At 65.7% G+C, this 56901-nt stretch carries 50 protein-coding genes (1 of these 50 running past the window's edge); 25 read left to right on the top strand and 25 right to left on the bottom strand.

Annotated features, from left to right (window positions below):
* Positions 1 to 318: 318 nt before the first annotated feature.
* From IQ16_RS21095 to IQ16_RS21120, 6 genes are all read left to right on the top strand, one after another.
* Complete coding sequence (locus IQ16_RS21095) at positions 319 to 1848, top strand: efflux transporter outer membrane subunit (protein WP_018642633.1); 1530 nt, start codon at positions 319 to 321, stop codon at positions 1846 to 1848.
* Entirely contained in the window at positions 1845 to 3080 is a 1236-nt protein-coding gene (locus tag IQ16_RS21100; RefSeq protein ID WP_018642632.1) for an efflux RND transporter periplasmic adaptor subunit, read from the top strand. Before IQ16_RS21095 ends, IQ16_RS21100 begins: the two co-directional genes overlap by 4 nt.
* Before the next feature lies 1 nt (position 3081).
* On the top strand, positions 3082 to 5034 hold the full coding sequence (locus IQ16_RS21105) for a MacB family efflux pump subunit (RefSeq protein WP_018642631.1): 1953 nt from the start codon (positions 3082 to 3084) through the stop codon (positions 5032 to 5034).
* Positions 5035 to 5124: 90 nt separating this feature from the next.
* Positions 5125 to 5838, top strand: coding sequence for a response regulator (locus IQ16_RS21110; protein ID WP_018642630.1), 714 nt, complete (start codon positions 5125 to 5127; stop codon positions 5836 to 5838).
* Positions 5835 to 7163, top strand: coding sequence for an ATP-binding protein (locus IQ16_RS21115; protein ID WP_018642629.1), 1329 nt, complete (start codon positions 5835 to 5837; stop codon positions 7161 to 7163). The genes IQ16_RS21110 and IQ16_RS21115 overlap by 4 nt, the downstream gene beginning before the upstream one ends.
* Positions 7164 to 7225: 62 nt before the next feature.
* Positions 7226 to 8365, top strand: coding sequence for an MFS transporter (locus IQ16_RS21120; RefSeq protein ID WP_026311936.1), 1140 nt, complete (start codon positions 7226 to 7228; stop codon positions 8363 to 8365).
* Between the two features lie 6 nt (positions 8366 to 8371).
* Here IQ16_RS21120 and IQ16_RS21125 read toward each other — a convergent pair whose 3' ends face one another.
* On the bottom strand, positions 8372 to 9361 hold the full coding sequence (locus tag IQ16_RS21125; RefSeq protein WP_026311935.1) for a Bug family tripartite tricarboxylate transporter substrate binding protein: 990 nt from the start codon (positions 9359 to 9361) through the stop codon (positions 8372 to 8374).
* A 296-nt stretch (positions 9362 to 9657) separates the two neighbouring features.
* Here IQ16_RS21125 and IQ16_RS21130 point away from each other — a divergent pair, with 296 nt between their 5' ends.
* Positions 9658 to 12495 (top strand): ATP-binding protein, encoded by a 2838-nt coding sequence (locus IQ16_RS21130; protein WP_026311934.1) that lies wholly within the window; start codon positions 9658 to 9660, stop codon positions 12493 to 12495.
* Between the two features lie 138 nt (positions 12496 to 12633).
* On the opposite strand, the gene msrA is transcribed toward IQ16_RS21130, so the two are convergent.
* From msrA to IQ16_RS21150, 4 genes are all read right to left on the bottom strand, one after another.
* The gene (msrA, locus tag IQ16_RS21135) at positions 12634 to 13149 is read right to left on the bottom strand and encodes a peptide-methionine (S)-S-oxide reductase MsrA (protein ID WP_018642626.1); all 516 of its coding nucleotides are present in this window, start codon (positions 13147 to 13149) and stop codon (positions 12634 to 12636) included.
* A 122-nt stretch (positions 13150 to 13271) separates the two neighbouring features.
* Complete coding sequence (locus tag IQ16_RS21140) at positions 13272 to 13694, bottom strand: OsmC family protein (protein ID WP_018642625.1); 423 nt, start codon at positions 13692 to 13694, stop codon at positions 13272 to 13274.
* Positions 13695 to 13823: 129 nt separating this feature from the next.
* Positions 13824 to 14513 carry a VOC family protein gene (locus tag IQ16_RS21145; protein ID WP_018642624.1) on the bottom strand — a complete coding sequence of 230 codons (690 nt, stop codon included), beginning with the start codon at positions 14511 to 14513 and terminating at the stop codon, positions 13824 to 13826.
* Positions 14514 to 14547: 34 nt separating this feature from the next.
* A complete protein-coding gene (locus tag IQ16_RS21150; RefSeq protein ID WP_018642623.1) occupies positions 14548 to 15213 on the bottom strand; it encodes a sensor histidine kinase in 666 nt (221 codons plus the stop codon).
* Positions 15214 to 15545: 332 nt separating this feature from the next.
* On the opposite strand from IQ16_RS21150, the gene IQ16_RS21155 reads away from it, so the two are divergent.
* The 4 genes from IQ16_RS21155 to IQ16_RS21170 all read left to right on the top strand — a co-directional run bounded on the left by IQ16_RS21155 (position 15546) and on the right by IQ16_RS21170 (position 21431).
* Positions 15546 to 18386, top strand: coding sequence for an ATP-binding protein (locus IQ16_RS21155; RefSeq protein ID WP_018642622.1), 2841 nt, complete (start codon positions 15546 to 15548; stop codon positions 18384 to 18386).
* A gap of 118 nt (positions 18387 to 18504) precedes the next feature.
* Positions 18505 to 19212, top strand: coding sequence for a hypothetical protein (locus IQ16_RS21160; protein ID WP_018642621.1), 708 nt, complete (start codon positions 18505 to 18507; stop codon positions 19210 to 19212).
* The gene (locus tag IQ16_RS21165) at positions 19196 to 20140 is read left to right on the top strand and encodes an alpha/beta fold hydrolase (protein ID WP_018642620.1); all 945 of its coding nucleotides are present in this window, start codon (positions 19196 to 19198) and stop codon (positions 20138 to 20140) included. The genes IQ16_RS21160 and IQ16_RS21165 overlap by 17 nt, the downstream gene beginning before the upstream one ends.
* A 304-nt stretch (positions 20141 to 20444) precedes the next feature.
* The gene (locus IQ16_RS21170; protein WP_018642619.1) at positions 20445 to 21431 is read left to right on the top strand and encodes a helix-turn-helix domain-containing protein; all 987 of its coding nucleotides are present in this window, start codon (positions 20445 to 20447) and stop codon (positions 21429 to 21431) included.
* 135 nt (positions 21432 to 21566) lie between these two features.
* Here the strand turns inward: IQ16_RS21170 and IQ16_RS21175 are convergent, their stop codons facing one another.
* Both IQ16_RS21175 and IQ16_RS21180 read right to left on the bottom strand, forming a co-directional pair.
* A complete protein-coding gene (locus tag IQ16_RS21175) occupies positions 21567 to 22067 on the bottom strand; it encodes a Dps family protein (RefSeq protein ID WP_018642618.1) in 501 nt (166 codons plus the stop codon).
* 299 nt (positions 22068 to 22366) lie between these two features.
* Positions 22367 to 24688: a molybdopterin guanine dinucleotide-containing S/N-oxide reductase gene (locus tag IQ16_RS21180; protein ID WP_026311933.1), complete on the bottom strand. Its 2322-nt coding sequence runs from the start codon at positions 24686 to 24688 to the stop codon at positions 22367 to 22369.
* 332 nt (positions 24689 to 25020) lie between these two features.
* On the opposite strand from IQ16_RS21180, the gene IQ16_RS21185 reads away from it, so the two are divergent.
* Positions 25021 to 25371: a RidA family protein gene (locus IQ16_RS21185; RefSeq protein WP_018642616.1), complete on the top strand. Its 351-nt coding sequence runs from the start codon at positions 25021 to 25023 to the stop codon at positions 25369 to 25371.
* 16 nt (positions 25372 to 25387) lie between these two features.
* Here IQ16_RS21185 and IQ16_RS21190 read toward each other — a convergent pair whose 3' ends face one another.
* The 12 genes from IQ16_RS21190 to IQ16_RS21245 all read right to left on the bottom strand — a co-directional run bounded on the left by IQ16_RS21190 (position 25388) and on the right by IQ16_RS21245 (position 38649).
* Entirely contained in the window at positions 25388 to 26584 is a 1197-nt protein-coding gene (locus tag IQ16_RS21190; protein ID WP_018642615.1) for a CaiB/BaiF CoA transferase family protein, read from the bottom strand.
* A 36-nt stretch (positions 26585 to 26620) separates the two neighbouring features.
* Positions 26621 to 27775, bottom strand: coding sequence for an acyl-CoA dehydrogenase family protein (locus IQ16_RS21195; RefSeq protein ID WP_018642614.1), 1155 nt, complete (start codon positions 27773 to 27775; stop codon positions 26621 to 26623).
* A gap of 22 nt (positions 27776 to 27797) precedes the next feature.
* On the bottom strand, positions 27798 to 29297 hold the full coding sequence (locus IQ16_RS21200; RefSeq protein WP_018642613.1) for a tripartite tricarboxylate transporter permease: 1500 nt from the start codon (positions 29295 to 29297) through the stop codon (positions 27798 to 27800).
* Positions 29298 to 29309: 12 nt separating this feature from the next.
* Positions 29310 to 29777 (bottom strand): tripartite tricarboxylate transporter TctB family protein, encoded by a 468-nt coding sequence (locus IQ16_RS21205; protein ID WP_080648042.1) that lies wholly within the window; start codon positions 29775 to 29777, stop codon positions 29310 to 29312.
* The gene (locus tag IQ16_RS21210) at positions 29774 to 30565 is read right to left on the bottom strand and encodes a carboxymuconolactone decarboxylase family protein (protein WP_018642611.1); all 792 of its coding nucleotides are present in this window, start codon (positions 30563 to 30565) and stop codon (positions 29774 to 29776) included. Before IQ16_RS21210 ends, IQ16_RS21205 begins: the two co-directional genes overlap by 4 nt.
* A 13-nt stretch (positions 30566 to 30578) precedes the next feature.
* Positions 30579 to 31352 (bottom strand): SDR family NAD(P)-dependent oxidoreductase, encoded by a 774-nt coding sequence (locus tag IQ16_RS21215; RefSeq protein ID WP_018642610.1) that lies wholly within the window; start codon positions 31350 to 31352, stop codon positions 30579 to 30581.
* 11 nt (positions 31353 to 31363) lie between these two features.
* Positions 31364 to 32392, bottom strand: a complete 1029-nt coding sequence (locus IQ16_RS21220; RefSeq protein ID WP_018642609.1) for an acyl-CoA dehydrogenase family protein — start codon at positions 32390 to 32392, stop codon at positions 31364 to 31366.
* A gap of 36 nt (positions 32393 to 32428) precedes the next feature.
* Positions 32429 to 33202: an SDR family NAD(P)-dependent oxidoreductase gene (locus tag IQ16_RS21225; protein WP_018642608.1), complete on the bottom strand. Its 774-nt coding sequence runs from the start codon at positions 33200 to 33202 to the stop codon at positions 32429 to 32431.
* A complete protein-coding gene (locus IQ16_RS21230) occupies positions 33199 to 34410 on the bottom strand; it encodes an acyl-CoA dehydrogenase (protein ID WP_018642607.1) in 1212 nt (403 codons plus the stop codon). The genes IQ16_RS21225 and IQ16_RS21230 overlap by 4 nt, the downstream gene beginning before the upstream one ends.
* Before the next feature lie 45 nt (positions 34411 to 34455).
* Positions 34456 to 35685 (bottom strand): ABC transporter substrate-binding protein, encoded by a 1230-nt coding sequence (locus tag IQ16_RS21235; RefSeq protein ID WP_026311931.1) that lies wholly within the window; start codon positions 35683 to 35685, stop codon positions 34456 to 34458.
* A 62-nt stretch (positions 35686 to 35747) separates the two neighbouring features.
* Complete coding sequence (locus IQ16_RS21240; protein ID WP_020607849.1) at positions 35748 to 37877, bottom strand: acetate--CoA ligase family protein; 2130 nt, start codon at positions 37875 to 37877, stop codon at positions 35748 to 35750.
* Between the two features lies 1 nt (position 37878).
* Positions 37879 to 38649: an enoyl-CoA hydratase/isomerase family protein gene (locus IQ16_RS21245; protein ID WP_018642604.1), complete on the bottom strand. Its 771-nt coding sequence runs from the start codon at positions 38647 to 38649 to the stop codon at positions 37879 to 37881.
* 190 nt (positions 38650 to 38839) lie between these two features.
* On the opposite strand from IQ16_RS21245, the gene IQ16_RS21250 reads away from it, so the two are divergent.
* Positions 38840 to 39817 carry a tripartite tricarboxylate transporter substrate binding protein gene (locus IQ16_RS21250; protein WP_018642603.1) on the top strand — a complete coding sequence of 326 codons (978 nt, stop codon included), beginning with the start codon at positions 38840 to 38842 and terminating at the stop codon, positions 39815 to 39817.
* 19 nt (positions 39818 to 39836) lie between these two features.
* Here IQ16_RS21250 and IQ16_RS21255 read toward each other — a convergent pair whose 3' ends face one another.
* On the bottom strand, positions 39837 to 40511 hold the full coding sequence (locus IQ16_RS21255; protein WP_026311929.1) for a TetR/AcrR family transcriptional regulator: 675 nt from the start codon (positions 40509 to 40511) through the stop codon (positions 39837 to 39839).
* 99 nt (positions 40512 to 40610) lie between these two features.
* Between IQ16_RS21255 and IQ16_RS21260 the strand changes: the two genes are divergently transcribed.
* Positions 40611 to 41495, top strand: a complete 885-nt coding sequence (locus IQ16_RS21260) for an SMP-30/gluconolactonase/LRE family protein (protein WP_018642601.1) — start codon at positions 40611 to 40613, stop codon at positions 41493 to 41495.
* Between the two features lie 12 nt (positions 41496 to 41507).
* On the opposite strand, the gene IQ16_RS21265 is transcribed toward IQ16_RS21260, so the two are convergent.
* Positions 41508 to 42425, bottom strand: a complete 918-nt coding sequence (locus IQ16_RS21265) for a LysR family transcriptional regulator (RefSeq protein WP_026311928.1) — start codon at positions 42423 to 42425, stop codon at positions 41508 to 41510.
* Between the two features lie 121 nt (positions 42426 to 42546).
* Between IQ16_RS21265 and IQ16_RS21270 the strand changes: the two genes are divergently transcribed.
* The 3 genes from IQ16_RS21270 (at position 42547) to IQ16_RS21280 (ending at position 44647) form a co-directional block, all read left to right on the top strand.
* Positions 42547 to 43629, top strand: a complete 1083-nt coding sequence (locus IQ16_RS21270; protein ID WP_018642599.1) for an LLM class flavin-dependent oxidoreductase — start codon at positions 42547 to 42549, stop codon at positions 43627 to 43629.
* A 56-nt stretch (positions 43630 to 43685) separates the two neighbouring features.
* Positions 43686 to 44180: a flavin reductase family protein gene (locus IQ16_RS21275; RefSeq protein WP_018642598.1), complete on the top strand. Its 495-nt coding sequence runs from the start codon at positions 43686 to 43688 to the stop codon at positions 44178 to 44180.
* 167 nt (positions 44181 to 44347) lie between these two features.
* Positions 44348 to 44647, top strand: coding sequence for a hypothetical protein (locus IQ16_RS21280; RefSeq protein ID WP_018642597.1), 300 nt, complete (start codon positions 44348 to 44350; stop codon positions 44645 to 44647).
* Positions 44648 to 44664: 17 nt separating this feature from the next.
* Here IQ16_RS21280 and IQ16_RS21285 read toward each other — a convergent pair whose 3' ends face one another.
* The gene (locus IQ16_RS21285; protein WP_018642596.1) at positions 44665 to 46146 is read right to left on the bottom strand and encodes an aldehyde dehydrogenase family protein; all 1482 of its coding nucleotides are present in this window, start codon (positions 46144 to 46146) and stop codon (positions 44665 to 44667) included.
* Positions 46147 to 46319: 173 nt separating this feature from the next.
* The gene (locus IQ16_RS21290; protein WP_145831728.1) at positions 46320 to 46820 is read right to left on the bottom strand and encodes an Lrp/AsnC family transcriptional regulator; all 501 of its coding nucleotides are present in this window, start codon (positions 46818 to 46820) and stop codon (positions 46320 to 46322) included.
* 125 nt (positions 46821 to 46945) lie between these two features.
* Here IQ16_RS21290 and IQ16_RS21295 point away from each other — a divergent pair, with 125 nt between their 5' ends.
* The 5 genes from IQ16_RS21295 to lpdA are packed head-to-tail and all read left to right on the top strand — an operon-like array spanning position 46946 to position 52209.
* Positions 46946 to 47266, top strand: a complete 321-nt coding sequence (locus tag IQ16_RS21295; RefSeq protein ID WP_018642594.1) for a hypothetical protein — start codon at positions 46946 to 46948, stop codon at positions 47264 to 47266.
* On the top strand, positions 47263 to 48495 hold the full coding sequence (locus IQ16_RS21300; RefSeq protein ID WP_018642593.1) for a 3-methyl-2-oxobutanoate dehydrogenase (2-methylpropanoyl-transferring) subunit alpha: 1233 nt from the start codon (positions 47263 to 47265) through the stop codon (positions 48493 to 48495). Before IQ16_RS21295 ends, IQ16_RS21300 begins: the two co-directional genes overlap by 4 nt.
* A 3-nt stretch (positions 48496 to 48498) precedes the next feature.
* Positions 48499 to 49515 (top strand): alpha-ketoacid dehydrogenase subunit beta, encoded by a 1017-nt coding sequence (locus IQ16_RS21305; RefSeq protein WP_018642592.1) that lies wholly within the window; start codon positions 48499 to 48501, stop codon positions 49513 to 49515.
* Positions 49515 to 50798, top strand: coding sequence for a dihydrolipoamide acetyltransferase family protein (locus IQ16_RS21310; RefSeq protein WP_018642591.1), 1284 nt, complete (start codon positions 49515 to 49517; stop codon positions 50796 to 50798). The genes IQ16_RS21305 and IQ16_RS21310 overlap by 1 nt, the downstream gene beginning before the upstream one ends.
* 13 nt (positions 50799 to 50811) lie before the next feature.
* Positions 50812 to 52209: a dihydrolipoyl dehydrogenase gene (lpdA, locus tag IQ16_RS21315; RefSeq protein ID WP_018642590.1), complete on the top strand. Its 1398-nt coding sequence runs from the start codon at positions 50812 to 50814 to the stop codon at positions 52207 to 52209.
* Positions 52210 to 52245: 36 nt separating this feature from the next.
* On the opposite strand, the gene IQ16_RS21320 is transcribed toward lpdA, so the two are convergent.
* Positions 52246 to 53022, bottom strand: a complete 777-nt coding sequence (locus tag IQ16_RS21320) for a LamB/YcsF family protein (protein ID WP_018642589.1) — start codon at positions 53020 to 53022, stop codon at positions 52246 to 52248.
* Between the two features lie 139 nt (positions 53023 to 53161).
* Between IQ16_RS21320 and pxpB the strand changes: the two genes are divergently transcribed.
* Both pxpB and IQ16_RS21330 read left to right on the top strand, forming a co-directional pair.
* Positions 53162 to 53917, top strand: a complete 756-nt coding sequence (pxpB, locus tag IQ16_RS21325; protein ID WP_018642588.1) for a 5-oxoprolinase subunit PxpB — start codon at positions 53162 to 53164, stop codon at positions 53915 to 53917.
* Positions 53918 to 53925: 8 nt separating this feature from the next.
* Positions 53926 to 54951, top strand: a complete 1026-nt coding sequence (locus IQ16_RS21330) for a 5-oxoprolinase subunit C family protein (RefSeq protein WP_018642587.1) — start codon at positions 53926 to 53928, stop codon at positions 54949 to 54951.
* 23 nt (positions 54952 to 54974) lie between these two features.
* Here the strand turns inward: IQ16_RS21330 and IQ16_RS21335 are convergent, their stop codons facing one another.
* Entirely contained in the window at positions 54975 to 56051 is a 1077-nt protein-coding gene (locus IQ16_RS21335; protein ID WP_018642586.1) for a flavodoxin family protein, read from the bottom strand.
* A gap of 145 nt (positions 56052 to 56196) precedes the next feature.
* Between IQ16_RS21335 and IQ16_RS21340 the strand changes: the two genes are divergently transcribed.
* Positions 56197 to 56901: the 5' portion of a DUF72 domain-containing protein gene (locus tag IQ16_RS21340; RefSeq protein ID WP_026311926.1), read on the top strand. It continues 18 nt past the right edge of the window; only the first 705 of its 723 coding nucleotides appear in the window; it begins with the start codon at positions 56197 to 56199; its stop codon lies off the right edge, out of view.

Consider the following 56901-nt stretch of genomic DNA (forward strand, 5'->3'; position numbering starts at 1 on the left):
CAAGGATGAGCCGGGATGGGCGACACATACGACAAATCCGAATTTCGGTAAAGCGGAATCTTTTCGCCGGCAGCCCTTGACTCGGCTGCGAAACAGGGCCCGATGTTCTGCCTGAGAACTGCCCCGCGGCGCCGAGATGCCGCGCAACATCTGTTTACATTCAGCAACATTCGGGCTGCCGAAAGGCCACGATCCCTAGGCTAGTGGTTCCCGCCTCGTCCTGCCTCTCCGAGGGCCGTGAGCGCTCTCCTCCTTCCCGGGCGAGGCCAATGAATCTCAGCCGATTTGATGCCGTCATACTCGTCCGTCGCAGTCCCCGTGCTTTCCGCAAAGGAGAACCGTCATCCGACGCCCCGCCTGCTGCGCGAAGCCCTCTCCCGTGCCGGATCGGCATGCCTCGCGCTGATACTGAGCGGCTCATTGGCAGGCTGTGCGGTCGGGCCGGACTATGCTGGCCCGCCCAGGCTCGACCTGCCGTCGCACTGGAGCACCAACACCGCTTCGCGGCGCGGCGCAGGCACGCTCGATCGCTGGTGGCTACGCCTGCGCGATCCCTTGCTCAACCGCCTGATCGAACAGGCCGTGGAGGCCAACCCCGATGTCGCCAAGGCAAAAGCGGTGGTGCGCGAGGCGCGGGCAACGGTGCAGCAGACCAGCGCCGGCCTGTTTCCGTCGGTCAGCGGCTCGGCCTCGGTGACCGACAACAAGACCAGCTCGGGCTCCGCATCAGCCGTCGTCGACAGCGCGCCCTACACGCTGCACCAGGCGAGCTTCGATTCGAGCTGGGAGCTTGACCTGTTCGGCGGTACGCAGCGGAGCATCGAGGCGGCGGTGCGCGGGGCGCAATCGGCCGAGGAGGATCTGCGCGACAGCCTCGTCACGCTGATCGGCGACGTCGCCGCCTATTACGTCGAGGCACGCGGCTATCAGGCCCGGATCGCGCTGGCGCAGCGCACCGCGGTCTCGCAGCGCGACACCGAAAAGCTCACCCGCAGCAAATACGAGGCCGGCAGCGGCAACGCCGTCGATCTCGCCAAGGCCACTGCACAGGCCGCGAGCACCGAGGCCAACGTTCCGACCTATCAGGCCGCGCTCGCCGCCGACATCCACCGGCTCGGCATCCTGCTCGGGCGGCCGCCGGATGCCGTCGCTTCGCTGATGGCGCGGCCGACACCCGTGCCGGCACCGCGCATGCCGCTGCCGACTGGCCTGCCCGCCGATCGCCTGATGAGCCGTCCCGACGTCGCCGGCGCCGAACGCAAGCTGGCGCAGGCGACTGCCAAGATCGGCGCGGCCGAAGCCGATCGCTATCCGGCGGTGTCCTTGACCGGCTCGGTCGGCACCTCTGCACTGCGCGCCGGCGATCTCGCCAAATATTCCAGCGTGAGCTGGTCGGTCGGTCCTTCCGTCACCGTGCCGGTGTTCGATGCGGGCAAGCGTCTGGCCACGGTCAAGATCGCGGAAGCGCAACGCGACCAGGCGTTCGCGACGTTCCATTCGACCCTGCTCACCGCGCTCGAAGATGTCGAGAACGCGCTGGTGTCGCTGTCACAGGAGCGCGTGCGCGCGACCAAGCTGACCGAAGCGGCGAAGAACTACCGCGAGGCCGCAAAGCTGTCGCGATCGCTGTTCGAGACCGGCAGCGCCAGCTTCATCGACGTGCTCGACGCCGAACGCTCGCTCTATTCGGCCGAGGATTCGCTGATCCAGAGCAAGGTGTCGGCGGCCAAGGATTACATTTCGCTGGCAAAGGCGCTCGGCGGCGGCTGGGCCGATCCGGTGGACGTGTCGACGCCTGTTATCGTCGATACCAATACGGGACCTCACGTCCGGGAGGCGCAGAAGTGACTGGGATCATCACCGTCAAGCGCGTGAAGATCACGGCCGCGGTGTTTGCCGTGGTCGCGACCGGCATGGTGCTGGCGACGCGTTCGCCGGGGACGTCGAGCAAGGCGCAATCCTACATCACCGCGCCGGTCGCGGTCAGCGATCTCCGCGAGGAGGTGCTCGCCAGCGGCACGCTGAAGCCGGCGCGGCTGACCGCCGTCGGCGCGCAGGTGTCCGGCCGGATCACCGCGCTCAACGTGCGCGTCGGCGACACGGTCAAGGCCGGCGACGTCATCGCCCAGATCGACCCCGTCACCAAGCAGAACGATCTGCGCAACTCGGAAGCGTCGCTGAAGAATTATCGCGCGCAGAAGGCCGAAAAGGAGGCCGCGCTGGTGCTGGCCGACGCCAACCTTGCGCGCCAGCAGGCGACGCTTGCGCAGCGCGCGACCTCGCGCAGCGATTTCGACAGCGCGGAAGCGACCGTGCGCCAGACCCACGCCCAGATCGCAGCGCTGGAAGCGCTGATCGTCGGCGCCGAGGCCAGCGTCGAGACGGCGCGGGTGAACCTCGACTACACCCGCATCACCGCGCCGATCGACGGCACGGTGCTCGCGACCGTCGTGCAGGAGGGACAGACGGTCAACGCGGTGCAGTCCGCGCCGACCATCGTCGTGCTCGGCCAGCTCGAGACCATGACCGTGCGGGCGGAGATCTCCGAGGCCGACATCGTCAAGGTCCGATCGGGACAATCGCTCTACTTCACCATCCTCGGCGACCAGGATCACCGTTACGAGGCGCGGCTGGAGCAGATCGAGCCGGCGCCGGAGTCGATCAAGAACGACGCCAGCTTCTCCTCGACCTCAACGACGACGAGCTCAAGCTCGAGCTCGTCGAGCTCGACCAGCACGGCGATCTACTACATCGGCGTCTTCAACGTCCCGAACAAGGATTATGCGCTCCGAACCTACATGACCGCGGAGGTGCACATCATCACCGGCGAGGCCAAGCGGGTGAAAACGATCCCTGCGCTCGCCGTGATGCGCAAGTCCGATGGACGCAGCACGGTGCGCACCCTCAGCACGTCGGGCGACGTCAGCGAGCGCGAGGTCAAGACCGGCCTCAACGATCGCACCACCGTCGAGATCAAATCCGGCTTAGAGGCGGGCGAGCGGGTCGTGACCGGCGAGGCCAGCGAGCAGACCGCATCGCGCGGCATGCCGGGCGGACCTCCCGGCGGGGGAGGTCCCTGACATGACCGATCCGATCATCGACCTCCAGGACATCCGCCGCGAGTTCGCAGCCGGCGACACCATTGTGATGGCGCTCGATGACCTCTCACTGAGCATCCAGCCCGGCGAGATGGTCGCGATCATCGGTCAGTCCGGATCAGGCAAATCGACGCTGCTCAACATCCTCGGCTGTCTCGATCGTCCGACGTCGGGCGCCTATCGCGTCGCCGGCAAGAACGTTGCCGAGTTGGATGCAGACGAGCTGGCCGCGCTACGACGCGAGCATTTCGGCTTCATCTTCCAGCGCTACAATCTGCTCGGCGATCTCACCGCTGCCGCGAACGTCGAAATCCCCGCCGTCTATGCCGGCCTCAATGCGCGTGAGCGCCGGACGCGCGCGAGCGCGCTGCTCGAGCGGCTCGGCGTCGGCACGAGAGGCGGCCACCGCCCGAACCAGCTCTCCGGCGGCCAGCAGCAGCGTATCTCGATCGCGCGGGCGCTGATCAACGGCGCCGAGGTGATCCTCGCGGACGAGCCAACCGGTGCGCTCGACCGGCGCAGCGGCGAGGAGGTGCTGAAGATCCTCAAAGAGCTGCATCGCGAGGGACGGACGATCATCATCGTCACCCACGATGCCGATGTCGCTGCCCGGGCCGAGCGCATCATCGAGTTGCGGGACGGCAGGATCGTTTCCGATCGCCGCATGGAGAGCGCGGGCGCGTCGGAGCCGGTCGCCCGCACAGCATCGAACGGCGGCGTCGGCTGGACCGGCGCGTTGGGACGGCTGCGCGAGGCCTCACGCATGGCGCTGGTGGCGATGGCCGCGCACCGGCTGCGCGCGTTCCTGACCATGCTCGGCATCATCATCGGCATCGCCGCGGTATCGTCGGTGGTCGCGCTCGGCAACGCCTCGCAGCGCAAGGTGCTGTCGGACATTTCGAGCCTCGGCACCAACACGATCGAGGTGTTTCCGGGCAAGGACTTTGGCGATGCGCGCGCCGGCAAGATCAAGACGCTGGTGCTGGACGATGCCCGTGCGCTCGACCGGCAGGGCTTCATCGCCGGCGTCACGCCGACGGTCTCGACCAGCACCACGGTGCGCTATCGCGGCAACGAATCCAATGTGCTCGTCAACGGCGTCGGCGAGAGCTATTTCCTGGTCAAGGGCGCCAAGCTGGCGAAAGGCCGCCTGTTCGACGCAGACGCCGTCCGCAACATCGAGCGACAGGCGGTCATCGACGACAACACCAGAAAAACCTTCTTTGCCGATGACCAGACTTCCGGCATCGGCCGCGTGATCTGGCTCGGCAAGGTGCCGTGCCGCATCGTCGGCGTGATCGCGCAGCAGCAGGGCGGGTTCGGCTCGAATCAGAATTTGGCGGTGTACCTGCCCTACACCACCGTGCAGGCGCAGTTCACCGGCGGCCGCGCGCTGCGCAGCATCCTCTTGCGGATCAGCGACGAGGTCTCGACCAATCTGGCGCAGGACGCGGTGACCACGCTCTTGACGCAGCGGCACAACACCAGGGACTTCGTCATCCTCAACACCGACGACATCCGCCGCACCATCACCAGCACGACGCAGACGCTGGCCTTCCTGGTGGCGGCGATCGCGGTGATCTCGCTGGTCGTCGGCGGCATCGGCGTCATGAACATCATGCTGGTGTCCGTCTCCGAGCGGATCAGCGAGATCGGCGTGCGCATGGCGGTCGGGGCGAGGCGCAGCGATATCCTCCAGCAATTCCTGGTGGAGGCGACCCTGATCTCCTCGATCGGCGGCATCGCCGGCATCCTCATTGCGGTCCTGCTCGGCGTCGCCATCAACGTGGCGGTGCCCGGCTTCGAGGTCAGCTATTCCGCATTCTCGATCGGCGCGGCATTCCTGACCTCGACCGGGATCGGCATCGCCTTCGGCTTCTTCCCCGCCCGCCGCGCCGCCTTCCTCGACCCCGTGGTGGCGCTGAGCCGTGACTGACCGTAGGATTGCACCATGACCGTAGTTCTTCGGACGAGACAATCGTCCGCAAATCGACCAACGATCGGCGCCCCCGATGCGATCTCAACCATGACCAACGGCACGCCCAACATCCTGATCGTCGAGGACGACCAGCCGACCCGCGATCTCATCTCGCGTTATCTGCGCGAGCATTCGTTCGCGGTCAGCGCCGTCACCAACGGCAGGGAGATGGACCGCCACCTCTCGCAGAACCGCGCCGACCTGATCGTGCTCGACCTGATGCTGCCGGGCGAGGACGGCCTCAGCCTCTGCCGCCGGCTGCGGATGGAAACGACGACGCCGATCATCATCCTCACCGCGAAGGGCGAGGACCTCGACCGCATCCTCGGCCTCGAAATGGGCGCCGACGACTATCTGCCAAAACCGTTCAACCCCCGTGAGCTGCTCGCCCGGATCAACGCGGTGCTGCGCCGGCATGCCAGCGGTCTTGCGGCCGCCTCCACCGCGACGCGGCTGAAATTCCAGGGCTGGACCATCGATCTGCGCCTGCGGGAGTTGCGCGACCCGGAGGGCGCGCAGGTGCCGCTGACCAGCGCCGAGTTCGACCTGCTGCAAGCCTTCTGCGAGCGCGCCGGCCGTGTTCTCGGCCGCGACAGTCTCTTGAACATGACGCGCGGCCGCCCCGGCGGAAGTTTCGGCCGCAGTGTCGACGTGCTGGTCAGCCGTCTCCGCCGCAAGCTCGACCGCAGCGAAGACACCTCCATGATCAAGACCATCCGCACCGGCGGCTACATCTTCACACCAAGGGTGGAGGAAGCATGAGCCGCGCCGCCGACATCCTGGCGCTGTTCAGCTTCAGGCGGATCAGCGGTCAGATCGCCGCCCTGATCCTGGTCTCGCTGATCCTGATCCACGTGCTGATCGCCGGATATTTCCTGCTCAACCAGCCGAAGCTGCTCGCGAACTCGCCGGTCGAGCAGTTCGAGCTGATCGCGCGGATCATCACCAACACGCCCAAGGCGGAGCGCGCGCTCGTCCTCGACAGCATCAGCCGGACCTTTCCGGCGCTCAAGCTGCAATTGCGGGACGGTGTTTCGACTTCCGTTATGCCGCTGCCGGCGCGGACACCCCTGCCCATCCCCTCCGCACTCGGCGGCCGGGCGGAGCTCATTCGCGGCAGCGGCGCAGAACAGGATCGCGTCTGGTTCTATCTCGCCAAGGACGACGTGCTCGAAGCGACGATGGGATTGCCCCAGATACCGGCCTTCGTCAGCGGCCTCTGGACCTCGACGCTGCTGTTCCTGGTGGCGAGCGTCACGTTGCTCGGCGTCTGGGCCGGCCGCGCGCTGTCCTCGCCGCTGTCGGCCTTCGCGCGCGCGGCGGAGAATTTCAGCCTGAACCGGGCCTCGCCGCCGCTGCCGGAGAACGGACCGGAGGAGATCAGGTCCGCAGCCAGAGCGCTGAACCGGATGCGCGAGCGCATCACCGCGCTAATGAACGACAGGACGCGCATGCTCGCGGCCATCAGCCACGATTTGCGCACGCCGATCACGCGGCTGCGGCTGCGCTCGGAATATATCGAGGATCCGGCGCAGCGCACGCAGACCGTGCGCGACCTCGACCAGATGCAGTCGATGCTGGAATCGGTTCTGTCCCTGCTGCGCAGTGAAAGCCCGGTGAAGCCGACACTGGTGGATGTCGCGGCGCTGCTGCAGATGGTGTGCGAGCAATTTTCCGATTGCGGCCATGCGGTGACTTATTCGGGCCCCGACCGCGCCGCCTTCGTGCTGCGGCCGGACGAGATCATCCGCGCGGTCACCAACCTCGTCCAGAACGCAACGCGCTTCGGGACCAGGATCGACGTCGCGCTGTCGATATCGGGGGACCAGCTCGTCATCGAGGTTTCGGACGATGGACCTGGCATTCCCGATGACAGGAAGGCGGCGATGCTGGAGCCCTTCGTGCGCGGTGAGGACGCCCGCACCATGGACGAGACGACCGGATTCGGCCTCGGCCTCTCGATCGCGCAGGCGATCGTGACCGCGCATGATGGAACCCTTGAGCTGCGCGACAACGCGCCGAAAGGCCTGTGCGTCCGCTTGCAGCTCGCCAGGACCGGCGCGGCGCCGGAGGCATCCCGGCCATAAAGTCGCGGCAATCCTCGGGCTTGTCGGCTTCACCTCCCTCAATCCTGCTTCCCGGAGTTCCAATGTCTTCCGCCGACCGGCCGGCGACACGCCTTGCGACACGGCTTGCCTTCCTCGTCGCAGGCTTCGGCATGGCTTGCTGGGCACCGCTGGTGCCGTTCGCGAAGACGCGGCTCGGCGTCGACGACGGCATGCTCGGGCTGCTCCTGCTCAGCCTCGGCATCGGCTCGGTCGCCGCGATGCTGCTGACCGGCATCATGAGCGCGCGCTACGGCAGCAGGCCGATCATCATCGCCGGCGGGCTTGGTCTGGCACTGGTGCTGCCTTTGCTCGCGATCGCGAGTACGCCCGCATCGCTGGCACTGGCGCTGCTCGCATTCGGCGCCGCGCTCGGCTCGATCGATGTCGCCATGAACATCCATGCGGTGGAGGTGGAGCGCGCCGCAAAAATTCCGCTGATGTCCGGCTTCCACGCGCTCTTCAGCATCGGCGGCTTCGCCGGATCGGCCCTGATGACCGCGCTGCTGTCGCTGCGGCTCGGCGCGCTCGCCTGCACGCTGATCTGCTCCGCCCTGATGCTGGCCGCGATGGTGGTGACGTCGCCGCGCCTGCTTCGCTCGGTGCAGGTGCAGGACGGGCCGCTCCTGGTGCTGCCGCACGGCTCGGTGCTCCTGCTGGCGCTGCTCGGCGCCATCACCTTCCTGGTCGAAGGCGCGATGCTCGATTGGGGCGCGCTGCTCGTGATCGGCGCGGGCCTCGTCCCGGAGGCGCAAGGTGGGACCGGCTACATCGTGTTCTCGATCGCGATGACAGTGGGGCGGCTCGGCGGCGACGCCGTCGTCGCGCGCATCGGAGACCGCGCGACATTGTTCTGGGGCAGCCTCATTGCGATCGGGGGCTTCGTGGTGCTGCTCACAGCTCCCGTTGCGGCGGTTGCGATGGCCGGCTTCCTGCTGATCGGCCTCGGCGCCTCGAACCTCGTACCGGTGCTGTTCCGCCGCGCAGCCTGGCAGACGGTGATGCCAACGGGGCTCGCCGTCGCCGCGATCACGACCGCCGGCTATGCCGGCATCCTGGTGGGCCCCGCCGGCGTCGGCTTCGTCGCCCGCCTCGGCGGATTGCCGATGGCGTTCTGGCTTCTGGCCGCGCTGATGTGTCTGGTCACATTGTCGGCGCGCATCGTCACGCGCCCCGCGGATTGAGTCGTCTCAAAACCTCTCCAGCCCGATCGATTTGATCATGCCCGCAAGGCTCGCCGAAGTCGCCTCGACGAGGCGCTGGAATTCGGCCGGCTTCGAATCGCTGTCCGGCTCCATGCCCTCGGCGCGGTAGTTGGCCTGCATCGCCTTGTCGGCCATGGCCATGCGCGTCGCCTGCGCGATCCGGTCGATGATCGCATCGTCGGTCTGCCGGGGCGCGAACAGGCCGAACCAGCCGTCATAGCGGAGGCCCGGCATGCCGGATTCGATGGCGGTCGGGATATCGGGGGCAACGCTCAGCCGCTTCTCGGTGGCGACCGCGATCATCCGGATCTTGCCGGCCTCTCTCCACTGCTGCAATTGCACCGACATCACGGCAATGATCAGGGGGATCTGGCCGGCGAGGAGGTCGTTGCTGGCCTGAGCGATGCCCCGATACGGGACATGGACGATGTCCAGCCCGCCCGCCTGCAGCTTGAAGGCTTCGCCGACGAGATGATTTCCGCTGCCGATACCGGGGGTCCCGTAGGACAGCTTTCCAGGATTGGCTTTTGCGTAGGCAATCAGCTCAGGCAGATTTGTGACGGGTACCGACGGATGGACGACGAAAACAAGCGCGCTGGTGATGAGGCGGCAGATGGCGCGGAAATCGGCCATCGCATAGGACGGATTTTGCGCCAGCAGCGGAATGGCCGCCTGCGTGCTGTCGTTCCCGAGCAGCAGCGAGTAGCCGTCGGGCTTCTCGCGCGCGACCGCCGCTGTCCCGATCGCGCCGCCCGCACCGGTGATGTTTTCGATGAAGACGGGTCCAAGCAGCGACGACATCTTCTCCGCCCAGGGACGCCCGATCTGGTCGCCGGATCCGCCCGCCCCATAGGGAATCACCAGTCGAATGGGACGAGAGGGATAATCGGCGGTCTGCCCGATGCGCGGAATCGCCGCGAGCACCGCCGCCGCCGGTAATGCATGGACGAAGTGTCGCCGCGAGTAGGAAGACATGCCCGAATTCCGGAAGCGGTTGGTCACGGCCCGAGCCGGGACCGGCTCCCGGACGATCCCATCGCAGCAATCGGCGACCGACGTCAATGCTCCATCCGGACTATGCGGCGGCCTCACCGCCATGCCGCGTGCTCTAACCCATTACTTTTAAAACAATATTTCGGAAGGCGACCGACCCACGCGGTCCACGCAGGGCTGCCGGCCCTGCCCACTGCTTTCGGCCAGTTTACTGTACGGTTCGTTCTGATAGACCACAAAGAAATACCTTTTGACTCCCGTCGCGGGGGTAATGGCGCGTGCCAGATCGTAGCGAAGACTCGTCCATTTCATTTGGGCCATTTCGACTGTTTCCAAAGTCCCGGCTCTTGGAGAAGGAGGGCGTGTCGCTCCATGTCGGCGGCCGCGCGCTCGACATCCTCATCTTCCTGGCCGAGCGGCCCGGTGAAGTCGTCGACAAGAGAGAGCTGGTCAAGCGCATCTGGGCCGACGTCAATGTCGACGAAGGCAGCCTGCGCTTCCATGTCGCAGCGCTGCGCAAAGCGCTCGGCGATACCGGCAAGTCGGCGCGCTACGTCGTCAACGTGCCCGGCCGCGGCTATTGCTTCGTCGCCTCGCTCGCCCCGCCGGCCTCGCCCGCCACGCAGCCGACCATCGACATCCTGCCGCCCCGCGCCCTCCCCGCGCCGCTCTCGAAAATGGTCGGACGGGAGGAGGTCGTCGAAAAGATATCGAGCGGACTCTCGCTCCATCGCTTCATGACCCTGGTCGGCCCGGGCGGAATCGGCAAGACGGCCGTCGCCATCGCCGTCGGACACCGCCGCTCCCAGGATTTTCGCGGGCGCGCCTTCTTCGTCGACTTCGGCCCGCTCCGGGATGCCAGCCACGTCGCAACCACCATTGCCTCCGCGCTCGGCCTGACCATCAGCGCAGAGGATCCGACGCCGGCCCTGTTGACGTTCCTCAAGGTCGGCCCGGCCCTGCTGATCCTCGACAGCTGCGAGCATGTGCTGGACAATCTGGCCCCACTCGTCGAGCACATCGTGCGCGAGGCGCCGCAGCTTCGTGTTCTCGCAACCACCCGCGAATCGTTCCGCAGCGAAGGCGAGCGCATCTTCCGCCTGTTCCCGCTGGATTGCCCGCCCGAGCGCGAGGGGATCGATGTCGCCGAGGTCCTCGCCTATCCCGCCGCCCAGCTCTTCGTCGAGCGCATCGCGCAGAGCTCCGGCCCGTTCCAGCTCAGTGCGGACGAAGCGCCGCTGGTCGCGAGCATTTGCCGGCGCCTCGACGGCATTGCGCTCGCGATCGAGCTCGCGGCGGGGCGCGTCAATGCCTACGGCATCGCCGGCACCGCCTCGCTGCTCGACAGCCGCTTCTCGCTGCAATGGCGTGGCCGGCGCACGGCCGTGCCGCGGCACCAGACCCTCGCCGCCGCGCTCGACTGGAGCTATGACCTGCTGCCTGCGGCCGAGAGCGCGACCCTGCGCCGGCTCTCGGTGTTCGCCGGACCTTTCGCGCCGGAGGCGGCTGCCGCGGTTGCATCCGGTGACGGCCTCAGCGCATCGGAAACGCTGGAGGCCATCGACAGCCTGGTCACCAAGTCGCTGATCTCGCCGTCCGGCGCGCGGACGCTGCGCTATCGCCTGCTCGACACGACGCGGGCCTATGCGCACGGAAAGCTCAGCGCGCTCGGCGAAACCAGGCAGTTCGCACGCCGTCATGCCGAGTACTTTCGCGATTTCTTCGCGCATGCGGAGGCCGACACGTCGACGCCGCTGCCCGAATGGCTCGGCATCTATGGTGCGGAGCTGGACAATGTGCGCGCAGCGCTCGACTGGGCTTTCGCGCCCGACGGCGACACCGAGCTGGGAATCGCGCTGACGGCGGCCGCGGTCACGCTGTGGGTGCGGCTTTCCCTGTTCGCCGAATGCCGCGAACGAAGCAAGATCGCACTCGCGGCGCTCGGCGACACCGGCGACGACCGCATCCGCATGCAGCTCCTGTCGGCACTCGGCTGGTCGCTGATGTATGGCGAGGGCCGCGCGCGCGAGGCGCGCCCGATCCTGGAGACGACGCTCGAGCTCGCCGACAGGCTCGACGACAAGGATTTCCGGCTGCGCGCGCTCTGGGGCCTGTGCATCGACCAGTTCAACAATGGACAGTTCGGCAAGGCCCGTGCGTTCGCCGATCGTTTTGCGAACGCGGCCGCGAACTCTCCCGACAGGACCGACGTGATGCTGGGCGACCGGCTCACGGCCGTCGCGCTGCATTATCTCGGCGACCAGAACGACGCACGGCTGCGCATCGACCGGGTGCATGCATCGCTGCATGTGCTGGCGGAGAAGCCGAAGATCTTCCCGCTCGATCTGAGAATCTCCACGCAATATTTCCGCGCCCGCATCCTGTGGCTGCAGGGTCTCGCCGACCAGGCTCAGGCGCTCGCCGCCCGAAACATCGAGGAGGGCCGCGCCAACGGCCACGCGCTGACCTTCTGCAGCGTGCTGGGACAGGCCGCCTGCCCGATCGCCTTCTGGTCCGGCGATCTCGACGCTGCGGAACGCCACGGCACCGAGCTGCTCGAACATACCGAACGGCACGCGATCCGGCTGTGGGGACTGTGGGCGCGGGCCTTCAATGCGGCGGTGATCGCCAGGCGCGGCGACGTCGCGAGCGGCCTGCCGCTGCTGCGCGAGGAGCTCAACCGCGCCGGCGATGCGCGCTTCCTGCCGCGCTTCCTTCCCCTGCTCGGCGAGCTCGCGGCGTGCTCTGGCGAGGCCGACCAGGTCGACCGTGGCCTCGACGTGATCGAGGACGTCTTGACCCGCTGCCACGACCGGCAGGAGCTCTGGTATCTGCCGGAGCTGACCCGCATCAAGGGAGAATTGATGCGCCGGAGCGCGAAGCATTCGGGCGACGCGGAAGCCCACTTTCGCGAGGCCATGGGCATCGCGGCCCAGCAGGGCGCGCGCTTCTGGGAGCTGCGCTGCGCGACCAGCCTCGCGCGGCTGATGAGCGAGGCCGGTCGGAGCGCGGACGCTCTGGCCATTCTGGAGAACGTCTCCGGATCGTTCACGGAGGGTGCCGGGATCGCCGACCTGCGCACCGCGCGCGAACTGATCGCGCAACTACGGAACTGACCGCGCGCTGATGCGCGCCAAAGCGTGATGAGATTTCGATGAAGCGTCATCGCGCTTTAGGTTGTTGGTTGAGCATGATCTCTCCGGAAAACCGCTTCGCACTTTGCGCTACGCGGCCCTTCGGGTCCGGATCATGCTTTAGCCTCCCGCCGCCACCGCGCGGCGCGGCAGCTTCCAGTCCGGCCGGATGAAGTGACAGGTGTAGCCGTCCGGATAGCGCTCGAGATAATCCTGATGCTCGGGCTCGGCTTCCCAGAACTCGCCCGCGGGCGCGACCTCGGTGACCACCTTACCCGGCCACAGGCCGGAGGCCTCGACGTCGGCGATGGTGTCTTCGGCAATCCGCTTCTGCTCGTCGCTGGTATAGAAGATTGCGGAACGGTAGCTCGTGCCGAGATCATTGCCCTGGCGGTTGAGCGTGGTCGGGTCGTGGATCTGGAAGAAGAACTCCAGCATGGTCCGGAAGTTCGTCTTCGCGGGGTTGAAGATGATCTCGATGGCTTCGGCGTGGCCTTCATGATTGCGGTAGGTGGCGTTCTTCACATGGCCGCCAGTGTAGCCAACGCGGGTGGAGATCACGCCCGGCTGCCTGCGGATGAGATCCTGCATGCCCCAAAAGCAGCCTCCGGCTAAAACTGCGCGCTCGGTCGTCATCTGTCCGCTCCCAATTGATCGCTCTGCATCTACCGCATCATATGCTCTCGGCCGCCCGGCTGAAAGCCGCGCGTGTCCACCCGGCTCCCGGAACCGGATGGACCCAAATTGAAAACGCGTCTCTAGCCCAACTTGGCGTCGAGCGTGATCGCGGCGTTGAGCACCTTCGACACCGGGCAATTCTTCTCGGCTTCGCCCGCGATCTTGGCGAAACCTGCTTCGTCCAGGTTCGGCACCTTTGCGCGCAAGGTCAGCGCCGACTTGCTGATCTTGAAACCCTTGCCCTCGGGCTCGAGCGTGACGGCCGCTTCCGTCGAGAGTTCGTCCGGTGTGAAGCCGGCGAGCTGAAGGCCGAAGGCGAGCGCCATGGTGAAACAGCCGGCATGGGCCGCGGCGATCAACTCTTCGGGATTGGTGCCCTTCTCGTTCTCGAAACGGGTCTTGAACGAGTAGGGCGTGCTGGCAAGCACGCCGGATTCGCTCGACAAATGGCCTGCGCCATCGCGACCAGTGCCCTTCCAGACTGCTGTTGCCTTGCGGATCATCTCAGTTCTCCTTGTTTGTTGTTGACAACCGGCGCTCCGTACCGGCCGAAGGCGACATCAGCGTGACCGCCTGTCGCCGATGCGCGAGGCCCAAGTCATCGCGCGCCGTGGTCTGAGGATGCAGTTGCTTCAGGTTGGCAGCTCCTGACCGGCCTGCTCGCGCACGATGTAGTCGGCGTACCAGTCCGCCCAGTTCTCATCGTGTCCGCCGGTGAGCTTCTCATGCTCACCATGCGCCACCGAGGCGCGGCGCAGCGCCGCGGCGAGATCGGTTTGCGATGCGAATGTCGTGTCGTCTGCCGCGATGCGTCCGGGCAACCGTGTCGTGACCTCCTGGAACAGCCAGCCATTGCCGTCGGGATCGCTGAACGAGGCGAATGAGCTGTAGCTGCCGCGCTTCGGGTCAGCGCCGCTGACGCGAACGCTGCCGAAAAGATACGGCTCATCGGGCCCTGCATGAACATCGCCGGCACCGTGGAAGGGTTCGCTGACGGCAATGCCGCGCGCGAGCAGATCGTTCCGCGCGGCCTCCAGATCAGAGACGATCAGATACATGCCGCGCGCCGAGCCTGGCGCCGCCGCCGTGACGTTCTTGCCGAAGATCACCGAGCAGGCCGAGCCCGGCGGCGTGAACTGGATCACGCGCCAGTCGTCGCCTGAGGCGAAATCGGCATCCAGTCGCCAGCCGAGCCGCGCATAGAACGCCTTGGCGCGGTCGACATCGGACACCGGAATGACGACGACTTCGAGCTTCAGATCAACGCTGCGCGATGTTGAAGGCTTGGCCGCGGCATCGCGGTCGATTTCGAGTGTGGCCATGTCGAGCTCCCGTGGTGTGAGTTGAGGCGATCCTTCAGGCGGCAGCCGGCATCACGATGCTCACCCGCGTGCCGCCCTGCCCGGCTTCACCATGCAGCCGTGCATGGATGCTGTGGGCGAGCCCTTCGAGGATGCGGCTGCCGGTGCCCCGGAGCGGACCGACCGCACCAATGCCGTTGTCGGCCACCGTGCAGACCCAGGCGCCGTCGCGGCGCGCGACGTCGATGCGGATCAACCCGCCATTCTTGTTCGGGAAGGCGTGCTTCGCCGCATTCGTGACCAGCTCCGTCAGCATCAACGCGAGCCGATGACATTGCGAGGACGGCAGTGTGTCGTCTTCGATGGCGGCTTCGCAGCGGATACCCGCCGGCTCCAGCACCGCCTCAAAGAGCGCCCCGCACAGATTTTCGAAGAACGGCGCGACGGAGACCGGCGACGGATCGTCGTTGTCGGACAAGAGCTGATAGAGCCTGCCAAAGGCAACGATGCGCCGCTCGAACCGGTCCACCGCCAGCGAGACGTCCCTGGTGGCGGCCCGCGTGAAGTCGCGGCGGACTGACGCACCCAGCATCGTCAGCGTGTTCTTCATGCGATGGTGGGACTCGCGCAGCACGAGCTCCCAATCGCGCGACTGATCGTCGCGACCTGCGGCGAATTGAGATCGAACGGCACTGCCGTTCGGCGAGCCGATGGCGGACATGACAGCCTCCCGCTGCAATGAGACCTAACTCGAAGGCTATACTGAATGCATCGCCTGCGATTTGCTCGTTAGACTTTGCAAGATTCTGTTATGATCGGCGGCGTCACAATCCGGCATCGGAGACCGTCGTCGCGACGGTCAAGCACACTGACGAATTGTCGCGGGGCGCGTGATAAGCCTCTCGCGTTTAAGCAAAATTTGCGAGTGTTACACTCGGGGGCGCGCTCCGGCGATCGCCACGCCATTTCGCCACTTTCGACCAGTTTACTCGCGATGTCGCTCTGCTAGACCAAAGTTGCAGACAGCATCCCCTTCATTGGAACCATTGGCTCGTGCCGGACACCAACGACCAGGATTCGGCAATCTCCTTCGGACCATTCCGGCTGTTTGCAAAGTCGCGGCTGCTGGAGAAGGACGGTGTTCCGCTTCATCTCGGCGGCCGCGCGCTCGACATCCTGATCTTTCTCGCCGAACGCGCCGGTGAGGTCGTGGACAAGCGGGAGTTGATCAAGCAGGTGTGGTCCGACGTGAACGTCGACGAAGGCAGCCTGCGCTTCCATATCACGACGCTGCGCAAGGTCCTGGGCGACGCCGGTGAGGGCTCGCGTTACGTCGTCAACGTTCCCGGACGCGGCTATTGCTTCGCTGCTCCGCTGCTCCGCCCTGCTGCTTCGGACGGCCGGGCCAGCCCAGTCGCTTCGCCCCACGCGCTGCCGTCACCGCTTGCGCGGATGATCGGGCGGGACGATGCCGTCGCGAAGATTTCCGCCGAGCTCGCCCTGCATCGCTTCGTCTCCATCGTCGGCCCCGGCGGGATCGGTAAGACCTCGGTCGCACTCGCCGTCGCGCATCGCGAGCTGGACGCCTTCCACGGCCAGGTGTGCTTCGTCGATTTCGGCGCGCTCACGGACACCCGCCTCATTCCCGGAACGATCGCCGCAGCCCTCGGCTTGACGGTCAATTCCGACGACCCGATGCCTGGCCTGCTGACTTTCCTGCGTAGCCGGCGCACACTGCTGCTGTTCGACAGTTGCGAGCACATCCTCGACGAGCTCGCCCCGGTGGCCGAGCGTCTCGTCCAGGAGGCGAGCGAGCTGCACATTCTCGCCACCAGCCGCGAATCCTTTCGCACCGAAGGCGAGCGCGTGCACCGGCTGTTTCCGCTGGATTGCCCGCCCGAGCGCGACGGGCTCGGCATTGCCGACATCCTTGCCTATCCTGCAAGCCAGCTCTTCGTGGAACGTATTGCCGAAAGCCTCGGCGATTTCGAGCTCAGCGAGGAGGATGCGCCGCTCGTCGCCGAAATCTGCCGGCGGCTGGACGGCATCGCGCTCGCGATCGAGCTCGCCGCCGGACGCGTCAACGCCTATGGCATCGCCGGGACCGCCTCGCTGCTCGACGGCCGCTTCTCGCTGCTGTGGCGGGGACGGCGCACCGCCATCCCACGGCATCAGACCTTGGGCGCCGCGCTGGCCTGGAGCTATGATCTGCTGCCAGAAGCCGAAAGCGCGACGCTGCGCGGATTGTCGGTGTTCGTCGGGCCGTTCACGCTGGAAGCCGCACTGGCCGTCGCATCCAGCCAGGGCATCGGCGAAGCCGAGGCGGTCGAGGCGATCTCGAACCTGCTCTCCAAATCACTGATCGCAACCTCGCCTGCGGAGCGGCGGCTGCGCTATCGTCTGCTCGATACCACCCGCACCTTCGTCGGCAACAAGCTCGTCGAGAACGGGGAAGCGGACCGCGTCGCGCGTGCACATGCCGAATATTTCCGCGATTTGCTGCGCGACATCGCGCTTAAATCCTCGGGGCTGCAGAGCGCGGGCGGCTTCCTGCCCTATGCGGACCATTTGCCCAATGTCCGGGCCGCGCTGACCTGGAGCTTTTCGGACGGCGGCGACCGGACGCTCGGCGTGGAGCTGGCGGCCTCGGCCGCGCAGTTCTTCCTCGAGCTGACCTTGCTGACGGAGTGTCTTCGCTGGACGCAGCAGGCGCTGGCCGCTTCCGATGCGGGCACATTGGACCGCCGCCAGGAGATGACGCTGCAGGCCGCGCTCGGCGTCTCCGTGATGTTCACGCAAGGCAATACGGAAGCGGTCCGCTCCACGTTCGCGCGCAGCCTGCAGCTCGCCCGCGAGCTCGAGGATTTGCACTGGCAGCTCTGGCTGCTGCGCGGCCTGCACATCTACCTGACCAGGGTCGGAGATTTTCACGGCGCGCTCGGGATCGGCGTCGACGGCGAGAGCGTTGCGCGCAAGCTGAACGATCCTGCTGCCGCACTGAACGTGGAATGGATGCTCGGCGTCGCGCATCATCTGATCGGCAACCAGGACAAGGCGGTGCAGTTCTGCGAGAGCGCGATGGTGCACAATCCCGGCTCGCAGCGGCTGAATATCGGACATCTCGGATATGACGACCGCATCGTCGCGCTGGTGGCGCTGGCGCGCGGGCTCTGGCTCACCGGCCGGCCCGATCACGCGGTCGAGGCGGCCAGATACACGGTGCGCGAGGCCGAGCTGCTCGAGCAGCCGCTCACGCTCGGCATTTCCCTGATCTGGACCATCTACGTCTTTCTCTGGGTCGGCGACTGGGCCAATGCCGAAGCCCTGATCGAGCGGCTGATCGATCATTCGGCGCGGCACTTCCTCGGGCCCTATCACGCGGTCGGGATCGGCCAGAAGGGCGAGCTGATGCTGCGCCGCGGCGATCTTGCCGGCGGCATCGAGCATCTTCGCCGCAGCCAGGCAACACTGCATGCGACGCGGCACCGGATCATGACGACGGTGTTCGCGACGGCGCTCGCGGAGGGTCTCGCGGCGCAGGACCAGACCGGCGAGGCCTTGCGCACGATCAATGAGGCCATCGCCCAGATTCCCGATCACGGCGAATCCTTCGACATGCCGGAAATGCTCAGGGTTAAGGGCGATATCCTGGCCCGGTCGGGCAACGCGGCGGAAGCCGAAAGCTGCTTGCGCAAATCGCTCGATCTGTCGCGCCGGCAATGCGCTCTCGGCTGGGAGCTTCGCGGAGCGATCAGCCTCGGCCGCATCTGGCACCAGGCCGGAAAAGGCCGCGAGGCACGCGACCTGCTCGCCCCGCTCGTGGCGCGCTACCAGGAGGGACTCGCGACTCGTGATCTGGTCGCCGCAACGGGACTGCTGGGCGCGCTGAATTGACAGCGTGTTCAACGAGATACCGCCCAAATCCCGGCTCGCAACTCCTAACAACTTCTAACACGCCAATCCGCAAGCGCCCCGCCATGGTGGTGGCACTTCACGGCGGATGTGACGGGACATGGCTCTTCTCGACGATGTAATCGATGCCAGCGGCGGTCTGGCGCGCTGGAACAGCTTGAACCGGTTCACGCTCCATTTGTCCGTCGGCGGAACGCTGTTCGCAAGCGCCGGACATGCCAGGGAATTCAAGGATGTGACTGCGGAAGGCTCGACCCGGACGCAATCCGTCCGTTTCACCGGCATCACCGGCGGGGAATACTCGGGCTCGTTTCAACCGGATGCGATCACGATCGAAAGTCCCGACGGCGAGGTGCTGCGGGCCTGGAGCAATCCGAGCCTGGCGTTTCCCGAGACCGGCTCTGCTGCACTCGCGGACGAACTGCACCTCGTCTACTTCTGCGGCGTCGCGATCTGGAATTATCTGACCAATCCATTCCTGCTCGCCCATCCCGGTGTTGTGCTGGAGGAACTGCCGCCGTGGCGCGAGAACACCGAAACCTGGCGGCGGCTGCGCGCGCAATTTCCCCCGAGCCTGATCACGCTCGCGCCCGATCAGATCTTTTATTTCGACGAGAACGCGCTGCAACGGCGAACGGATCACGATCTCTTCGGGACGAAGGTCGCTCACTACTCCTGGGCCCATGACAGTTTCGGCGGCATCGTGGTGCCGACGCTTCGGCGCGCGCAGGCGCTGCAGCCTGACGGGACCGTGATCGCCAAGCCCGTGCTGATGGACGTGGAGATTTTTGATGCCGTATTCGAGTAGCAGCGGCGGCGGGGCAACGAGCGCGCAGGCTTCGGCAGACCATGTGCGATCAAGCCGCCGCTCGATCAGCTATCACAGCGTTGACGTAAACGGCCTCAAGATCTTCTACCGCGAGGCTGGGCCCGTGGACGCTCCGGCCGTGCTGTTGCTTCATGGCTTTCCCTCCTCCTCGCGGATGTGGGAGCCGTTGCTGCCACTGCTCGCGGACAAATATCATCTGATCGCGCCGGACTATCCCGGCTTCGGCCACAGCAGCGCACCGCCGCCATCGGACTTCAGCTACACATTCGACAACATCGCCGGCGTGATCGGCGAGCTCACGGCGAAGCTTGGTCTCACCAACTACGTCCTGTTGATGCAGGACTATGGCGGTCCGGTCGGCTTCCGCATGGCGTTGGCCGATCCCGAACGTATCCGCGGCATCATCATCCAGAACGCCGTTTCGCATGAGCAGGGATTGAGCCCGCTGTGGGAAGCGCGCCGCAAATACTGGGCCGATCCCGCGCATGAGCTCGAGGCGCTCAGGGCCAACTTCACGTCTCTGGAGGCGACGCGGCAGCGCCATCTCGGCTCCAGCCCGCATCCCGAGCGCTACGACCCTGACACCTGGATCGACGAATACGCGTTTCTGACGCGTCCCGGCCAGGCGGAGATCCAGACCACGCTGTTCCTGGACTACCGGACCAACGTCGCGTCCTATCCGAAATGGCAGGACTGGCTGCGCAAGACGCGGCCGCCGACGCTGGTGGTCTGGGGCAAATATGATCGCTCCTTCACCGTCGCCGGCGCCGCCGCCTATCGCGACGATGTGCCGGATGCCGAAGTCCACATGCTCGAAGCCGGTCACTTCGCGCTGGACGAGGCGACCGACGACATCGCCGGGCTCGTGCGCGACTTCCTCGCACGGCTCGGTGGGCACACGGGCTGAACGGCGACGGCGTGGCGCTCCGTCGCACCGCGCGTAAGGCCGGTCGAACTTCCCCGCGCCGTCCTCGCACCACGCCGGCCGGCGCAAGAAATTGAAAAGCTTGACGAAGTCAGACCAAATGCGACGAGCTGTCACATCCTGTGCACTCGCACAAAATCTAACACATCCTAATCACCCCTAACGGGCTTCTTGTCGGGCCCACGCCTATCCTCCGAGCATGGAAAGCCTTCTCGAAAGCCTGGTGACAGGGGGCTTGAGAGTTTGCCGGTCGCCACCAGCGACCGCGATGCGGAGAGAATGACCGATGTTTACCGATTTGCAGGCGGCACATGCCTGGATTGATCTTCAGGCCAGCCCGCGGGATCACCAAGAGCATCAGGCCGCACAGCCGATTCCCAGGGAGAGCGGATGGCGCCGGGTCGAGCGCGGCCCGAATGCGGCCATCGAGGACATCACGATTTCGCGGTGGGAGGATGTGAGAGACGGCTCGTCGCACGAGGCGACGACACCGGAGAATAACTATTTCGTCGGCATCGCGCTGAAGACCACGCGCGCGAAATTGACGCGTGACCGTCAGATCATTTTCGACGGCACCATGCCCGCCGGCACGCTGTATGTCAGCGCGCCGTCGACGCCCCTCCGTGCACAATTCCAGGCGCCCTGCGCCTTCCTGCACTTCCACATCCGGGCTGACCAATTCCCGGCGCAATCGCCCGTAACCGACGGGCTTGGCGACCTCGTCCTGCTACGCGATCCGCTCGCCGCCGAGCTCGCCAAGGCGCTGATCGAGCATGGCGATGCCGCGGACCGTCAATTCGTGCGCTGTATCGGCCAGACCCTTGCGATGCACCTCACCCGGCTCGAGCCGCCACGCGCGCGGGTCAATGCGTTGCCGAAATGGCGGCTGCGACGCGTCGAGCAGCATATCGCCGATCATTTCGACCGCAGCATCAGCCTGTCCGAACTCGCCAGCGTGGCTGGCCTGTCCAGGATGCATTTTGCGGCGCAGTTCCGGGCGGCGACCGGCTATCGTCCGCGCGAATATCTGCTCAATCACCGGATCGAACATGCGAAGACGCTGCTGGCGACGACCGGACGGCCGCTGGCCGAGATCGCGCTTGCCGTCGGCTTCTCGACGCAGGCGCATTTTTCGACCGTCTTCAAGCGGATCAGCGGCCAGTCCCCGGCACGTTGGCGCCTCGCCAGCAACGGCGAGCGCTGTGAGATCGAACCGCTGCCGCGGCATCGGCCCGCTGCGGACAGGGACTGGATCGCCAGCGCGGCTGCCTAGCCCATCGTTCCCTGCCTTTGGCGCAGGCGCCCTGCCGCTTGCGCCGGCTCGCACCCTCCTCCTCCCGGGTCTGTGAGCCAGTTGGGGCCGTCCCTGCTCCCACACAGGACGGCCCCTTTTTCTTGGCGTCGGGAATCACCCATGCGCGCCGGTGCGGCCCGACTCGTACAGGAACCAGATCCGTCGCTCGGCCTCGTCGATCCAGTTCTCGATCAGGCTTGCGGTTGCGACATCGCCATACTCGTCGCAGAGCTCGTGCACGCGCCGCATCTCGCGGGTGAGCTGCTGGTTGTCGCTGCGTAACTCCGCCAGCATGTCCAGGGGATCGACATAGTCCGCGTCGTTGTCGAGGATGCGCTGTTCGCGCGCGATCTGGCCGATCGAGCGCAGCGTCGTGCCACCGATCTTGCGGGCGCGTTCTGCGATGTCGTCGGTCATCGCAAAGATCTGGTCGGCCTGCTCGTCGAGCAGCAGATGATAGTCGCGAAAATGGCTGCCCGACATGTGCCAGTGGAAGTTCTTGGTCTTCAGATAGAGCGCGAAGACGTCGGCGAGCAGGGCGCGTAGCGCGGCCGGAATGTCGCGGTTCGCGTTGGCGCCGAGATCGGTCGGGCCTTGAAGGTCTGCTTTGGTCATGTTCGTTGATCCGTCGGTGAGGAGACGAACCCTTAGCAGCGCCGCGCTTGTGGTTCTTTCGTCATGCGCGCGACGATTTCGAATTCGCACGAGGGGCTCTCGTGTCCCGGACGCGCCGCGGCACGCAGTGACGCGGCGCAGAGCCGGGACCCAGGAGGCGACACGGCACAATGCGGAGAGATGGGCCCCGGCTCTGCAGCGCACCGCTGAAGGAGCGCTGCGCAGCGTCCGGGGCACGAGAGTGGCGTGTGTCGCGCAGCCCTCTCCACACCGTCATTGCGAGCGCAACAAACCAGTCCCTACACCGGATCGAACGCCCGGATCGGCGGCAAATTGCCGGTGAACTTCTCCACCTCGACCGTCGTCAGCTGCCCGGTGCAACCCTGCGCGAAGGCGGAGGTGCCGAGGTCGCGGGTGAGGACGTTGGGATTGCCGTGAACGCAGAGCGGGGCGTCGTCCTCGGGATCCATCGGATCGTACCAGGCGCCGGTCGGCAGCTGGACGACGCCGGCCGCGATGCCGTCGGTGACGTGGACGGCGGCGAGGCAGGCACCGCGGTCGTTGAACAGGCGGATGATATCGCCGTCCTTGATGCCGCGCGCGTCGGCGTCAACCGGGTTCATGCGCGCGACCTCGCGGCCGCGATGCTTTGCTCCAAGCGAATGGCCGCCGAAATCGAGCTGGCTGTGCAGGCGCGTCACCGGCTGGTTGGCGACGAGGAAGCACGGCGTGCCGGGTTTGGGCATGTCGGTCTTCTCGAGCCAGACCGGATGGCCGGGACAATCGGCATCGCCGTGGGCCGCGATCTTCGCCGAGAAGATTTCGATGCGGCCGCTCGGCGTCGGCAGGGCGTGATTGACCGGATCCTCGCGGAAGCGGCGGAGCCGGCCGCCGTCATCGGGCTGCTGCGGCACGACCAGGCTGCCGCGGCGCCAGAACTCATCGAAGTGAGGGGCCTCCAGGCCGCGCTTGGCGAGCGAGGCGCGGGTCGGCTCGTAGAGATATTCCAGCCATTGACGAGACGTGCGGCCCTCGGTGAAGGGTTCACGCGCACCGAGGCGCTCGGCGAGATCGGCGAAGATATCGTAATCGTCGCGCGCAAGGCCGAACGGCTCGGCGATGTGGTGCATCGCGACCATGAGAGGATCGTTGGTGGAATAGCCGATGTCCTCGCGCTCCAGCGTCATCGTCGAGGGCAGCACGATGTCGGCGTGACGCGCCGTCGCGGTCCAGGCGAGCTCGTGTACGACGAAGGTGTCCGCTTTCGCAAACGCCTTGCGCAGACGGTTGATGTCCTGGTGGTGGTGGAAGGGATTGCCGCCCGCCCAGTAGACGAGGCGGATGTCAGGATAGGTGCGCGTCTCGCCATTGTAGCGATAGGTCGTGCCGGGATTGAGCAGCATGTCGGCGATACGCGCCACCGGAATGAAATCGGCGACGCCGTTGCGTCCCTGCCCGAGCGTCGGCCCCGGCACGTCGTTGACGCGGCGGCCGTAATAGCCGATCGCACCCAGCGAATAGGCATAGCCGCCGCCGGGAAGACCGATCTGCCCGAGGGCTGCCGCCAGCACCATGCCCATCCACACCGGCTGCTCGCCATGCTCGGCGCGCTGGAGCGAGTGCGAGACGGTGATCAGCGCGCGCTTTCCGGCAAGGCGGCGCGCCAGCTTGCGGATCGTGCCCGCATCGACGCCCGAGATCGCGGCGGCCCATTCGGCGTGCTTCGGCTGCCCGTCGCTCTCACCGGTGAGATAGCGCAGGAACACGGGCCAGCCCTCGGTGTAACGATCGAGGAAAGCCTGGTCGTGGAGATTCTCGCTGACCAGCGTATGGACGATGCCGAGCATCAAGGCGGTGTCGGTGCCGGGCACGCAACTCATCCATTCGGCGCCGGCCTCGACCGGCAGATCGTCGCGCAGCGGGCTGACCAGGATGAACTCGCAGCCGCGCCGGCGCGCAGCTTCCATGGCGCCGCGCTCGACATGCTTGCTGATCGAGCCGCCGGCCACCATGGAGTTCTTCAGCGCCATGCCGCCGAAGGCCAGCACGACATCGGTCTCGGTCGCAATCTGCTCCCAGGTGACGTTGCGCTTGGTGATGTCCTCGTAGCCGCAGAGGATCTGCGGCAGCAGCACCGAGGACGCGCCGGAGGAATAAGTGTTCACCGAACGCACATAGCCGCCCATCGCGATGTTGAGGAAGCGATGCACCTGGCTCTGGGCGTGATGGAAGCGGCCTGCGCTCGACCAGCCATAGGAGCCGCCGAACACGGCGCCGGGCCCGCGCGTGTCGCGAATGCGGCCGAGCTCGTCACCGAGGAGGTCGAGCGCCTTCTCCCAGCTCACCGACACGAATTCGTCACGGCCGCGGCGATCGTCGGGGCCGGGGCCACGCTCGAGCCAGCCGCGGCGGATCGCCGGCTGCGCAATGCGCGCCTGATGGCGGAGCGCGCCGGGGAAATTGTCGATGATGCCGTTCGGATCGGGATCGCCCGCATAGGCCCTGACCTCGAGCCCGGCCGCGCCGTTGCGCGCCGAGAATACACCCCAATGGGAGGTATGGGGCTTGAAGCCATCCGAGAGGTCGAGACCGGGGTCGGGGAAGCCAATCGTATCGTCCATCATCTGATCCTGGTTCCGGGGCGTGGCACGGTTCAGCCGCGCCCCGAGTCAATTCCGGTGGCAGTATACCGATCCACCCACCGATGTCGTCGGGCTCAGGGTCGGCGGAAATGCTGGGCTCTCGTGCGCAACTACATCTTGGTGAACATTCGGCGAGAGATCGACGAAGATTCCACCTGCAAATATTCTTTTATTTTCAAAGCCTTATCGGATCATCTGCGGAGCGCCCCGGTCGAACCCATTTTGCAGACGCGCGAAATCTCCTGCAGCGACACGGACATGGAAATGTGCGATATGCCCGCCCATCCCCTTAAACCAACATCGGTCCTATCATGATCCAGCGCGTCCTGCCCTACGAAGGCCTGCTCCACGAAGTCGTCGAGCATAACGGCGTGCTTTACATCGGTGGAATCGTTCCCGAGGACACCAGCCTCGACATGTCGGGCCAGGCCAACGACGTCCTCGGGCAGCTGGCGCGCCTGCTGCAATCTCTCGGATCCGACCTCGCCAACGTCCTTCAGGTGACCATCTACATGACCAACCTGAAGGAGAAGGCCGAGTTCAATGCGGCCTGGAAGGCGCATTTCACAGAAGCGCATCTGCCGGCGCGCGCCGCAATCGGCGTGGCCGATCTCGGTCCGGGCGTGAAGCTCGAGATGACTGCGATCGCTGCGCGACAATAGCCGCGCGCGCGGCGCGTCAGATGACCTTCGCCTGCGCGAGGCGATCGATCTCGTCCTCCGACAGACCGAGCCAGTGCTGGTAGATCTCGCGATTGTCCTGGCCGATATCGCCGGCGGATGTTTTCAGCTGTGCGCGGTCGACCGTGAAACGCGGCACGACATTGGACATCGCCACCGAGCCGAAATGGCGATCGGGTACGCGAGTGATCATCTCGCGCGCCAGGGATTGCGGATCGGTCGCGATCTGGTCGATCGCGTAGATCGGCGCCAATGTGCCTTCCTCGGCCTCGAAGGCGGCAAGCACCTCTTCGAGCGGATGGCCGCCGCACCATTGCGCGAAAATTGCGTTCAACTCCGCTGAATGGTCGACGCGCCGCGCATTGTTGGAAAAGCGCGGGTCATCGATCAGGTCGGGCCGGCCGATCGCCCGGCAATTCGCGGCAAACAGCGCATTGGTCGAACCCGCAAGCGTGACCCAGCGATCATCGCGGGTCCGGTAGACCGCCGCCGGTGCGGAATAGGCGTTGCCGTTTCCGATGCGACCACGCACATCGCCGAGCTGGTCGAACTCGATGGCGAGAACGTCGAGCAGCCGGAACACCGCCTCGGTCAACGCGAGATCGATCTCCTCGCCGGGCGCGTCAGGATTTTTCGCCCGCTTCCACAGGGCCGCCAGCGCGCCGACTGCGCCGAACAGGCCGCCGATCGCATCGCCGAGGGGATAGCCGGGGTGCATCGGCTGGCCGTCGGCCTCACCGGTGATGTAGGTGAGCCCGCCCATCGCCTCGAAGATCCGCGCAAAACCCGGCCTGTCGCGATACGGCCCGTCCTGGCCGAAAGCAGTGGCGCGCAGGATGACGAGGCGCGGCTGGATCTGCCACAGCACCTCCTTGGACAATCCCCAGCGGTCGAGCGTCCCGGGCCGGAAATTCTCGATCAGCACGTCGAAATGCGGCAGCATCCGCTTGAACAGTTCGACGCCTTCCGGCTTGCGGAGGTCGAGCGTTGCGAACTTCTTGTTGCGGTTGACGGTCTTCCACCACAACGGCTTGCCATCCTTGAAAGGCGGAAAGGCGCGCACGCCGTCGCCCTGCCCCGGCATCTCGATCTTGAGCACATCGGCGCCGTAATCGGCCAACAGCGTCGCGGCGAACGGCGCAGCGACGATGGTCGCGATATCCAGGACCTTCAACCCTTCGAGCGGCCCGCTCATTTCACTTCCCTGAACCCATTGAATTCGATTGACGGCTCACGCCACATCCCGCAGCAGCAGGCGCGCAATGTTGAGCTGATGGATCTGGCTGGTGCCCTCGTAAAGCCGGAACAGCCGGACGTCCCTGTACCAGCGCTCGATCGACGAATGATCGGCGATATAGCCGGCGCCGCCGAACATCTGCACGCAGCGATCGGCCACGCGGCCGCACATCTCGGTCGCAAAATATTTGCACATCGACGCTTCGAGCGCGATGTCCTCGCCGCGGTCGCGCTTGCGCGCGGCCTCGAGGATCATCGACTGCGCCGCGAATATCTCCGTCCGGCAATCGGCGATCATCGCCTGAACGAGCTGGTAGTTCGCGACCGGCTCGCCGAACTGAACGCGGCTGCTGGTATGGCGGATCGCCATGTCGAGCATCCGGATCGCCGGCCCGGTCGACAGCGCGGCCAGATGAATGCGCTGCTTGTTCAGCACCTTCATGATGGTCTTGAAGCCGGCGCCCTCGCGGCCGCCGATCAGATTGGCCGCTGGCACCCGGCACCGGTTGAAATAGACCGCGCTCACGGGCGAGCCGGCCTGCCCCATCTTGCGATAGGGCGCGCCGGTCGCAAGGCCTGCACTGCCGCGCTCGACGATGAAGGCCGAGACGCCCGCCGCACCTTTAGACTGCGGATCGGTTCGCGCCGTGACCGTGAAGACGTCCGCGACGGGCGCGTTGGTGATGAAGCATTTCTCGCCGTCGAGAACATAATGATCGCCTTCGCGGCGAGCGGTGGTCCGCACGTTCGAGGCTTCCGAGCCGGCGTCGGGCTCGGTCACGGCGAGACAGCCGGTCCATTCGCCGCTGGCAAGGCGCGGCAGATAGGCCTTCTTCTGCTGCTCGGTCCCGTCGGCGACGATGCCCTCCGAACCGATGCCGGTGTTGGTGCCGACGCGGGCGCGAAAGGCGACCGAGCATTGCGACAGCTCGAACGCCGCCAGCACGAGTTCCTCGGTGGTGAGCCCGGCCCCGCCATAGGCCTCGGGAATGCTCCAGCCGAAGAAGCCCTCTTCGCGCATGGTGGCGACGATGTCCGCCGGGACCTCATCGCCGTCTTCGACGCGCGCCTCGGCCGGAATGGCGATGTCGCGGACGAAGCGCCGGACGCGTTCCAGCAGGGCCTCGAAGGCAGCAGGTTCACGGATCATGGCGCGAGCCTTCCGATGTCACTCATTCCTGGAGCGCTTCCTCGCGCCGCGCGCGGATCGTCGGCAGCATGATCAGGATGATCGCGATGGCGGCCGCGGCCAGGAGGCTCGCCGAGATCGGCGACGTCAGCAGCACGGTGGCATCGCCCCGCGACAGCACCATGGCGCGGCGGAAGTTCTCCTCGATCGCCGGGCCCAGGACCAGCCCCAGCAGCAGCGGCGCCGCCGGCAATTGCAGCTTGATCAGGATGTAGCCGAACACGCAGAACACGGCCGCCTCGTAGACCTCGAACGTTCCGCTGTTGATGGAGTAGACGCCGATCGAGCAGAACACCATGATCGCGGGGAAGAGATAGCGATAGGGGATGGTGAGCAGCTTCACCCACAGCCCGACCAGCGGAAGGTTGAGGATGAGTAGCATCAGATTGCCGACCCACATCGAGGCGATCAAGCCCCAGAACAGCGTCGGGTTCTTCGTCATCACCTCCGGGCCCGGATGGATGTTGTGGATGTTCATGGCGCCGACCATCAGCGCCATCACGACGTTGGAGGGAACCCCTAACGTCAGCAATGGGATGAACGAGGTCTGGGCGCCGGCATTGTTCGCGGACTCCGGACCCGCAACGCCTTCGATGGCGCCCTTGCCGAACTGCCCGGGATGCCGCGACAGCTTCTTCTCCAGCGTGTAGGACGCAAAGGATGACAGCACCGCACCGCCGCCGGGCAGGACGCCCAGCAGTGTGCCGAGCGTCGTGCCGCGCAGCATCGCCGGCACCATGCGACGGAAGTCGTCGCGGGTCGGAAACAAATTGGTGATCTTCTGGGTGACCAGCGACAGCTTGTCGTCCTGCTCGAGGTTCTTGACAATCTCGGCAAAGCCGAAGATGCCCATCGCCAGCGGCACGAAATCGAGGCCGTCGAACAGCTGGGGAATGCCGAAAGCAAAGCGCTGGCTGCCGCTGTTCAAATCGGTGCCGACGAGGCTCAGGAGCATGCCGAGCACGACCATGCCGATGCCCTCGATGAACGGCCCGCTCGACAGCACTGAAGCAAGGATCAGGCCCAGGATCATCAGCGCGAAGAATTCCTTGGGACCGAACAACAGCGCGGTCGCGGTCAGCGGACCCGCAAGCGCCGCAAGAGCGAGCGTCGCCACGCATCCGGCGAAGAACGAGCCGATGGCGGCGGTTGAGAGCGCCACGCCGGCGCGGCCCTGCTTGGCCATCTGGTAGCCGTCGATCGTGGTCACGACGGACGAGGACTCGCCGGGCAGATTGACCACGATGGCCGTGGTCGAGCCGCCATACTGCGCGCCGTAGTAGATGCCGGCGAGCATGATCAGCGCGGCGTCCGGTTGCAGCGCATAGGTGATCGGCAGCAGCATCGCGATGGTCGCAAGCGGACCGAGTCCGGGAAGCACACCGATCAAGGTGCCGAGCAGGCAGCCGAAGAAGGCGTAGAGCAGGTTGGCGGGCTGGGCCGCCGTGGCAAAGCCGATCGCCAGATTGTGGAAGAGATCCATCGTCCGGCTCGCTCAGTTGAGAAGGGAGGGCCAGACGGGCAATGGCAGCCCGAGACCGTAGACGAAGACGGCAAGGCACAGCACGATGAGCACCGCCGCGTTGGTCAGCGCGCCGGTCCAGGTGAATTCGGGACTGGCCCTGCTCGACACCATGATCAGGACGAACAGCGCGCCGACCAGGCCGAGCGGAAACAAGAGGGCACCGAACAGGACCACGGACCCGGTGATCCAGGCGAGGCCCTTGAGGTCCCATGCGCGCAACACCTGCCGGTCCGCGGCCGGCTTCATCGCACCGAACATCACGGCAAGTCCGATGGCGGCGAGCACGATCGCGAGCAGGCGCGGGAAATAGCCCGGCCCCATCTTCGCGGCCGTGCCTGCCGGGTATTGCAGCGCCGTCACGAAGAAGAAGATTGCAAAGGCGAGGAACAAGGCGCCGGAGGCAAAGGCCCTGTGATTGCGGACTGCCAATCCCTTCATTCCGGTCCTCCCTCGCCTGCACTGGCCTTAGCGGCGCGCTCCTCGAGGGCTTCCATCAGAACCGGCACGCCGATGGCGCAGGCATGCACGCCGAGATGCGCGGCCATCTGGAGAACCTGACGAATCTCCCGCTGCTCAATGCCGAGCCGCAGCGCCCGCCTGATCTGGACACGCAGCCCTTGCGGATTGAGCGCGGTGAAGCAGGCGTTCAGCGCGAGTGAGATCAGACATTGCGAGCGTCGGTCGAGGCCGTCGCCTGCGGACCGGTCGGCGAGGAGATCCAGCAGGACGGCGAAATAACCGGGATCGCTCCGCAGCCATTGCTCGCAGAAATCCGGCCAGTCCCCGAATTGCGCGACGTAGGCTTCGCGTAGCGCCAGCTGCTCTTTCGTGAGTTCGAAATAATCGGGCTGGAGGCCGGCGCTCGCCAATTCCTCGGCCAGAATGCCGATACCGACGTTGCAGCCGTCCAGCCCCTGCATCGTCGCGAGGCGAAACACGTCGATGATCTCCCGCGCCGTGGCGCCCTCCTGAAGCGCGAGGCGAAGGTGCAGCGCGAGGCCGGGGCGGAACAGATGCGTCGCCGATCCATCGAGCGCGACGTAGATCAGCTCGCACATCTTGCGAGACAGCGGTCCCTTCTCTGCGGCATAGCCGCCGTATTTGCCGTAGGCTTCGAGGAACACCGGATCGAGCCGAAGCAGGCCCTCGGTCCAGGGCCGCCAATAGCCGCGCGCCTTGACATAAGCTTCCTTCAGCGCCTGCTGTTCGGGCGTCAGGTCGGACATCGCGATAGCCCCGTCAGGCAATGTTGGTCAGGGTGATGCCGCCATCGACGGTGAGCACCTGCGCCGAGATGAAGCCGGCCTCGTCGCCGGCGAGGAAGCAGATCGCCTTGGCAATGTCGTCGACCGTGCCGAGCCGGCCCAGCGGCGTTCGCGCGACGCGGCGCGCGTCGAGCTCGGCGTTGCGGTTGCGCATGGTTCCTTCGGTCGGGATCGCCGAGGGCGCGACGGCATTGACACGGACGTTGCGCTCGCCGAGCTCGGCAGCGGCCGCCCGCGTGATGCCCATGACGCCGGCCTTGATGCCGCTGTAGACGATGCTGTTCTTGGCCGAGATCAGACCGGCGACCGAGGCGACGTTGACGATGGCGCCGCCGCGCTCCGCATTCATGACCTCCGCGGCGGCCTGGATTCCCCAGATGATCGCCTTGAAGCCGATGTTGAGCATGCGATCGACGGTTTCCGGAGCGATGTCCGGGACGGATTGATAGCGCACCCACGCGGCGTTGTTGACGAGGATGTCGAAGCGCTTCTGGCTCTCCGCCAATCCCAGAACCGCCTGCCGCATACCCTCGCGGCTGGCGACGTCCTGCGTGACGGCAACGGCGTTGCCGCCGGCTGCCTTGATCGCCTCCACGGTGCTACCAACGAATTCCGGCTTCAAATCATTGACGCCGACGATCGCGCCGCGCGCGGCGAGCTTGAGTGCGGTTGCGCGCCCGATGCCGTTGCCGGCGCCGGTGACGAGTGCGACGCGGCCCGCGAGCGTCTGATCCCTGGTTTCGGTCATGGCTGTCTCCCTTACGCTCCTGCCTCGGCAAACGGAGCGACTTCCGATACGTAACGGCGGCCGAACGTACTGATCAGGCCGCTGGCATCACCCTGGACCTGGAGCGTGCGAATGCGACGCAGATGGCGATGCACCGGCACGTCCCACGTGAAGCCCATGCCACCATGGATTTGCAGCGCGCCTTCGCTGATCGAACTGCCATAGGTCACTGCTGCCAGGAACGCGGCATCGCGCTGCACCGGACCGCCATCCCTTGACAGACTGCGCGTGATCGCGTGACGAATGCTCTCCAGGCCGAGCTTCTGGCGCGCCAGCGCATGGCGGATGGCCTGGTTGTAGGACAGAGCGTGGCCGAACTGGCGGCGCGTCGAGGCATGCTCCTGCGCGAGCGCCAGGCACGCCTCGGCCGATCCCAGGATGGCCGCGGCACGCAGCACGTTGGCATCCGAGCTGAGCAGATCCCAGGTGCCGGCCGGCAGGATGGAGCCGATGGGAACCTCGACCTTCTCCAGCCGCACCACGTGCTCGGGCACGGTGAGATCGAGGCCGGCCGCGTCCTCCACCACGACGCCTTTGGCGTCGGCCGGGATCAGCGCCGCGGCGCCGCCGCTCATCCGCACCAGGATATGGTCGACCGACGCCGCGCTGGGAGCGCGCGCGAGCGAGCCGTTCAGCAGCAACAACCCGCCGTCCCGCTCGGCGATGGCCTCGCCCTGCCAGGCGATCGTCGCCAATTTGTCGCCGGACACGATCGCGGCGGCAAGTCGCGTCAGCGATGACTGCAGCAGCCGGCCGACGAGAATGGTCTCCAGCAGCGGAAAGCCGAGCAGACCCGAGTGAGCGGCGGCGATCACCGGCACCGCGAAACCGAGCGGCAGGGCCAGTCCCCCGACCTCTTCATCCGCGATGATTCCGAGCAGACCATCACCGGCGAGATTTTGCGCCTGTTCGCGGACGCCCAGACCGGCGCACGCGGTCACAGCGCGTACCGCGGTTGCCGCGAACTCGTCGGGCTGAAGTCCTTCGGCCATGCTCATCATCGTCCTCTCTAAAACCCTTGCAACACCAATCGTTCACTAGGCGAGATAACCGCCGTCGACCGGCAGGATGACGCCGTTGACATAGGATGCCATCGCCGACGCCAGAAAGATCACCGGCCCGGCGATCTCGTCGGGTTGTCCCACACGCTTCATCGGCGTGCGCGCCATCAGCCCGGACAGCCGCGCCGGATCGTCACGCGTGATCTCGCTCATCTCGGTCGCGATGATGCCGGGCGCGACAGCGTTGACGCGGATGCCATCAGGCGCGAGATCGCGGGCGAGCGCCTGCGTGAACAGCCTCACCGCCCCCTTGGACGGCGAATAGCCGAGCGCACCATTCATGCCGCCAAAGGCCGCCGCGGAGGCAACATTGATGATGGTCCCGCGCGTCTTGCGCAGCGCGGGGATGAACGCATGAACGACGTTGAAGGTGCCGTTGACGTTGACGTCGAAGACCTGGCGCCAGTTCTCGTGGGCGCGCTCGCTGTCGATCGACTCCCGAATGATGATGCCGGCATTGTTGACGATAACGTCGGCGGGGCCGATCTCCTCGTCGACACGCTTCGCCACGTCACGACAGGCTTGAGCATCCGTCACATCGAGGGAACAGGCGACCGCCTCGGTGCCGCCGTCCCTTATCTCGCGAGCGGCGGACTCTGCTCGGTCCTGCCGCAGATCGGTCAGGACCACCCTCGCCCCGACAGCGGCGACGCCGAGCGCGATGGCACGTCCGATCCCCTGGCCGGCCCCCGTCACCACGACGAGACGACCGTGCAGCAGGCCCGCGACCTTGCCCTGGGAGGTCATCATTTGCCTCGCGACAGCTGGAGAATCCGGTCGGCGATGATGCCGAGCTGGATCTCGGTCGTGCCGGCGTAGATCGTCTCGGCGCGGGCCGCGAGATAGATCGCCTCGAACCGTCGCCGGGCCACCTTGATCGCGGGGTTCTGCGGCAGCGATGCCTGCGACAGCAATTCGATCGCGAGCGCGGCAAAGCGCTGATGCGATTCGCTCCAGTAGAGCTTCGCAAGACTGCCGCGTGCTCCGATCTTGTCACCGCTCGCGAGTGCCTCGACGGCGGTCTCGACATGCGCCTTCAGCACCTCGATCTCGACGGCGACCTCGCCGAGCCTGACCGAATAGTGCCGGTCCGCAACCATCGCCGACAGCGCCGTGTCAGTCTTGCAGGCCGAAATCAGATGGCGCAGCTCGTTCTCGAAGCGCCAGGCGCGATACATGCGGTTGGTCGCCCGCTCGATCTCCAGCACGCGGATGGCCGCGGCCCAGCCCTCATCGGGCGCGCCGATCGCATCTTGCTGGGCAACCTCGACCTCGTCGAAGAAGACCTCGCAAAAGCTCTCGCGACCGTCGATCGACTTGATGGTGCGCACGCGCACACCGTTGGCATCGAGCGGCACCGCGAACATGGCAAGGCCGCGATGGCGATCCTCCAGCGGTCCGGTGCGGGCGAGCACGAGACAGCGCTGCGAGCGATAGGCGCCGCTGGTCCAGATCTTCTGGCCGTTGATCCGCCAGCCGTCGCCGCTCTGCGTGGCGCGCGTGCGCAGGCCCGCAAGGTCGGAGCCGGCTTCGGGCTCGGAAAAGCCCTGGCACCAGGTGTTGCGCATCTCGAGGATCGCGGGCAGGAAACGCCGCTTCTGCTCCTCGGTACCGACCGCTAGGATGATCGGGCCGGCAAGCTCCTTGCCGATCGAGTTGACGCTCTCCGGCATCGCGAGCCGGCCGATCTCCTGATTGGCGATGAGATGTTCGCGCAAGGAGCGGCCGTGCCCGCCATAAGCCTGCGGCCAGGTGATGCCGGTGAGGCCGGCGCAATACATCGCCGCCTCCCAGGCCACCGACTGCTGCAGCGTGGGCGGCGCGAACGCGGCGCTGTCGCTGCGGAAGCTGGCAGGCAGATTGGCATGCAGCCAGCGATGCATCGCATCGCGATAGGCTTCGCCCGTCAGGTTCTCACCTGCGACGGATTGCGTCGATACCGCTTCAAGTACACTCATCGCCTGCTTCCCGCTTTCGCCATACGTACCGTCACGTCCTGCCGGCTATTCGTTCTTCACTGCGACTTTGAGAAGGTCGCAGGCGCTCTCCGAGGCCGGCCGCCACGCATCCTCGGGCGCGATCGTGCCGGTGATCTCGTAATAATCGTAGGTGTATTTGGATTCCGCCGGTGTCTTGATCCGCGCGACATAGAGCGGACGCATCACCTGGCCGTCGGCCCGGATGCTCACGTTCTTCATCTCGAAATCGTTGACCGGCGTGTTCTTCATCTGCCGCATCACGGCATCGCCATCGTCGGAACCGGCCGCGGCCACCGCCTTCAAATAGTGCGTGATGGCGCTGTAGGTGGCGGACTTGCCCTCGTTGAGCAGCTGACCGCCCGTCGCCTCGGCATAGCGTTTGGCGAAGGCCCGGCTCTCCGGGGTCATATCCCAGTAGAACGGCGTCGTCAGCCGCACGTTCTGGAGGTCCTTGAGACCGATCCCGTGGGTCTGGCTGATCATGAGACCGAGCGGAACGAGCAGCTGCGACTTGGTCAGTCCGAACTCCTGCGCCTGTTTGATCGTATTGGCGAAATCAGAGCCCGAATTGGCGATCGCAATCGCCTTGGCGCCGCTGGCCTGCGCCGTCAGCAGGAACGAGGAGAGATCCGACGCATTCAGCGGATGCAGCACCGAGCCGACCACCTTGCCGCCGCCGGCCTTGATGAAATTGGTCGCGTCGGCCTGCCAGGCCTTGCCGAAGGCGTAATCGACGGTCAGGAAGAACCAGCTGTCAACGCCCTGCGCCAGCAGCGCCTTCACCGTGGCCTTCGGCTGCGCATAGGTGTCGACCACCCATTGCGTGGTCATCGGCGAGCATTTGTCGTTGGTGAAGAACGAGCCCGCCGTGCCGGCCAGCATGTAGGGCTTCTTGCGGTTCTTCATCATCTCCTGCACCGCAAGCGCGATCGAGGAGGCCGAGCAGCCGACAATGGCATCGACACCTTCATTGTCGACCCAGCGCATGGCGATGGCGACGCCGACATCTGGCTTGTTCTGGTCGTCTGCGATGACGAGCTCGATCTTCTTGCCGCCGACCGTTCCGCCGAAATCGGCGACCGCGAGCTTGGCGGCCGCGACCGAGCCAAGACCGCAATTGTCGGCATAGGGACCGTTCTGGTCGTTCATGATGCCGATCTTGACGACATCGCCCGAGATGCCCTGTGCGGACAGGGGCACGTGCGCGAACAGCAAGGCAATCATGCCGAGCGCCGCAATCGTCAATCTCCTCATTCTATCCTCCTGCTCCTTGCGTTTCCTCTGGGCCTGCTTCTGCGGCCTCTTTGTCGTTGAGTTCAGTGACCTCTGGCCGGCCGCTCTCCATGCGGGATCAGCAGCGCGTCGAGCGCCACGGCGCCCTCGCCCCTGGCGCGGAGCAGCAGCGGGTTGACGTCGATTTCGGCGATCGTGTCGGCATGCGCGGCGGCAAAGCGCGACAGCGCAGCAACGGCCTGCGCCGCGGCGTCGAGGTCGGCGCGTGGCCGCCCGCGCGCGCCGTCGAGCACCGCGAATGCCTTGAGCGATTTCAGCATCGCCATGGCCTGCGCCTCGCTGACCGGCGCCATCTGCACGGCGGAGTCCTGCAGGATCTCCGCAAAGATGCCGCCGAGACCGACCATCACCACCGGCCCGAACACGGGATCGATGCGGCTGCCGAGGATCAGCTCGGCGACGCCCTTGGCCATCGGCGCCACGATCACACCGTCGATCACTGCATTGGGCGCCCTGGTGGCGACCCGATCGCGCATCTGGGCATAGGCGCGCCGGACGTCGGCTTCCGAGCCGAGGCCCACGATCACGCCGCCGACCTCCGTCTTGTGCGGCAGATCGGGCGAGGCGATTTTCAGCACCACGGGAAAACCGATCTCGGTGGCGGCACGCGCCGCCGCATCCGCATCCTGGACGAGACGCTCGGCCAGCACCGGCACCCCGGCATCGGCCAGCGCGCGCTTGGCGCCAAGCTCGTGGCGAAAAGCGTCGGCAGCAAGCGGTGCCGCCTGCGCGACCGCCGCAGGCTTGCCCTGCGGACGCTGCGCCGCGGCCCGCAACCGCACCAGCGCGGCGACAGTTGCGCAACATCCGTCGAAGCTGGCGATAGTCGGGAAGCCCAGCGCATGCAGCTCGGCCAGCGCGTCCTCGGGACCGTCCACGCACAGGACGATCGGACGGCGAGGAAATTGCGCCCGCATGTTGCGCAGCGTGTCCATGTAGATGGAGCGCAGGCGCGGCAGGTGCAGCGAGAACGGCAGCGGCAGGATCACCGTGTCCGTGCGCTCGTCCGCGACGACGGCAGTCATGATCTTCTCCAGAAGATCAGGACGGCTCGACATCTGCGCGGTGGCGTCGACCGGATTGCGGGCCGAAGCAAAGGGCACCAGCTCCAGAATTTGGCGCTGCGTCTCCTCGCCGAGCTCCGGCAAGGTCAGCCCGACCGACTGCGCGGCGTCCGCGAGCAGCACGCCGAAGCCGCCCGACGCCGTGAGGATTGCGATGCCCGGTCCCTTCGGCAACCGATCCGGCAACAGGATCGATGCGGCGTGACCGAGATCGATCAGCTCGTCGACGCTGCGCACGCGCACCGCGCCGCAACGGACAAACAGCGCATCGAACACGGCATCCGACCCGGCCATGGCACCGGTGTGCGAGGCCGCTGCGGCCTGACCTGCCTCAGACGTTCCGATCTTCATGGCAATGACCGGCTTGCCGGCATCGCGCGCCTCTTCCAGCGCGGAGATCAGGCGGCCGGCATCGCGGCATGCCTCGAGGCAGCACAGGATCACCTTGGTGGCGGGATCGCGCGCCATCCAGGCGATGCCGTCGGCGATGTCGATGTCGCACTCGTTGCCGGTGGTGATGAAGCGGCTGACGCCGACGCCGCGCTCACTGGCCAGGCGCATGGTGTAGCTGCCGAGATTGCCGCTCTGCGACACGATGCCGAGCGAACCGGCTGCCGGCATGCCGTGCTCGAGCACGATCGAGAACGTCGCGATGCTCTTCTCGGCGATGCTGACCGCGCCGAGGCAGTTCGGCCCCAGCAGGCGCATGCCGCTGTTACGCGCAGCAACACGCAGCCGCTCCTGCATGGAGCGGCCCTGCGCGCCGAGCTCGGCAAAGCCCGACGAGAACACGACGACGCTGCGGACTCCGCGGGCGGCGCACTGCTCCACGGCGTCGCCCGCGCGCTCCGCATCGACCGCTATGATCGCGAGATCCGGCGCTTCCGGCAGGTCCGCAACGGAGGCGTAGGCCTTGAGCCCCTGCACCGTCGCGGCCTTGGGATTGACCGGATAGATGCGGCCCGCATAACCGTGCCGGCGCAGCAGATCGACCGGCCGGCCGCCGATCTTGGTCGCTTCCTGCGAGGCGCCGATGACCGCGATCGATTGCGGCAACATCAGCGCGTCGAGACCTTCTCCCGGCCGCATCTCAGCGCCCCTTGAACACCGGCGCGCGCTTCTCCAGGAACGCCATGCGCGCTTCCTTCGCGTCCTCAGTCTTGGACAGGGCCATCGTGATGTTCTGCTCGAAGCGATAGGCATCGCGCGGCGGCATCAGCTCGACCATGTTCGCCGCGTTCTTGGCGTACTCCATCGCGATCGGACTCTTAGATGCGATCTCCCGGGCGAGCTTCATCACTTCGGGGAGCAGGTTTTCCTTGGTGGTGCAGGCCTCGATGATGCCGAGACGATAGAGCTCGGCGGCCGGCACGCGATAGCCGGTGAAGAACATGCGACGCATCAGCGAGCGGCCGAACAATGTGTTCAGCATCGCAGCGCCGCCGGCGAGCCCGACATTGATCTCGGGCATGCCGAAGACGGCTTCCTCGCAGGCGTAGAAGATGTCGCAGGAGGCCATCAGGCCGACACCCGCGCCCAGCGCGACGCCGTTGATCGCCGCGATGACGGGCTTCGCGCATTCGCGGATGCAGTTGCCGGTCTCGCGCGTGATGCGGTTGTGGCTGTGAAATGCGCCGATCTTGTTCGGGTCCGGCCGGTCCTTCAGATCCGCGCCGCTGCAAAACACCTTTCCGGCGCCGGTCAGGATCGCGACCCTGACGTCCTGGCGCTCGGAAATCTCGTCGAACACGGCGACGATGCGGTCGCGCATGGCACGATCGAGCGCATTCACCGGAGGCCGGTTCAGCGTCACCAGCGCAATGTTATCGGACACTTCGAGGGTGACGATATCTCCTGACATGGGCTTCCTCCTTTGGCTTCTGTTCGTATTGCTTGCGGCCGTCCTGACCGGCCTGACCGATCGGTCAGCTTTCTGCGCTGATAACACCAACCACTTCCACTTGCAATATCCTGCTGCTCATCTATTGACCGACCGATCGGTCAGCCGATAGATTTCACGGCAAACAAGAATGAGCTTGAGGAGGATTTCCATGCCCAGGATCAGCCGACGCCAGGCGACAGCTCTGATCGCCGGTGCTCTCGCCGCGCCGCTTGGCGCGCCCGCCATCGTCCGGGCGCGCGCGTCGCAGATCTTCATCATCGTGCCCTATGCGCCGGGCGGCTCAATCGACGGCCTGATGCGCTCGATCGCAAAGGCCATGGCGGAAAACCTCGACCAGCCGGTCCTGGTCGACAACAAGCCGGGCGCCAACGGCATCGTCGGATCGCAATACGTCGCGCGCGCGCCGAAGGACGGATCGGTTCTCTTGGCCGGCGGCACTGGCCCGATTTCGCTGAACGTCCTGCTGCGCAAGAACCTGCCCTACAAGCTCGAGGACTTCGCCTCCGTCGCCATGCTCTGCAACGGGCCGCTGTCACTGACCGTGAACGCGCGGACGCCAGCCACCGACGTCAAAAGCTTCGTCGCCTACGCCAAGGGCCGCGACAAGCCGCTGTTCTACGCCACGCTCGGTCCGGGCAGCGTCACGCATTTGTTCGGGATCATGATGGGCAAGTCGATGGGATTTGCCGTCACCGAGGTTGCCTATCGCAACAATCCGGCCTCCATCATGGAGACGCTGTCGGGGGAGTGCGATCTCAATTTCGCAACGCCCGCCGCCGTGATCGAGCATGCGCGCGGCGGTCAGCTCCGCATCCTCGCGGTCTCCTCCGAAAAGCGCATGGCGAGCCTTCCAGAGGCACCGACGCTGGCCGAAGCCGGCTATCCCGACCTCACGGCCTCGTTCTGGACCGCCCTGCACGCGCCCGCGGGCACGCCGCGCGACGTTATCGCGCGGCTGAACGCGGCGGCCAACGCCGCGATGCAGAAGCCGGAAATCGCAAAGCAGCTCGAGACCGACGGCCTGATGGTCGACACCGGCGCACCGGAACGGCTCGACGCCCAGTTGACCAAGGACGCGGCGCTCTGGGGGCCGGTGATCAAGGCGCAGAACATCGTTCTGGAATGAGAGGCCGCCGCCCGCCCGGTCAGCGCGATTTGCGCCGGCCGGCCTTGGGCGGCTCCGTCGCCGGAAGTTCGACAAGCTCGCCGCTGCGCAGGCCGTTGAAGATCATGTCGAAGAAGATCTCCGCGATCTGCTCGGGTGTCGCGGACTTGTTGGGATTGTACCAGCGATGCATCCAGTTGAGCGAGGACAGGATCAGCCGGCCGGTCATGGGAACATCGACCTTGCGGATCTCGCCGGCATCGATGGCCTCCTGGATCAGGCCGCGCAGGAAGTTTTCGAAGCGGTCGCGGCGCGTCAGCCGCTCCTTGTGCCGCTGGCGATCGGGGTCGTTCCAGAACGCGGTCGTCGAGGCGATCCAGGCCCAGCGGTAGCGGCGGAAATACTCCGCTGTGGCGACCATGAACGCGCGGATCTTCTGCGACGGCGGCCCGTCGGGAATCCGGTCGCGCACGAACAGATAGAGCTCGAGGGTCGAGCCGACCGCGACACGCGCGTAGATCTCGTCCTTGTTGGAGAAGTGATGATAGAGCAGCGACTTGGAGATGCCGCAGGCGAGCGCGATGTCGCGCATCGAAGTGCCCTCGAAGCCCTTGCTGGCGAACAGCCTGCCGGCCTCGGCGAGGATCTGCAGCACGCGGTCCGAGGCCTCGGCCTGGTTCGCAACGCCGTCCTTCATCGTTGACAGTTCAGTCATGAACTCCGCAATCCATTCGTCAGCCAGAAGAGTCTTTAGAATGAAACTAGGTTTTCACCGACCGATCGGTCAAGCCCGGCGATTCCCGCGGAAGGAACCATGAGCGCAGCCCGCATCAGGCGCCTCGGCGTCACCAGGGACCTGCTCGGCGAGAGTCCGGTGTGGGACGAGCGCCGGCAGCGCCTCTACTGGATCGACTCTCTGGCCGGATTGATCCACGCGCTAGCCCCCGCGACCGGCGCGACCGAGCAGTTCAGCGTGCCCGCGCCGATCGGCTCGCTGGCGCTGCGAGGCGACGGCGGCACGGTCCTGGCCCTGCGCAACGGATTTGCGGCTTACGATTTCGACAGGCGCGCGCTGACGGAAGGCCCATCGATCGGCCTCGACCACCCGAAGGTGCGGCTGAACGACGGCAAGGCCGATCCCCAGGGCAACTTCCTCGCAGGTACGATGCACGGCGATCGTGCTCCCGATGAGGCGCCGCTCGGCGGCCTCTACCGGCTGGACGCAAAGGACACGCTGGAGCTGCTGGAGACGGACCTCGCCGTGAGCAACGGACCGTGCTTCAGCCCGGACGGCCGGACCTTCTACATCGCCGACAGCGCGAGGCGGATCATCTGGGCCTATGACTACAGCGCGGACGGCCCCCTCGCGAACAAGCGCGTCTTCGTCGACACGGAAGCGCAAGGGTCCGGCTGCGACGGCGCAACGGTCGATGCGGACGGTCATCTCTGGTCCGTGCTCGTGCGTATCGGCAAGATCGCGCGGTTTGCACCGGACGGAAGGATCGTGCGGACGATCGACATGCCGGTCCGTCATCCGACCAGCGTGTGCTTCGGCGGACGCGATCTCGATGTACTCTACGTCACATCGATCTCGCGCAGTCATGCTCTCAGGGACGATCATCCCGATGCCGGCGGCCTGTTCGCCGTCGAAGCCCTCGGCGTTCGCGGCCTGCCGGCACACAGATTTGGCGCGGGCTGACTGGCCGCGCGGCTACCGCGCCGATCTCTTGACCTGCTTCGGCACGTGCTCCGCCATGTAGTCCACGAACACCCTGATCTTCTCCGGCAGATAACTGCTCTGGAGAAACGTCGCATACATGCCCTCGTCGAAGGTGGAATTCGTCACCCGGAAGCCCGGCAGCAGCCGTATCAGGCGGCCACGCTTCAACTCCTCCGCCACGGTGTAATCATCCAGCAGGGCGATGCCGTGCCCGCCCGCGGCGAGATCGCAAAGCACCACCCCGTTGTTGCTGCTGAAGGACGACGGCACCACGATCTCACGCAGCCTGTTCCTGTGCATGAACTTCCAGACCACGTCGTCCGGACCCATCCAGTAGGTCAGGCAATGGTGGCGGGTGATGTCCTCCGGTTCGCGCAATTTCGGCATCCGGGCGACATAGTCCGGTGAAGCCACGAGAATCCGCTCGCTCCTCAGCAGCCTTCGCTGCATGAGGGCCGGGTCTTTCGCCGCCTGGATCTGGAAGTCGACGTCGAATTCATCTTCGCGAAGCTGGGGGCGCCGCTCGGACAGGCGCAGCTCCACTTTCAGCTCCGGATAGAGCTTCTGAAAGCCCGGGATCAGCGGCGAGAGCACCTTGATGCCGAACAGCGTCCGCGAGTGCACCCGCAGTGTTCCGCGGGGCGCGGTCTGCAGCGCGAGCGCGGCGGCTTCGGCATCCTCGATGCCGTGCAGCACCTGCTCGGTGCGCTGGAAGAAGATCTTGCCGGCATCGGTCAATCCGAGATGGCGCGTGCTGCGGTTCAGAAGCTGCACGCCGAGCTGCGCCTCGAGCTCACCGATATAGCGGGAAACCGACGCCGGCGAGAGCCCGACGCGGCGCCCGGCGGCCGAGAAGCTGCCCTCACGGACGGCGCTGACGAACAATTCCATGGCCTGGAGGCGGTTCATCGATCTTTTCAGATTCTGCAAAGGACATGCTCAGAATACGTCAATTGTTCGAAAAAGCTCAAGCCCCTAGCCTGATGAGAACGCGTCGCAACAGCGACCGATGAGGTGGAGGACGCAACCAATGGAATTCGGCGTATTCATTCTGGCGCAGCAGCGCGGTTATCACCAAACCTCGCAGCAGGTCATCAACAACGCCGTCGAGCAGACGGTTATCGCCGAGCACGCGGGCTTCGATACGGCCTGGTACGCCGAGCACCATTTCAACAACTACAGCCTGTGCCCCTCGCCGCTGATGATGGTGGCGCATTGCGCCGGCCTGACCAAGCGCATTCGCCTCGGCACGGCCGTCTGCGTGCTGCCGCTGTACAATCCGGCGCGGCTGCTCGGCGAAATCGGCTTTGCCGATACGGTCTCGAACGGACGCCTCGATCTCGGCATCGGCTCCGGCTATCAGAAGTTCGAGTTCGACCGCTTCGGCGTGGACCTCGACCATTCGCATGCACTGTTCGCCGAATTCTACGACGTGCTTCACGCCGGCATGCAGCAGCGGATCTTCTCCTATTCCGGCGAGCATCTGAAGATGCCGCCGACCGCCATCGCCGTGCGCACGGTGCAGAAGCCGATGCCGCCGATCTGGGTCACGTCCGGCCATGGCGAGACGCTCGGCCGCGCCATTCGCGACAATCACAACCTGTTCGTCACCGCGCTCTTGAACGGGCTCGACGCGATCAAGGCCCTGCGGGAACGTCTCGAGGCGATCGCGGCGACGGAAGGACGCTCCATCGACGACACGCGCCTCGGCTTCCTGCGCTGCGCCTATGCCAGCGACAATGACAGCGAGATCCAGTCGTATCTGGACAACGCGCGCTTCCAGCGCCGGCTGTCCGAAAGCCTGAAATTCCGGCGCGCCCAGAGCGACGACGGCTACCTGATCAAGGAAGAGGCGGGCCCGAACGACATGAGCCTGGAGACGATGCGGAAGAACCTGCCCGTCGGCAGCGTCAACCAGGTGATCGACCGCATGCTGGAGGAGATCAGCATCCTCAAGCCGACCCACATCGCGCTGCAGACCCAGCTCGGCGATTTCGATCAGCGCACGATGCTGCGCCAGATCGAACTGTGGGGCAGCAGGATCATTCCCGCGATCCGAAAAGAACTGAAATCCGGCCGCGGCAAGGTCGCAAGCGAAGCGGTCTCGGCGTAAGCGCAACCGGCGAGCGCGAGGTTCGGAGGCACGTCATGGGATGTCAGATGTCTCAAATGACCGATTTCCGCTCGGTCGAAGCCGCCGAATTCCGGCTGGCCATGCGCAACCTCGCGAGTGGCGTCGCCATCGTGGCGACGGGAACGGAAACCACACGGCGCGGGCTGACGGTCAGCTCCGTCACCTCGCTGTGCATGGACCCGCCCTGCCTTCTCGTCGGCGTCAATTCAAGCTCCGAAACGCACGCCGCCATCCTCGCCAACGGTCGCTTCGGGATCAGTCTGCTCGGCAGCGGGCAGGAGGATCTGGCACTGCGTTTCGCCGGCGGCGCCAAGGGCATCGACCGCTTCGCGACGGCGCCATGGGAGCAAGGCATTCTCGATGTGCCGCTGCTCGGACCGGCGATCGGCGCACTGGAATGCGTGCTCCACCATCACCAGGTGGTAGGCACGCACGGTCTCTTCATCGGCAGGATCGTGGCCACCTGCGGCGGCAACGGCGATCCCCTCGTCAATTTCCAGGGCGCACTGCGCGCGCTGCCGCAAGCCTAAAGCGCGATGAGATTTGGATGGAGCGTCATCGCGCTTCAGGTTGTTGTCTACGCATATCTTTCCGGAAAACCGCTTCGCACTTTTCCGGATCATGCTTTAGCCGCATCCTTTGTGGCGATCCTGCTGTCATCACCCAGCAGGCCGTAAGCGCGAGAAGGAGCCGCGTCGTGATCATCGAATGCCTGGACGGCGGCGCCGTCCGTCTGACAGAGCCATCCGACTTCAGAAAGTTCAAGCTGGTGCTGCGCGCCGATGTCCGCACGGACACACAGAGCTGGAATGGCATTACGCTTCTTGACGATCGCAATGCGCTCGTCTCGATCGATCTGGTCCCGACCCTGCCGGGCCGTCCCGACGATGCAAGCTGGGACCAGGACTACGCGGTGATGGTGGCCAAGGCCCGCGAGCATGGCTGGATCGATGCCGAACGACAGGCGATCCGCGCACATATCGAACGAGTGCCCTAATCGCAGTCGTCCCAAAGTCAGTCCAGCTTGATCCAGACACCCTTCGTTTGCAGGTATTCGTCGAGCTGCTCGGTGCCCCCCTCGCGGCCATATCCGCTCATCTTGTAGCCGCCGAACGGCATTGCGGGATCGATTGCGTGATAGGTGTTCACCCACACCGACCCTGCACGGAGGCTGCGCGAGATCACGTGCGCCTTGCTCACGTCGCGCGTGAAGACACCTGCCGCGAGCCCGTACGGCGTCGCGTTGGCTCTTTCCACGGCCTCGTCGAGGGTGTCGAACGGCAAAGCGGAAATGACCGGGCCGAAGATCTCGTCACGGGCAATCTGCATGTCGTCGGAGACGCCGGCGAACACGGTCGGCTCGACGAAGTTGCCCTTCGCAAGACTGCCCTCCTTTGCGCGCCGTCCGCCGGCCACGACCTTTGCGCCTTCGTCGCGCCCGCTTTGCAGGAAGCCCTCCACCTTGTCGAGTTGTCGCTGGGAGACGAGAGGCCCGATCTCCGTCGCCGGATCCGCGCCATCGCCGATCTTCAGCGCGGAGGCGAACTTGCCGAGCCGTTCGACCAATTCATCGTGGATTTTACGCTCCACGAACAGGCGCGAGCCGGCGATGCAGATCTGGCCCGAATTGGCGAACGCGGCCATCGCGGCAATAGGCACGGCCTTGTCGAGATCGGCATCGGCGCAGACGATGACCGGTGATTTTCCGCCAAGCTCGAGAGACACCCGCTTGAGGTTGCCGGCCGACGCGCGAATGATCGCCTGGCCGGTCGCGGTGGAGCCGGTGAAGACGATCTTGTCGACACCGGGATGCTCGGCCAGAGGCGCGCCGGCCTCAGGCCCGGTTCCGGTCACCACGTTGACGACGCCGGGCGGCACGCCGGCCTCGTTCATCAGATCCGCGATCAGCAGCGGCGTCAGCGGTGCCTCTTCCGACGGCTTGAGCACGATCGTGCAGCCGGTCGCGAGCGCAGGTCCGATCTTCCAGACCGATGCGGCCGTCGGTGCATTCCACGGAATGATGGCGCCAACCACGCCGATGGGCTCCTTCCGCGTGAACGAGACGATATCCCCCGGCAGCGAGTTATCGATGGTCTGCCCGTGGAGCGCGGTCGCCATGCCGGCGTAGTAGCGCAGCATGCCGATCACGCGGAGCTTGTTCGCCCGCGTCCGGACGATCGGCATTCCCATGTCGGCCGTATCGGACTGGCTGATCTCCTCCCAGTGTTTCTCGAACAGGTCGGCGACACGCAGCAGCAGCGCCTGCCGCTCGAACGGCTTGAAACGGCTCCATGGTCCCACGAAGGCGCGACGGGCCGCGGCGACCGCAGCGTTGATATCGGCCGCCTCGCCGCGCGGGACTCGACCGATGACGTCGCCGGTCGCCGGATTGCGCGTCTCGAAGACCTTGCCCGAGCGGGCTTCCACCCAGGCGCCGTCGACGAACATCTTTCGGGTTCGGCCGTCGACCGGAAATCGGATCTCAGCTTTCGTCATCGAAGTACTCCTGTCTCGACGGAGGCGAGGATGGATGCCCCGCCGCCGTTTGATTTCGCGCTTTCATAGCTGTTATTCTTCGCCTCGGGCAGGGTCCGCAACGATGGCGGGGACTGCATTCTGATGCTCCGCGGTCTTCGGGTCGAACATGGGAGCGGGCGTCATGGCGAATGTCAGGGCTGACCGGCCTTGGAAGGATCGATCGAGATCTGGCGCTTCAGCGTGCGCAGGCCGAACGTCGTTCGCGACTGCCGGATGCCCGGTATCCTGTACAACGCCTGTCGCAGGAAGCGCTCGTAGTGATCGGTGTCCTGCACGACGACCTTGATGAGATAATCGTATTCGCCGGTCACCAGATAGGCTTCCATCACCTCCGGAATTCGCGACAGTGCGGTGCCGAAGCGCTCGAGCACCTTCTCGTCGTGCTTGTCCAGCGTGATCTCGACGAAGGCGACGTTGTTGTAGCCAAGATTGGCGTGATTGAGCACCGCGACGTATTTCTCGATCGCGCCGTTTTCCTCCAGGCGCTTCACCCTGGTCCAGCATGGCGAGCTCGAGAGCCCGACCTGCTCCGCCAGCGCGCTCGTCGTCAGGCGGCCGTTCTCGCTCAGAGCCGAGAGAATGCGGCGATCGAGCTGATCGAGCTCCTCGACGGGGCCGCGCTTGGCAGGCATCGGATGTTCCTTCTGTATCTTAGTCATATTACGGGAAAATATCCCGAAATTTCGGCCGATCCGTCGGAATTTTGGGAAATCTTTGCGAATGAAGAGATTATCATTGTGCCGCGAGAGAACCTGACATGCAACCTCAACAGCGCCGCAGCGTCAGCGTGACGGCCACCACGTCCGACCCTTTTGACGGCATCGTCCGACTTGTCCTCGACGCGGGCCGATTCGGCTTCGGCCTCGACCAGATCTCGATGACCACGCGCTCCGACGGGAACCGAACCATACGGATGGTTCTTGAAGTCCAGCCGTCGGCCGATTGCGCGGACCTTGCGGAACGGCTGTCACGGCACCCGGCGATCACGGACCTTCGCATCGCGGAGCTTTCGCGCGAACAGTCCGATCAACCGGGTGTTGCCGCGTCACACCCCGCAGACGAGCGGATGCTCCCATGACCAGCCCCACGCCCCTTCATTTTCACGTTCCGGAGCCTGCAAGCCGACCGGGAGGCAAGCCGGATTTCTCCGGCGTCTCGATTCCGAAGGCAGGCTCGGTCCGGCGTCCACCGGTCGACGTGCTCCCTGAGGAGATTCGTGATCTCGCCTACTCGATCATCCGCGTGCTCAATCACGAGGGCCGGGCAATCGGGCCATGGGTGCCGGACCTCTCCCAGGACGAGCTGGTCGCCGGCCTGCGCCACATGATGACCCTGCGGACGTTCGACGCGCGGATGCAGATGGCGCAACGACAGGGGAAGACGTCTTTCTACATGCAGCACACCGGCGAGGAAGCGGTGAGCTGCGCCTTCCGCATCGCGCTCGGCCCCGACGACATGAACTTCCCGACCTATCGCCAGGCCGGCCTGCTGATCGCGCATGACTACCCGCTCGTCGATATGATGTGCCAGATCTATTCCAATGAGCATGATCCGCTGAAGGGCCGGCAACTGCCCGTGATGTACTCTTCGAAAAAACACGGCTTCTTTTCGATTTCGGGCAACCTCGCCACGCAGTTCGTCCAGGCGGTCGGCTGGGCCATGGCGTCGGCGATCAAGCGCGACAACCGCATTGCCGCCGCCTGGATCGGCGACGGCTCGACGGCGGAGTCGGATTTCCATGCGGCGCTTGTCTTCGCCTCGACCTACAAGGCGCCGGTCGTCCTCAACGTGGTCAACAATCAGTGGGCCATCTCGACCTTCCAGGGCATCGCGCGTGGCGGCTCGGGCACCTTCGCAGCGCGCGGCCTCGGCTTCGGCATCCCCGCGCTCAGGGTCGACGGCAACGACTATCTTGCGACCTATGCCGTCGCAAAATGGGCGATCGAGCGGGCGCGGCTCAACCTCGGGCCAACACTGATCGAATACGTCACTTACCGCGCCGGCGCGCATTCGACGTCGGATGATCCTTCCGCCTACCGGCCGAAGCACGAATCCGAGGAGTGGCCGCTGGGCGATCCCGTGATCCGGCTCAAGCAGCATCTCATCGCGGCCGGCGCCTGGTCGGAAGAGCGCCACAAGCAGACCGAGGCCGAGATTCTTGCCACCGTCATCGCCGCGCAGAAGGAGGCCGAGGCATTCGGCACCCTGCATTCCGGCGGCAAACCCTCGGCGCGCGACATCTTCGAGGACGTCTATGCCGAGCTGCCGCCGCATCTGCGCCGCCAGCGCCAGCAGATCGGGGTCTGAGCCATGCCGCGCATGACGATGATCGAGGCAATCCGCTCGGCGCTCGACGTCTCGATGGCTCGCAACGACGACGTCGTGGTCTATGGCGAGGATGTCGGCTTTTTCGGCGGCGTGTTCCGCTGCACGCAGGGCCTGCAGCAGAAATACGGCGTCTCGCGCTGTTTCGATGCGCCGATCAGCGAATGCGGCATCGTCGGCACCGCGATCGGCATGGCCGCCTATGGCCTGCGCCCCTGCGTCGAGCTTCAGTTCGCCGACTACATGTATCCGGCTTACGACCAGATCGTCTCGGAGGCAGCGCGCCTGCGCTATCGTTCGGCCGGCGACTTCACCTGCCCCCTGGTCATCCGCATGCCGACCGGCGGTGGCATTTTCGGTGGGCAGACCCACAGCCAGAGCCCCGAGGCGCTGTTCACGCATGTCGCGGGACTGAAGACCGTGGTGCCGTCCAATCCCTATGATGCGAAAGGCCTCCTGATCTCGGCCATCGAGGATCCGGACCCCGTCATCTTCCTGGAGCCGAAGCGGCTCTACAACGGCCCGTTCGACGGTCATCACGATCGACCGGTCACCGCATGGGCCAGGCACGAGCTCTCCGAAGTGCCGGAGGGACATTACACCACGCCCCTCGGCAAGGCCGTGACGCGACGCGCCGGCGAGGCTGTCACCATCCTTGCCTACGGCACCATGGTTCACGTCGCCCTCGCGGCCGTCGAGGAGACGGGTGTCGATGCCGAGGTGATTGACTTGCGCACCCTGCTTCCGCTCGATCTCGAGACGATCGCGGCTTCCGTCGCCAAGACCGGCCGCTGCATCGTGCTGCACGAAGCAACCCTGACCTCCGGCTTCGGCGCGGAACTGACGGCGCTGGTGCAGGAGCACTGTTTCTATCATCTCGAAGCGCCGGTGATGCGCGTCACCGGGTGGGACACGCCCTACCCGCATGCGCAGGAATGGGACTATTTCCCAGGCCCTGTCAGACTCGGGCAGGCGTTGCGCGAGATCGTGGAGGCACGCTGATGGGCGAGCGCAGCGTCAAGCTTCCGGATATCGGGGAAGGCATTGCCGAAGCCGAACTGGTCGAATGGCACGTCAAGGTGGGCGATCTCGTCCGCGAGGACGACCTGCTTGCCACCGTGATGACCGACAAGGCTTCGGTCGAAATTCCATCGCCGCTCGCAGGCGAGATCAGCTGGGTCGGCGCCCAGATCGGTGAAGCGGTGGCGATCGGCTCGACGCTGGTGAAGCTCAAGGTCGCCGGCGATGACGCCTCGGAGCCGGCGGACGAGGCGCCGGCGAAAGACGTAGCAGTGCCATCGGCCGTGGCGAAAGCCGAAGCCCCGGACGCTCGGCCGGCGCCCGCTGCCCGCGTTCACCCCGCGGCGATCGAGGCCCGGCCGGCGATCACATCTGCGGTGCGCCGCGCGCCGGGCGAAAAGCCGCTGGCCTCGCCCGCGATACGCCTCAAGGCGCGCGAAGCCGGCGTCGACCTGCGTCAGGTCCACGGCACCGGCCCCGCCGGACGCATCACCCATGAGGACATCGACGCCTTCCTGTCGCGCGGTCCGGCACTGCTCCACGGTCGCGGCATGAGCCCGAAGACCGCCGTCACCGACGTCAAGGTGGTGGGCCTGCGCCGCCGCATTGCCGAGAAGATGGCGCTGTCGAAGTCGCGCATCCCGCACATCACCATCATCGAGGAAGTCAACGTCTCGCCGCTGGAGGATTTTCGCGCGTCGCTGAACAAGAAGCCCGCGCCGGAGCATCCCAAGCTGACGCTGCTGCCGTTCCTGATGCGCGCCATGGCCAAGGCGCTTGCCGAGCAGCCCGCCCTCAACGCGCTCTATGACGACGCGGCCGGCATCGTGCATCAGCATGCCGGCATCCATATCGGCATCGCGACGCAGACTCCGTCGGGACTCGTCGTGCCCGTGGTGAAGCATGTGGAGGCGCGCGACTTGCGGGACTGCAGCATCGAGCTGAACCGTCTCGCGCATCGCGCCCGCGAGGGCACCGCGACGCGCGAGGAACTGACCGGCTCGACCATCACCATCACCTCGCTCGGCGCACTCGGCGGCCTTGCGACCACGCCCGTGATCAACCATCCGGAGGTCGCCATTGTCGGCGTCAACAAGATCGCGGTGCGTCCGGTCTGGGACGGCACGCAGTTCGTGCCATGCAAGATGATGAACCTCTCCTCCAGCTTCGATCACCGCGTCATCGACGGATGGGACGCGGCCGTCTTCGTGCAGAGGCTCAAGGAGCTGCTGGAGAATCCGGCGACGATCTTCGTCGACCCCTGAGGCGGAAGAAGCAATGACCGAGATCACCTGTCAGCTCGTCGTTATCGGTGGCGGCCCCGGCGGCTATGTGTGCGCGATCCGTGCCGGCCAGCTCGGCCTCGACACCGTTCTCGTCGAACGCGGCAAGCTGGGCGGAAGCTGCCTGAACGTCGGCTGCATTCCCTCGAAGGCGATGATTCACGTCGCCGAGGAATTCGAGAAGCTGACCGAGGCCGCGAGTGGCAAGACGCCGTTCGGCCTGACAGCGGCGAATCCTGCGCTGGACTTCAGGCAGGCGATCGCCTGGAAGGACGGTATCGTCCAGCGGCTGAACAACGGCGTCGCCGCGCTGCTCCGCAAGGCCAAGGTCAAGATCGTTCAGGGCCATGCGCGCTTCCGCGACGGCAAGACGATCATTGTCGAGACCGAGACCGGTCCGAAGACGATCAAGGCGGAGACGGTTGTGATCGCGACCGGCTCGGCGCCCGTCGAGTTGCCGTCCCTGCCGTTCGGCGGCAGGGTGATCTCCTCGACCGGCGCCCTCTCGCTCGCAAAAGTGCCAAAGTCCCTTGTGGTCGTCGGCGGCGGCTATATCGGACTCGAGCTTGGGACCGCCTTCGCCAAGCTGGGGAGCAAGGTGTCCGTGGTGGAGGCGCAGGACAACATCCTGCCGCTCTACGATGCCGAATTGACCGCTCCGATCACGAGACGCTTGGCCGCGCTCGGCGTCGAGATGCTGACCGGCGCCCGGGCGCTCGGCCTGACCGCCCAGGGCGACGGATTGCGCATCGAGACGGCCGACGGTCGCGAGCGCAGCCTCTCGGCTGACAAGATTCTCGTCACGGTCGGCCGCGCGCCGGTTACCGCTACGTTGGGACTGGAGCAACTCGTGCTCGACATGGACGGCCGCTTCATCCGCATCGGCCAGCATTGCGAGACCTCGATGCGCGGCATCTATGCGATCGGCGATGTCACGGGAGAGCCGATGCTGGCCCATCGCGCCATGGCGCAGGGCGAGATGGTGGCGGAAATCGCCGCCGGCATGCCGCGCGCGTGGGACAAGCAGTGCATCCCGGCGATCTGCTTCACCGATCCCGAGATCGTCTCGGCGGGCTTGTCACCGGAAGAGGCTCGCCGAGCAGGCACCGACATCAAGCTTGGGCAATTTCCCTTTGCAGCCAACGGCCGCGCGATGACGCGCCATGGCGAGCCTGGCTTTGTGCGCGTCGTCGCCAGGGCCGACAATCAACGCGTCCTCGGTATCCAGGCCGTTGGACAGGGCGTGTCGGAGCTTTCTGCCGCGTTTGGCCTGGCGATCGAGATGGGCGCGGTCCTGCAGGACATCGCCGGCACGATCCACGCACATCCCACGCTGGGCGAAGCAATCCAGGAAGCGGCTTTCAAGGCGCTCGGCCACGCGATCCACGTCTAGGCCTATCCGCCGCGCGGAGACCAGACGAAGGGCGGCTCAGGCGCCGATGACCTCAGCCATGGGTGCCAGAGTGACACCCGCTACGGCAAGGCGCGCCTTCAGGCGCTGCGCCATCGCGACCGCACCCGGCGTATCGCCGTGGACACAGACGCTGTCGATGCGGGTCGGCAGCTGCGCTCCCGACAGGCACGTGATCGCGCGATCCTCGATCATGCGAATGACCCGTTCGGACGCGACCTCGGCATCGTGAATGACGGATCCGGCGAGGCGGCGCGACACCAGATTGCCATTGTCGGCATAGGCGCGATCGGCATAGATCTCGCGCACCAGCGGCAGGCCGAATTTCTCGCCGGCCCGTTCCGTCTCCTGGCCGGGCATCACCACGAAGATCAGGTTGCGGTCGATGGTGCGGATCGCACGCGCCACGGCTTCGGCGAGGTCGCGATCCTCCGCGGCGATGTTGCCGAGCGCACCGTGGGTCTTGACGTGGCGGACGGGGTGACCGGCGTCGGACGCCAGCGCCATCAGCGCGCCCACCTGGTAGAGCACGATCTTCTCGATGTCGGCGGGGCGTTCGCCCTGGATAGGCCTGCGGCCAAACCCCCAGAGATCGAGGAAGCCGGGATGCGCACCGGCCTGCACGCCGTTGGCCTTCGCCTCGCTCAAGGTGCGATGCATGACGAGCGGATCGCCGGCATGAAAGCCGCAGGCGATGTTGGCGGAGGTGACGGTCCGCAGCATCTCGGCGTCATCGCCGAGGGTATAGACGCCGAAACCTTCGCCCATGTCGCAGTTCATATCGATCAGAGTCATCGTCGTCCTCATTTGGCGTGCAGATTGGATATACCCGTGATACGCGGTGTGCGTCACGACAAATTCGGCCCGCCCCTTGCATGGGGCGGTGACGTTTTTCGAGGAACATGTCTACGTCCAACGACCTCACAGGGCCTCAATGAGCAAGGCCAATGATGCACTCTACGCGGTGCCGCGCTTCCGCCGATCGGGCGATACCGCGCTGACGGTCGAGGTCGGCGACGGCATCGACGCCGATGTCAATGCGCGGGTCGTCGATCTCGACCGTGCGCTGACCGAGCGTGCGCTGCCCGGCATCGTCGAGATCGTGCCGACGTACCGCACGCTGCTGGTCTGCTTCGATCCGGTCATGCTGTCACGGCGCGACATCGAAGCAGAGATCATGGCGCTGTGGCCGCCGGTCGCCCCGAAGGGACAGGTCCGCCGCCGCTGGACCGTTCCCGTCGCCTATGGCGGCGACAACGGCATGGATCTCGACTGGCTCGCACAGCGGCTCGACACCACCACGGACGAGATCGTGGCGCGGCACAGCGCAGCCGAATACCGCGTCTACATGATCGGCTTCATGCCGGGATTTGCCTATCTCGGCGGGCTCGATCCCGCGCTTCACGTCGACCGGCGCCCGGAACCCCGGCTCGTGACGCCCCCATGCAGCGTCTCCGTCGGAGGCCAGCAGGCCGCGGTTGCGCCGCCACTCGCCGCGCCGAGCGGCTGGCACATGCTTGGGCGAACGCCGGTACGCTCCTATGACCCGCGACGCACGCACGAGCCCTTCCTGTTCCGCGCCGGCGACCTGCTGCGATTTCATCCCATCGCTGCCACCGAATTTGCCGCGCTGGAGCGCGCGGCCGAAGCAGGCGCGATCGTCGCCGAGAGAGAAGAGTTGAAGGTCTGAGCGGCGCAATGTCTGTCGATCTCGAAATCATCGAGCCCGGTCTTGCTACGACCCTCCAGGATCTTGGCCGCAGCGGCTTCCAGCGCTTTGGCATCTCTGCGTCGGGCGTGATGGATCCGATTGCGCTGGCAACCGCCAACGCATTGGTCGGCAACAAGCTTGAAACGGCCGCCCTCGAAATCACCCTCGCGGGACCCACGCTCACCTGCGCCGGCGCCGATATCCGCTTCGCGCTTGCAGGCGCGGACTTCGCTATCGCGATCGACGGCCGGCCGGTTTCGTCGCACGAAACACACGATCTGAAGGCAGGCCAGCGCCTCTCGATCGGGACTGCACGGGATGGCGCACGCGCGGTCCTCGCCGTCTCCGGCGGATTTCAGGTCGCGCCGATGCTCGGCAGCGTCTCGACGCATTCGCGCAGCCAGCTCGGCGGGCTCGACGGTGGTCCGCTGCGGGCGGGCGATCGATTGCCGCTGGCAGCTCCCGGACTGCCGGCACGGCCACATCTGATGGTGCCCCCGGTGCACCGCCGCCGCACGCAAGGCCCCGTCCGCGTCCTCCTCGGCCCGCAGGACGATGCCTTCAGCGCCGAGGGCATCGCGACGTTCTTCGCCTCCGACTACACCGTCACGGCGCTGTCCGATCGCATGGGATGCCGGCTCGAAGGGCCGCGGGTTCAGCATGCGGGCGCAGTGGGTATCGTCTCCGACGGCACGGTGTTCGGCAGCATCCAGATTCCCGGAAATGGCCAGCCGATCATCCTGCTCGCCGATCGCCAGACCACCGGCGGATATCCAAAGATCGCAACCGTGATCTCGGCGGACCTGCCGCGGCTTGCTCAGCTCCGCCCCGGCGAACGCGTTCGTTTTCAGGCGATCGAGGAGGACGTCGCCGTGCAGCTCGCCCGCGACATGCGCGAACGGATCAGGCGCATCGATGCATCCTTGATCGAGATCCAGCGGACCGCCGCGCCCACGAGCGACCATTTGCTGGCATGCAATCTCATCGGCGGCGTGATTTCCGCGTTTGACTGAAGTTAGCGCCGAACGCCTTCGCGTCACTTCGGGTTAGGCTCTTCCAATCCTGCGCCCGGTTCATCCAACCGGCCGTCCCTCGCAAGCCGGATCGCATTTCCCAGCGCGCGTGCCACGTTCAGCACTTCCTGCTGAAATTCGCGGTCTTCGTCCAGCTCCCGATGCGAGGTGGCATATGTCTCCATATAACCGACGTAGCCGTCGAGCTCGCCGAAGCGACCGGCCGAGATCAGGTGCATGTCCGTCAGCCAGTCAGACAGGGGTCTGCGCACGCCCTCGGTGCCGACACTGTCGCCGTGAACCACGAGGCCGAAATGGCGGCCGGCGAGATGACGCGGATAGGGCCAGCCTTTCAGCTCGATCGCCTTGGCCTCATCCACCTTCTTGCCGTGCGTCGAGGTCGGATCGGGATTTCCTCCATCGGCGCACACGAGCCGGTCCATCATCGCCTTGAGTCCGGCCGGGACATGGTACCAGTTCACGGGCGTCACAATCAGGATGCCGTGGGCGGCAACCCAGAGCGGATAGATCTCGTTCATCCAGTCGCTGGTCTGGCCCAGCGCGTAGTTCGGATAGCAGCTGCACGGCCAGTGGCAGAGCGGCATGGCGGTGGACACGCAGGCTTTGCAGGGATGGATGTTCTTGCCGAACTCCGAGGTCAGGCGGGAGAGATCAAGGATGTCCACGGCAAAGCCCATCTCGATCAAGACCGGCTCGGCCATCTTGACCATGCGCCAGGTCTTGGACATCTCGCCAGGACAGGTGTGCTCGCTGCGCGCTGACCCGTTGATGATAAGGACGCGGAGAGGCGCACGGGCGTCATCATGCCGCCGCTGGGCCTCGAGGACCGCGGACCGGGCATTCAGCCAGTCGACCGCGAGTTCGTAATCCGGATCGGAGAAGCCTGGTCCTGCCTTTCGGGTCACCGGGGCTTTGCGCGAATGACTGTAGGCATCCCAGGCCGCTCCGATCACAGCATCCAGCTCATGCTGCAGGGGCGCAAACGAGGGATCAACGAACTGGTCCCTGTAGCGGCGTTCAAACTCCTCGCGCGACAGTTTGACGGGCGGCATCCCCTTGCGAATGTCCGGATCCGTCATGCTGACTCCTCTGGATATCGGTGCGATCCGATCAACCGGAGAGTGCCGCATGCGGTTCCTAAGGCGAGGGCCGAAACGAAAAGCGCCCCTTGGACGCAACATATCCGGCGCCGGGACGTTTGCCGACGAGGGAGCGTGGCGACAGATGGCTCGCGTACATATCGGAACTTCGGGCTGGCACTACGCCTCGTGGCGAGGCCCATTCTTTCCGAGCGATTTACCCCTGAAGCAGCAACTCAGCTATTACGCCGGTCAATTCCACACGACCGAGCTCAACGGCGTCTTCTATCGCACGCCGACGCCAGAAGCCGTCAGGACCTGGCGGTCTCAGGTCGACGGAGATTTCGTATTCGCGTGGAAAGCCTCCAAGTTCATCACGCACTGGAAACGGCTGTCCGACAACTCCAGGAACAGCCTAGCGCTGCTGGAGGATCGTGTCTCCTTGCTCGGTCCCGCGGCGGGGCCGATCCTGTTTCAACTTCCGCCTCAGTTCGAAGCAAACGCCGACCGCCTTGCCTCTTTCTTCAAGCTGCTCTCCACCAAGCGCCGCTACAGTTTCGAGTTTCGTCATCCGAGCTGGTATCAGCCTCGCATCCTGCGAATGCTGGCCGACGAGAACATCTCGCTTTGCCTGTCGGACCATCACGACGCACCGGCGCCGTGGCGACGGACAGCGGATTTCGTCTACGTACGTGGGCACGGGCCGAGCGGACGCTATTACGGCCACTACCGTCGGCCGGTGCTTGCCGAATGGGCCAAGCGTATCAAGTCATGGAAGCGCCAGGGCTGCGACGTCTATGTCTATTTCGACAACGACCAGAAGAGCGCGGCACCGAGCGATGCCCTGAAG

It is taken from the genome of Bradyrhizobium huanghuaihaiense (assembly GCF_007830635.1).
GTDB classification, from domain to species: Bacteria; Pseudomonadota; Alphaproteobacteria; order Rhizobiales; family Xanthobacteraceae; genus Bradyrhizobium; species Bradyrhizobium huanghuaihaiense.

Excerpts from the sequence above, each read along its gene's own strand:
- IQ16_RS21125 (WP_026311935.1), bottom strand. The coding sequence starts at position 9,361 with ATGTCTTCCTACTCGCGGCGACACTTCGTCCATGCATTACCGGCGGCG.
- IQ16_RS21220 (WP_018642609.1), bottom strand. The coding sequence starts at position 32,392 with ATGATGAGCATGGCCGAAGGACTTCAGCCCGACGAGTTCGCGGCAACC.
- msrA (WP_018642626.1), bottom strand. The coding sequence starts at position 13,149 with ATGACGACCGAGCGCGCAGTTTTAGCCGGAGGCTGCTTTTGGGGCATG.
- IQ16_RS21255 (WP_026311929.1), bottom strand. The coding sequence starts at position 40,511 with ATGACTGAACTGTCAACGATGAAGGACGGCGTTGCGAACCAGGCCGAG.
- IQ16_RS21295 (WP_018642594.1), top strand. The coding sequence starts at position 46,946 with ATGCAACCTCAACAGCGCCGCAGCGTCAGCGTGACGGCCACCACGTCC.
- IQ16_RS21250 (WP_018642603.1), top strand. The coding sequence starts at position 38,840 with ATGCCCAGGATCAGCCGACGCCAGGCGACAGCTCTGATCGCCGGTGCT.
- IQ16_RS21330 (WP_018642587.1), top strand. The coding sequence starts at position 53,926 with ATGTCTGTCGATCTCGAAATCATCGAGCCCGGTCTTGCTACGACCCTC.
- IQ16_RS21175 (WP_018642618.1), bottom strand. The coding sequence starts at position 22,067 with ATGACCAAAGCAGACCTTCAAGGCCCGACCGATCTCGGCGCCAACGCG.
- IQ16_RS21275 (WP_018642598.1), top strand. The coding sequence starts at position 43,686 with ATGACCGATTTCCGCTCGGTCGAAGCCGCCGAATTCCGGCTGGCCATG.
- IQ16_RS21300 (WP_018642593.1), top strand. The coding sequence starts at position 47,263 with ATGACCAGCCCCACGCCCCTTCATTTTCACGTTCCGGAGCCTGCAAGC.
- IQ16_RS21105 (WP_018642631.1), top strand. The coding sequence starts at position 3,082 with ATGACCGATCCGATCATCGACCTCCAGGACATCCGCCGCGAGTTCGCA.
- IQ16_RS21230 (WP_018642607.1), bottom strand. The coding sequence starts at position 34,410 with ATGAGTGTACTTGAAGCGGTATCGACGCAATCCGTCGCAGGTGAGAAC.
- IQ16_RS21290 (WP_145831728.1), bottom strand. The coding sequence starts at position 46,820 with ATGCCTGCCAAGCGCGGCCCCGTCGAGGAGCTCGATCAGCTCGATCGC.
- IQ16_RS21120 (WP_026311936.1), top strand. The coding sequence starts at position 7,226 with ATGTCTTCCGCCGACCGGCCGGCGACACGCCTTGCGACACGGCTTGCC.
- IQ16_RS21190 (WP_018642615.1), bottom strand. The coding sequence starts at position 26,584 with ATGAGCGGGCCGCTCGAAGGGTTGAAGGTCCTGGATATCGCGACCATC.
- IQ16_RS21310 (WP_018642591.1), top strand. The coding sequence starts at position 49,515 with ATGGGCGAGCGCAGCGTCAAGCTTCCGGATATCGGGGAAGGCATTGCC.
- IQ16_RS21305 (WP_018642592.1), top strand. The coding sequence starts at position 48,499 with ATGCCGCGCATGACGATGATCGAGGCAATCCGCTCGGCGCTCGACGTC.
- IQ16_RS21285 (WP_018642596.1), bottom strand. The coding sequence starts at position 46,146 with ATGACGAAAGCTGAGATCCGATTTCCGGTCGACGGCCGAACCCGAAAG.
- IQ16_RS21235 (WP_026311931.1), bottom strand. The coding sequence starts at position 35,685 with ATGAGGAGATTGACGATTGCGGCGCTCGGCATGATTGCCTTGCTGTTC.
- IQ16_RS21110 (WP_018642630.1), top strand. The coding sequence starts at position 5,125 with ATGACCAACGGCACGCCCAACATCCTGATCGTCGAGGACGACCAGCCG.
- IQ16_RS21160 (WP_018642621.1), top strand. The coding sequence starts at position 18,505 with ATGGCTCTTCTCGACGATGTAATCGATGCCAGCGGCGGTCTGGCGCGC.
- IQ16_RS21145 (WP_018642624.1), bottom strand. The coding sequence starts at position 14,513 with ATGGCCACACTCGAAATCGACCGCGATGCCGCGGCCAAGCCTTCAACA.
- pxpB (WP_018642588.1), top strand. The coding sequence starts at position 53,162 with ATGAGCAAGGCCAATGATGCACTCTACGCGGTGCCGCGCTTCCGCCGA.
- IQ16_RS21115 (WP_018642629.1), top strand. The coding sequence starts at position 5,835 with ATGAGCCGCGCCGCCGACATCCTGGCGCTGTTCAGCTTCAGGCGGATC.
- IQ16_RS21270 (WP_018642599.1), top strand. The coding sequence starts at position 42,547 with ATGGAATTCGGCGTATTCATTCTGGCGCAGCAGCGCGGTTATCACCAA.
- IQ16_RS21245 (WP_018642604.1), bottom strand. The coding sequence starts at position 38,649 with ATGTCAGGAGATATCGTCACCCTCGAAGTGTCCGATAACATTGCGCTG.
- IQ16_RS21205 (WP_080648042.1), bottom strand. The coding sequence starts at position 29,777 with ATGAAGGGATTGGCAGTCCGCAATCACAGGGCCTTTGCCTCCGGCGCC.
- IQ16_RS21140 (WP_018642625.1), bottom strand. The coding sequence starts at position 13,694 with ATGATCCGCAAGGCAACAGCAGTCTGGAAGGGCACTGGTCGCGATGGC.
- IQ16_RS21170 (WP_018642619.1), top strand. The coding sequence starts at position 20,445 with ATGTTTACCGATTTGCAGGCGGCACATGCCTGGATTGATCTTCAGGCC.
- IQ16_RS21195 (WP_018642614.1), bottom strand. The coding sequence starts at position 27,775 with ATGATCCGTGAACCTGCTGCCTTCGAGGCCCTGCTGGAACGCGTCCGG.
- IQ16_RS21150 (WP_018642623.1), bottom strand. The coding sequence starts at position 15,213 with ATGTCCGCCATCGGCTCGCCGAACGGCAGTGCCGTTCGATCTCAATTC.
- IQ16_RS21180 (WP_026311933.1), bottom strand. The coding sequence starts at position 24,688 with ATGGACGATACGATTGGCTTCCCCGACCCCGGTCTCGACCTCTCGGAT.
- IQ16_RS21215 (WP_018642610.1), bottom strand. The coding sequence starts at position 31,352 with ATGACCGAAACCAGGGATCAGACGCTCGCGGGCCGCGTCGCACTCGTC.
- IQ16_RS21240 (WP_020607849.1), bottom strand. The coding sequence starts at position 37,877 with ATGCGGCCGGGAGAAGGTCTCGACGCGCTGATGTTGCCGCAATCGATC.
- IQ16_RS21200 (WP_018642613.1), bottom strand. The coding sequence starts at position 29,297 with ATGGATCTCTTCCACAATCTGGCGATCGGCTTTGCCACGGCGGCCCAG.
- IQ16_RS21165 (WP_018642620.1), top strand. The coding sequence starts at position 19,196 with ATGCCGTATTCGAGTAGCAGCGGCGGCGGGGCAACGAGCGCGCAGGCT.
- IQ16_RS21185 (WP_018642616.1), top strand. The coding sequence starts at position 25,021 with ATGATCCAGCGCGTCCTGCCCTACGAAGGCCTGCTCCACGAAGTCGTC.
- IQ16_RS21225 (WP_018642608.1), bottom strand. The coding sequence starts at position 33,202 with ATGATGACCTCCCAGGGCAAGGTCGCGGGCCTGCTGCACGGTCGTCTC.
- IQ16_RS21335 (WP_018642586.1), bottom strand. The coding sequence starts at position 56,051 with ATGACGGATCCGGACATTCGCAAGGGGATGCCGCCCGTCAAACTGTCG.
- IQ16_RS21210 (WP_018642611.1), bottom strand. The coding sequence starts at position 30,565 with ATGTCCGACCTGACGCCCGAACAGCAGGCGCTGAAGGAAGCTTATGTC.
- lpdA (WP_018642590.1), top strand. The coding sequence starts at position 50,812 with ATGACCGAGATCACCTGTCAGCTCGTCGTTATCGGTGGCGGCCCCGGC.
- IQ16_RS21265 (WP_026311928.1), bottom strand. The coding sequence starts at position 42,425 with ATGAACCGCCTCCAGGCCATGGAATTGTTCGTCAGCGCCGTCCGTGAG.
- IQ16_RS21260 (WP_018642601.1), top strand. The coding sequence starts at position 40,611 with ATGAGCGCAGCCCGCATCAGGCGCCTCGGCGTCACCAGGGACCTGCTC.
- IQ16_RS21320 (WP_018642589.1), bottom strand. The coding sequence starts at position 53,022 with ATGACTCTGATCGATATGAACTGCGACATGGGCGAAGGTTTCGGCGTC.